The sequence below is a fragment of the Companilactobacillus sp. FL22-3 genome, assembly GCF_054881455.1.
Map to the genome: position 1 here is coordinate 1 of NZ_JBTYYZ010000010.1, position 57,671 is coordinate 57,671.

Below are 57,671 nucleotides of genomic sequence, written 5' to 3' on the forward strand. Positions count from 1 at the left end.
AGTAGTCTTTCCGGGAATACTTTGACCTATACATTAAGTAAATCGCTATCTAGTTCACTAAATAGCGCAACCATAACGATTAACGGTGTGGCTAATGGTGTCAGTGCTTCAACTAAAGTTCCTTCCGTGCGTTCACATTTTACAAGTGATGATTTAATCAAAGATGTTGATACCGTACCATTCGTTATCAATAAAGCTAAGCCAATTAATTTGAGTTTGGATCAAACTCAGATTACTGTCAAAAATGATGAAGCTGCTAATGTAACTGGTCAAGTTACGTATACCGACGGAAGTACAGTCACCAATTCAAAGGTTAACGTGTATGGAATTCTCAATGGAACCAAACTGACCACGGTGTCATTGGGAAGCAGTGGAACTGATGGTAAATTAAATTATTCAGTTCCTTATTCACAACTTACTCAAGAAAAGAATACCCTTCAGATATATGTCAAAGACAGTGATGGTAATGTTTCTAATACGGGAACGGTAATAATTTCTAAACAAGGGACATTATCTTTGAACGTTGGCAATTATAGCTTTAAGACGATCAATACTGGTTTTGTTAACGGTTTAATTCCACGAACTGGTGCCTGGAATGTTTCAGTTAGCGATGCTAGAGCGCAAGGATCGCAATGGAAATTAACAGCCACAAATGATGGCTTGTATCAAAATAGCCTTAAATTTGCTGGAAACTTGATTTTTAGAAAATCTGATAATACAGAACAAGACTTCAGTTCCACAATCCCAGTTCAGATTGCTCAAGGAGCTAAGACTACTAGTGGTATTCAAGTTACACAAATTAGTGATAATTGGAATAGTGCCACAGGTATTTTATTGAAATCAACTGGTAAATCAGTGAAAGGCGCTTATACTGGAAAAGTTAATTGGGTTTTAAATGATTCAGTCTAGAAAAATACGTTAAATTGAATTTTTATTTGTTCAATTTAACGTATTTTTTTGGTTTATAAATTTGTTATGAAAAACCTTTCAGAGCTATATAATCTATCAAGAGTTAGTGATACTATGAGCAATAGATAGGCCGATTCTTGACCAGATTGGGGTGATATGATGAAACAGTATAAAGTTATCGTTTGGGGCCTTGGTAATGTTGGCCGGGCCGCAATTAGAATGATTCAGGAGAAACAGTCATTGCAGTTAGTAGCAGCAGTGGACATTGATCCGAAGAAAGTTGGCAAAGATGCTGGTGAGATTTTTGGCTTTGCTAAAACTGGCGTTACAGTAACTGATGATATCGATGAAGCATTGAAGTTAGATGCTGATGTAGTTTTGGATTATACGCCATTGGTTAGAGATGAAAAAGGCGGCTTTACACCTAGCGCTGTAGATGTTTGCCGATTATTAAAAGCTAAGAAAAATGTGATCACGACTTTGCCAATCTATTATTCACAGGCAACTACACCTGATTTATTCAAAATGATCAATGATACTGCTAAAGAAAATGGAGTTTCTTACTTACCAACTGGTTTGTTACCAGGAGCTTATGCTTCGTATATTCCAACTGTCTTAGCGGGACTTATGGGTCATGTGGATAAATTACAGTTCAATCAGGTGAAGACGATCAACATAATTATTCGAGTTGGGTCAAAGTTTTTGGATATGGTATGGATCCAAAGCAATTTCCACAGGATAAGTTGAAGTTAGGAATTGCTTCGTATTATATTTCTGGAGTCTATGAAATGGGTGATCGGCTTGGATTCAAGTTTGATGATATGAAGATTGAACATGAGTGGTACACCGCCCCAGAAGATTTACATCCAACATTTGGGACGGTAAAGAAAGGTACCCTTTGCGGACACAAGTTCACAATGAGCGGCATGGTTAATGGTGAAGCCAAAGTCAGTTTGATCTACGTTCATAAAATTTGTGATGATGTAGTTAAGACTCCTGCAATTGACAACAAGATTCACATTGAGGGGATGCCTAAAGCACTCGATATTAGTATCGATGGTATGATGCCTCTTGATGAAAGTTATGTAACTAGTGCGGCACCAAGCGTCAATGTCATTCCAATGGTAGTTGACGGCACGAGTGGTTTTATTCAGGCACTAGACTTAAAAGTCGTCACACCACTTAAATAGGAAAATATCTAAATAATGAGTGAGAGCGGCGCAAAACACTTTAAGCTTTCGAGCATTAATGTAAAAAGGCGGTAACTCGATTTTGAGTTGCCGCCTTTTGGATAAAAAAAAGACATGGCTCTGAGATAAGAGCACGTGTCTTAAAAGTGTTTAATTTGATGCAGCTTTTGTAGATTGACGACCTTAATAGCGGTCATTGTGGTTATTTCTTTGTTGATATCTCAATAGGTCACGGATTTGTTGTAAGTATTCGGTTTGTGGATCTGGGATTGCTTCACCGTTTCGATCAAACTTACTACGTGAACCATCACGGCGCATTTTATTCATCATTTTAACGATCATGAAGACGACGAACATAATGATCAAGAAATTGATTAAGGCGTTGATGAAATCACCGATCAAGAAAGTTGCTCCTAAGATTTGAAATTTCATGTCTGACAAGTCAATTTGTCCGATGATGAGTCCAATCAGTGGATTCAAAAGGTAAGTAGTAATCGCTGATACCAAGCTATTAAAAGCAGCACCAACGATAACACCGACAGCTAAGTCAACAACAGTACCACGGGAAATAAATTCTTGGAATTCCTTCAGCATTCTCGCAAATCTCCTTCATTATTATTACCTTTTTCAAAGTACAAGATTCACTTTACTATAATTTGAGAAAAATTAAAGTGCCGTGGAGATATTTATTCAAATTTTAATTTTGGAGTAAAAAAAGTCCAATCACCGGGATGATTGGACTTGCGACAATATTTAATTATTTTGAGCGTATTCGGTGTATTTTGCCTTAACATCATGAAGGTCAGTCAGGGCAAGCTTTTGATCGACTTCGGCGGTCATATCGGCGCTTGTCTCGTCGGACCAGTCATAATACTTAGCCATGTAGTCGATAACTCCAGTTTTGACTGATTTCATGTGTTCAATATCAAATAACATTTGACTACTACGACGAAGTAAGTAATCGATAGGATGTTCAACCATCTCAAACTCTAGGCCATAATTCAACATAGCCCAGTCGATTCTTGGCAAATTGTCCTTAGTTTGAGTGTCTGGTAATAATTGATAAACATCGAAGACATTTGAACCATAACGCTGAACTAACTTTTCAGCCTCATCGCGTTCTAGATCATAGTTGATAATCCCTTCATGAACAGCTTGGTCAAAGTAATCCATCCAGCCTTCATCACCACCAACTTCACCGCCGGATAAGGTTAAGTCTTCAGTGACTGTTTTCTTGAAGTCATAATCAGTTTCAACAGCTAGTTGTTCGGCCACACGGTTGACGATTTTTTCGGCCATCTTTCGATAACCAGTTAGCTTACCGCCAGCAATGGAGAGCAGGTCAGATTTGGATTGGAAAATCTCATCTTTTCGAGATATTTCTGATGGTGATTTGCCTTCTTCTTGAATCAGCGGACGAACGCCAGACCAACCACTTTCAACATCATCAGGAGTAAGATATTGTGGTAAGTCAAACATTTGATTAGCTGCCGCTAGAATATAAGTTACATCTTCCGTGGTAATATTTGGTTCTTTAGGATCTGCTGTCCAAGTCGTGTCGGTCGTTCCAATATAAGTCTTGTTTTCTCTAGGAATGGCAAACATCATTCGGCCATCGTGGAATGGGGTATCAAAGTAAACTGAATTAGTGATCGGGAATTTATCATGATCGATAACTAGGTGAACCCCTTTTGTAAGATGCAAGTGTTTACCAGTATCTGAGCCATCCAGTTGTCTGATTTCGTCTACCCAAGGACCGCAGGCGTTAATTACCTTTTTAGCATGGATTTCACCGGTCGAGCCATCGATCAAGTTTCTAAAGATCACTCCACAGACTTTGTCGTGTTGATCATACAATAGGCCGGTTGCTTGGATGTAATTGGCAATCAAGGCGCCAGATTCATTAGCTTTTTTCAATACCTCTAAAGTTAAACGGGCATCGTCAGTTCGATATTCAACGTAAACACCAGAACCTTTCAAGCCTTCGCCTTTAATGTATGGCTCACGTTCTAAGGTGTCATGTGCTTTTAACATGAACTTTCTTTCGGATTTCTTTACTTGCGCTAAGCGGTCATAAACGTCCAGTGCAATTGAAGTAGTGAATGGTCCGAAAGTCCCGTCGTCGTAGAAAGGCAACATCATTTTTAATGGTGTCGTTACGTGAGGGGCATTATTGTAGACAATTGCCCGTTCGCTACCAACCTCGTGAACTTCCTTGACGGCCGCTTGTTTCAAATAACGCAGCCCCCCGTGAACTAATTTAGTTGAGCGACTGGAAGTTCCAGAAGCAAAGTCACGCATTTCAATCAAACCGGTTTGGATATTTCTAGTTTGAGCATCAAGCGCAATCCCACTACCAGTGATCCCACCACCGATTACTAATAAATCTAATACTTGATCTTGCATTTTTTGCAAGTTGTCCGTTCTGGTTTTATTAGAAAATTCTGTCATGATAACCTCCTGTTTTTCACATTCTAGGCAAAGCAAGCATAACCTCATCATCTGAGAAATGCACAGACTTTAAATCAAAATAGGTTAGCTTCATTTTAATAAATAAATGTGAAAGTTGAAAGCGATTTACTGAACAATTTTATCGTTGTGAATATGTTTTTTGAATTTAGCATAGTCGCCACTGAAAATATCGTCTGTAGGCTCTAGTAACATTGACTTTGGGAAATAAAAGCGTTCGTCGCCTAAAACTTTACCAGTCAATGCGTTAACTAAACGGCTGATGGTCGACAGCTCTAATAAAGAGCCATCGTCTTGCATGATTTCAATCTGAGTGCGATTCTTATTCGAATTCGGGTCATAAATATCGTAAGGTAAGTCGTAGCTTGTATTAGTTGCTGTGTAGTAATCCTTGTCAAAGCCGACATTTTCAACTATTTCAGCTAAATTAGGCAAGATTTTTGCGGTGTTTTGGTCATATTCAGCTGATTTGAAAGGTCTACGAGCTAGAAAACGATAGGATAGATCTTTTAAAATTTCATCTGGGTAACTTTGCCACAAAGTGAAGTAGGTATTGAGGATGCCATCGTCGAGTAGTAAATAATCATCGATTGAGACTTTGTTTTCAAAGAAAGGAATCAAGAGGCTTGGCATCTCGAAACCATTCATATGATTATGTTCATAGAGATCCTTAGCTCGTTGTAGGAGCTTAGTTAAGACAACTTCCATACCTCGAGATACAGGATGAAAATAAACTTGTTGATACATTTGGAAACGGCTGAGAATATAGTCTTCAACTGCATGCATCCCATTTTTATCAAAGGCGATACCACCTTTATAAGGTTTCATCACTCGCAGGATTCTGGTTAAATCAAACATTCCATATTTAGTTCCTGTGAAGTAAGCATCGCGCAAGAGGTAATCCATGCGATCAGCATCAACTTGGCTAGAGATCATTTGAACTACTTGAGGATTAGGATAGGTATGGGCAATCACACTGGCAACTTTGTCTGGGAAGTCAGGAGCAACTTGTCTCAAAACACCATTGATTTCTGTTTCTGGTGAAGTGATGATCTTTTGAGTCCACATCTCATGATCGGTATTGAAAATATGTTCAAAGGTGTGAGAATAAGCACCATGACCCACGTCGTGAAGCAATGCCGCACAGAGAGCAACGAGGCGTTCGTTATCATCCCAAAGACCGTCACCGCTTTGTTTGGTGGGATAATTGCGTTGAAAATTATCACAGATTTGTCGTGTTATTTCATAAACACCCATACAGTGAGTGAATCGGGAATGTTCGGCTCCTTGAAAAGTAAATGAAGAAGTCCCTAGTTGTTTGATACGGCGTAGACGCTGAAATTCCTTGGTATTGATTAAATCGAGGATGACTTTGTGCTGAATATGAATGTAATTGTGAATTGGGTCGCGAAAGACTTTCTCTCTTGGTAACATTTCGATGTTGTCTGACATTTATTTGCCCTCCAGTAGAATCTTATTTCTTTTAATTAAATCGTTTAGCGTGTTATTATAGGCCTCTTGGTAAGGGAGTGAATTTTGAATTATATAAAATGTTTCTTGATCGACGTGGTAGTCTTGACTGATGACTTGTAAGATTTTTTCTTTGGCTGTAGTAATCGATAATTCTTGGTTTAACAGCTGGTCCAAGTTTTCCATAGCTTGAAGGTTGATCTCTGGGTAGGCAAAGCTTTGACTTTTGGGGAAGTTGCTGATTTCATAAAAGTTTTTCATGAGGCGGCTGCGTTGCTTTTGATTACCATTGATACTTATATAAGCCATGACAGCCACAGCATTGCCTGCTCTTCTCTGCGATATTCCAGCAAACTTTTTCCCGTCAATACTGAGGTCATAAGTTCCTGGGCAATATGAATTGACGATCTCACCGGCAGTTATGCGTGGCGAAAAGGCTTGTTTTAATAAGGAATACATTTTTTCGTAAGCATCGTCGATCAAAAGGTTGTCTTTGTCAGGTAAAAAGATCGTACAGTTAAGAATGCCTGAATCAGTGACGACACCTAGTCCTCCAGAATTACGGAGATAAAATAAGTAGTCTTTTTCTGACAACATATCTAGGCCCGCAGAGAGATTATTTAATCTTTTATCTTGCATGCCTAAGATGACAGTTGGCTGCGTAACCCAAAAATGGACTACTGGCTGGTTATTTTCGGAAACGAATTTTAAAATGGCACCAGTGTCTGAAAATGGAACAAGCATATCTTTATTAGAGCTAATTTGTTGGTCGTATAATATAATAGTATTGTTCACTTAATCACTTCTTTGAATTAATAATATAATTTTATCATGTAGAGGCTGTAGGGTATTGGAAAATAATAGTTTTGATATAAATGTTGAGTTAAATATTGATACATTACAATCTGGGGAGTTAACTCATACCAAAATTTCTGAACCGGGAAAATTCACTCAGATTGGTAATTCGATTTATTTGAGATTTCATGAGAGTTTGGAAAATGATGATAAAGCATCTATTCTAGTTAAAATTACGGAAAGTGGCGAGATTCACGTTAAACGAGTGGCCAAAGCTAATAATTTGGCTTCATTACTTTATTTTACCCATCAAGAACACAATAGTGGCCACTTGGAAACTGAATATGGAATTATGCCTTTAGACACGTATACCAAAGATTCTAAGGTCGAAATTGTAACTAATCCACTTTCTGGTAAAATAAACATTGATTATGATCTGATTTACGATAATAATGTAATAGGAAATTATAAGTTTAGATTGATTTTTAGTGCTTAAGTCTATATCATTATAAATAAGACGCTGCGAAAGGACGTGTACACGTTTGAAGTTTGACAAATTCAAGGGTCAAAACAAAGACGAGCTTTCATTGATTGAGGTCGCCTACGAGATCCTAAACAACAATAATAAAGAAGTAATGAATTTCTCAGATATCGTGAATGAAATACAAGATTATTTGGGTAAATCTGATGACGATATTAAGGAATCACTTCCTCAATTCTATACAGATTTGAATAATGATGGTAGTTTTCTTTCACTTGGCGAAAATGTTTGGGGTTTGCGCAAGTGGTATCCATATGATTCTGTCGATGAAGAAGTAAATCATCCTGAAGACAATGGTACTGAGAATACTCACAAGGCTGCCCAAAAGGTTAATGCCTTCTTGAGTGATGACGATGAAGATGATGACGTGGTCGACTACGATGATGATTCAGATCTAAGCGTCACAGATATGGATGACGATGATGACAGTGATGGCTCATCTGAAGGTGGTCCAGACTTGTCTAAGTTCACTAACTCTGATTTAACATCTGTTGATGACGATGACGACGATGAACATGATGAGGGTCTAGACGACGGTATCGAAGGTCAATTGACAGAATTCGATGCCGACGACGATGACGAAGATATCGATCTTTCTGATGATGATGACGAAGATGATGATGATATCGACGATGACGACGACGATGACAATAAATAAGTTTGATTTTTTTGATTAAAAGTTTGACGACTCGAACATATCACGGTATTATATAGTTCGGGCTCTATTTAGATAGACTAATTTAAGTTCCCTGTTCATGTTGAATGGGGGACTTTTTTATTTTTGCAAGTAAGAAATCCCTAGAATTAATATGTGGAGGAAAATATGACTAAATACATTTTTATTACAGGTGGAGTCGTTTCATCATTAGGTAAGGGAATTGTTGCCGCATCCCTTGGTAGACTGTTAAAGAATCGCGGCCTTAAGGTGACAATGCAAAAATTTGATCCTTATATTAATGTGGACCCAGGTACAATGAGCCCATATCAACACGGTGAAGTTTATGTTACAAATGATGGTACAGAAACTGACCTTGATTTAGGACACTACGAAAGATTTATCGATAACGATTTGAACAAGTATTCAAACGTTACAACAGGTAAGATTTATTCTGAAGTTATCCGTCGTGAACGTCACGGTGATTACAACGGAGCAACTGTTCAAGTAATTCCACATATTACAGATATGATCAAGCAAAAGATTATGCGTGCTGCTACAACAACTGATTCAGACGTAATCATTACTGAAGTTGGAGGTACTGTTGGTGATATCGAATCACAACCATACCTTGAAGCTTTGCGTCAAATGAAAGCAGAGGTTGGTTCAGAAAACGTTGTTTATATTCATACTTCACTCGTACCATACTTAAAGGCTGCTGGTGAAATGAAGACGAAGCCAACTCAACACAGTGTTAAAGAATTGCGTGGAATCGGTATTCAACCAAACATCTTAGTTGTCAGAACTGAAATGCCAATGCCACAAAATATGAAAGATAAGATTGCTTCCTTCTGTGATGTTGACTCAGAGGCTGTGATCGAATCTCGTGATGCTAGTTCACTTTATGACATTCCTTTGAATCTACAAGCACAAAATTTCGATGATATCGTTTGCCGTTACTTGCATTTAGATACAAAAGAAGCCGATATGGCAAATTGGCAAAAGCTAGTTGACCGTGTCCACAACTTGAAACACAAGACAAAGATTACTTTAGTTGGTAAATATACTAAGTTACAAGATGCTTACATTTCCGTAACAGAAGCCCTACGTGCTGCAGGTTATGCTTATAATACAGAAATAGAACTAGAAAAGATTTCAGCTGATCTTATTACGGAAGACAATGTGGCTGATTATCTAAAAGATTCTGATGGTATCCTAGTTCCTGGTGGTTTTGGTAGCCGTGGACTTGAAGGTATGATCACAACTATCAAGTATGCTCGTGAACATGATGTACCATATCTTGGAATTTGCTTGGGTATGCAGATGGCAAGTATTGAGTTTGCCCGTGATGTTGCTGGTATCAAGGATGCAACAACTGGTGAAGTTGATCCAAATGCTCAAAATAAGATCATTGACATTATGGCTGATAAAAAAGATGTCGAAGATCGTGGCGGTACTTTACGTTTAGGTGCATATCCATGTAAACTAAAAGAAGGCTCTAAAGCAGCAGCTGCTTATGACAATCAATCAGTTATCCAAGAGAGACATCGTCACAGATATGAATTTAACAATGAATATCGTAAACAATTCGAAGATCTTGGCTTAGTATTCTCAGGTGTTTCACCAGATAACCACTTAGTTGAAGTTATCGAAATCCCTGAAAACAAGTTCTTCGTTGCAGCTCAATACCATCCTGAATTCTTGTCCAGACCAACTAAACCAGAAGGTTTGTTCAAAGGATTTATCGGTGCAGCTTCAGGCCTTGAAGAAGATCAAATGTAATCTTCTTTTGAAGTAGTTAAAAATAGTTAGGAAAAAACTTATGCAAAAACTTGTAATCAACGGTGGAAAGAAATTATCGGGTGAAGTGACTATTGGTGGTGCTAAAAACAGTACCGTAGCGTTGATTCCTGCAGCAATTTTATCTGACACACCTGTAGTGTTAGATTCTGTTCCCCAAATTAGAGATGTAAAAAATTTACGTTCTATTTTGAAAGATATGAACGTTACTTCAGAAATGAATAATGATGTATTGCGAATTGATCCGACAAAGATCCAATTTGCTGAACTACCTAGTGGCAAAGTAAGCAGTTTGCGAGCTTCCTACTATTTTATGGGTGCGATGCTAGGTCGTTTCGGTAAAGCAGTCGTCGGTTTTCCAGGCGGCGATGATATTGGACCACGTCCTATTGACCAACATATCAAGGGATTCGAAGCATTAGGTGCACGCGTTGAGAACAAACATGGGCAAATCATTATTACAACTCCTGAAGAAGGCCTCAAGGGAGCTAAAATCTTTTTAGATATGGTTTCAGTTGGTGCAACGATCAATGTTATCCTGGCAGCTGTTAAAGCTAAAGGAACGACGGTGATCGAAAATGCCGCTAAAGAACCAGAGATTATTGATTTAGCAACATTCTTGAACAATATGGGAGCTGTTATCCGTGGTGTGGGTACAGAAACCATCCGTATCGAAGGCGTCGATGAATTACGTTCAAATAATGCTCATACGATTATTCCTGATCGAATCGAAGCTGGGACTTATTTAAGTTTGGCAGCTGCTAACGGCGGAGATATTTTAGTTAAAAACATCATTAGTGAACATTTGGATGCTTTCTTGGCTAAACTTGATGAGATGGGCGTTAATTTAGAGGTTGGCGAAGATAGTATTTACGTTAAACCATCGCCTAATTTGAAAGCCGTCAATATTAAGACAATGCCATATCCTGGTTTTGCTACTGACTTGCAACAACCGATCACACCGCTTTTGATGAAAGCTAGTGGAGAAGCGATGATCATCGATACCATCTATCCGAAACGAGTAAAACACATTTCTCAGTTAACGAAGATGGGAGCTAATATTACCAGTGAAAATGATTTGATTTTTGTTCATGGCGGAGCCCAATTAAAGGGTGCGAATGTCACAGCTGATGAGATCAGAGCTGGAGCTTGTTTGATGATTGCGGGACTATTAGCTGATGGTCAAACTGTCATCGATCACGCTGAAAATATTTTGCGTGGATATGATCAAGTGGTTTGGAAGCTTCATTGTTTAGGCGCTGACGTTAAGTTAGTTGGCGAAGATGAAATGATTGAATCTTGACATCAGCCTAGTAACCTGATAAATTAATTTATAATTAAGACACAGAGAGGAAGTGCGCCGTTGAGAAATTAAGTTCAAATTCAAGATTATACAAATATGTTAAATATTGTGTGTAGTTTGATTTGGCTTATTTTCTTGACCCGCTTCCTTAAAACCAATTAAGGATGCTGTTTAGCGTCCTTTTTTTGTACGAAAATTTTTAGTCAGATTGCACTACACCTGAATGAAGGTGTTATTAAATGGGTACAATTCAAGTCGAAAATGTTAGTTTTAAATATGACCAAATGTTGAACAACCTATTTGATTCATTAAATTTAAAGATTGATGAATCATGGAAATTAGGTTTGATAGGGCGTAATGGTCGTGGCAAAACTACCCTATTGAAACTTTTACAAGGAAAACTTGATTATCAAGGTCAGATTATTTCTAATCTCAATTTTTATTATTTTCCACAGACGGTTGTTGATAAAAACGTGCCAACAGTCGAAGTGGTACAAAAATTAGCTCGAATAGAGAAATACGATCTTTGGAAAATTGAGATCGAGTTGGATAAATTACAAGTCAGTCTAGATGTCTTGCAGCAAACTTTTTCCACGCTTAGTCCTGGTGAGCAGACGAAAGTCTTATTAGCAATCTTATTTATTGATGAATCAGGTTTTCAATTAATTGATGAACCGACGAATCACCTAGATATCGAGGGACGTCAGATCGTTTCAGAATATCTCAAGGCCAAAAAAGGCTTTATCATAATTAGTCATGATAAAACCTTCTTAAATCCAGTGATCGATCATGTTATCTCCATCAATCGGGCAGATGTGACAGTCTTTAAGGGCAATTTTGATACTTGGCAAGATAATAAAGCACGTCAGGATCAATATGAACAGAATCAAAAGGAACAATTACAAAAAGATATTCGTCGGTTACATGAAACAATGGTTAAGCGAGAAAATTGGTCCAATCAAACGGAGTCACAAAAGAACAAAAAGCATTACACTGAAAAAGTTCACTTGGATAAAGGGTTCATTGGACGTAAGTCAGCTAAGATGATGAAAAAGGCCAAGACGGCCCAAAAGCGAGTCGAAAGCGCTATTGATCAAAAACAAAATTTATTGAAGAATTTTGAAGATGAAGAACCAATCGCTTTGAATTACCAGCCGGTTAATTATCCACAAGTAATGGTGGAAGTTAAGGACTTGTCTTTGCAACATAACGAAATAGTCACGCCAACTGTTAATTTCAAAGTTGAAAATCGCCAAGTTGTGGCCTTAGTCGGTCCCAATGGGATAGGTAAAACGACTATCTTTAAACACATTTTGGGACTGCCACAGCCATTTGAGCATCAGGGGGATGTCAGAGTAGCCAATAACCTCAAAATCTCGTATTTGGCGCAAAATGATGAATTACAAGGCGATATTCAACAACTAGCTGTGGATAAAAAAATCAAATTGGAATTAATTTATTCTAATTTACGAAAATTAGGCTTTGAAAGGTCCTTGTTTGAGCAGCCTGTGGAAAAAATGAGTCAAGGCCAACAAAGAAAAGTTGCCTTAGCCTTGAGTTTGTCCCAGGAAGCTAATTTGTACTTTTGGGATGAACCATTGAATTACTTAGACGTTATTACACGTCAACAGATTATCGATGTCATCAAAAAACAACGTCCAACCATGCTTTTGATTGACCATGATTTGGATCTGATCGATCAAGTGGCTGTGCAAAAAGTCAGCTTACATTATTAGAATTATATTGAAAATTAGCTTTAGTCATGATAATATTAGACACTGTTAGTTATTATAATCTATATTTCCGTTAAGGATTTATGGCAAAGGAGCGACATAGAATGAAACAAGGAATTCATCCAGAGTACCGCCAAGTTGTATTTATGGATTCATCAACAGGTAAGAAATTCTTAGCTGGTTCAACAATGAACTCAAAAGAAACAACTGATTATGAAGGTACAGAATACCCATTGATTCGTGTTGAAATTTCATCAGATTCACATCCTTTCTACACAGGTAAGCAAAAGTTTGCTCAAGCAGATGGACGTATCGATCGTTTCAACAAAAAATATGGTTTGCAAAACAAATAAAAAAAGTCATCCAATCGGATGGCTTATTTTTTTGCTTTCGTATTCTTTGGCTTCAGATGTGAAAAGACCCAAACGAAGTTGATCATTGCTAAAATACTAGTACTTAAGAAGACAGCTGAATAGCTGAAAATACCAGAGATCGATGAACCAAGTAATGGTCCACAGACATTACCAACTGATTGGAAGGACTGGTTATAACCGAAGATCCGACCAGTATATTTGGGATCAGTATATTTGGCGAGAATTGTTTGTACTTGTGGAACTAAGCAAGCATCAGAGATACCAACTAAGAACCGCAGACCTGCTAATTGCCAGACATTAGTAACGAAGGCTTGGGGGATATAGACCAAAACGGCAAAAATTAAACCGCCGACTAAAATTTTCCCTGTACCGATTTTATCGCCCAAGGCACCGAAACGTGGAGCCGCGATGATGTTAGCAATTCCTGGCATTGCAGCAATGACACCCGCCACCAACGTTACTTGACTCGAGTTATGCATCAGCTGTTTAACGTACAAACTGATGATAGGATTGATCGAGTTGTTAGAAGTCTGGATGATCATGGTTGTGACAAACATGGCCAAGATTAAATTGGGATTTTTCAACTTGTGGAAAATTTCTTTGGTTGATTCTTCTTGCCCCTTAGGAACAGGTTTGAAATCTTCCTTAATAAAAATCGTAACGAGAATAAAAGCTATGAAAAGTAATGACCCAGTTATCATAAAAGGAATCCGATAACCGAAGTATTGAGCGATAACACCGCCGACCAAAGGTCCCAGAAGCGTTCCGGAAATAACACCGGTGTTCAAGGTTCCTAAAGCTTTTCCACTTTCCGATCTAGGTGCCGTTGAGGCAATTAAAGTGTTGGAGTTGCTGACGAATCCTGAAAAGACACCTTGCAAGAGTCGTAAAACAACCAACTGCCAAGGAGCAGTGACGAAAGCCTGTAGGAAAATAACAATCGCCATCCCAAGCGATGCCCGAATCAGCATCAACTTACGACCGCGACGGTCAGCAATCTTGCCCCAAATAGGAGAGATAATCGCCATAACTAGGAATGTCGATGAAAATGCGATACCATTCCAAATGACGAGCTGACTTTTTGTGAAATTACCTAACTGGTTAATGTATAATGGCATAAAGGGTGTTATCATACTGAAGCCAATACCGGATACAAAAGTACTGAACCAAAGAACTATTAGGTTACGTTTCCAATAATTGTTCGGCTCGACAGTATCATCTGTATTAGATGTCATATACATCAAATCCTTTCTAAGTATCTTAGTATACTCTTTTTTTGTTTATACCAGACAAATTAAATTATTTATAATTGAGGAAGTTTTTTCATGAAGATGAAGTTAAGGGAAGTTTACTCAGCGTTAAAAATCCAAAGTGATGCGATTGCAGACGTTGAGATTACTGGAGTTTGTTTCGATAGTCGCAAGGCTCAAAAGGGTGATTTATTTTTTCCACTGCAAGGAGATCGCGATGGACATGAATTTATCAATAGTGCGATTGAAAACGGCGTAAGTGCTACGATCTGGCAAAGTGATCATGAAATTGTCAATGCCAAGATACCTTATGTTGTCGTAAAGAATGTTGCCAGTGCCTTTGAAACTTTAGCTAAGTATTATTTGAATAAGGTAAATCCTAAGGTCATTGCTGTGACTGGTAGTAACGGGAAGACTACCACCAAGGATATGATCGCCAAGGTTTTGAGTACCAGCAATAATGTTGCCAAAACACCTAAGAATTTTAATAACGAAATTGGTGTGCCTTACACGATTTTGAACATGCCGACTAATACCGAAGTCTTAGTAGTAGAAATGGGGATGGACCGTCCTGGCCAGATCGATCATTTAAGCAGTATTGCTAATCCTGATATTTCTGTCATCACAATGATCGGTGAAGCGCATATTGAATTTTTTGGAACCCGTGATAAGATTGCTGATGCCAAAATGGAAATAACAAATCACTTGCAAGAAGATGGTCGTTTTGTTTATAACGGTGACGAACCATTATTGTTAGAACGTGCTAAAAAAATTGAACAGAGACAATTAACTTTTGGTCGAAAAGATACCAATGATTTGTATGCGACAAAGATCAAACCTGGCAAGACTACGACGAGTTTTACAACTAATCAATGGCCAGAGCTCGAATTCACGATTCCGATGATGGGCGAATATAACGTCAACAACGCTTTGGCTGCCTTATTGGTCGGACAAGCTTCACATATTAAACCCGAAGCGATGCAAAAAGCTTTAAGCGAGTTATTTGTGACCGAGAATCGGACGGAATGGCTCAAAGCTAGTAACGGAGCCGATATTTTGAGTGATGTGTATAACTCCAATCCGACGGCCGCAATTGAAGTTTTGCACAGTTTAAGTGCAATTAAAACCTCTGGTCGTAAACTGATCGTTTTAGGTGATATGCTGGAATTGGGTGATGCGTCTGCCAAGCTTCATGAGTCATTAGCCGATCATATAAATGCAACTGACTTCAATAAAGTTTATTTAGTGGGCGACGATATGAAATTCTTGAGAGATAAATTGGCTACTAAATATGATGATCAAGATTTACTTTGGTATGGCAAAGATCAGCTAGCTGATTTAACGGCAGAATTGAAAAAAGAATTAAAACCAAATGATACTATTTTGCTCAAGGCCAGCCATGGAATACATTTAGAAAACGTTTTACATGAATTATTGTAGAAGCTGTCATTTGAGTTTGTGTATGAAACGTGGTACAGTAGTCAAATTGTTATTTATCGTGTTTTAAAAAATGGAGGACATTTGTGAAATTTAAAGAATTAGATTTAGATCCCAGATTATTGAGTGCCATAGACGAAGCTGGTTTTGAAGAAACTACACCTATCCAAGCTCAAACTATTCCACTAGTTATGACTGGCGACGACGTCATTGGACAAGCTCAAACTGGTACAGGTAAGACGGCAGCCTTTGGTTTACCATTACTAAATGCCGTTGATACTCAATCAAGTGACATACAAGCATTGATTATCTCACCAACTAGAGAATTAGCTATTCAAACTCAAGAAGAGTTGTATCGCTTAGGAAGTAAGAAGAAAGTTAAGGTTCAGAGTGTTTATGGTGGTTCTGATATCAGACGCCAAATTCGTGCCTTGAAGAGTCATCCACAAATTATTGTCGGAACTCCTGGTAGAATGCTTGACCATATCAATCGTCACACATTGAAACTACACAACGTCAAAACCGTTGTCCTTGATGAAGCTGACGAAATGCTCGATATGGGATTCGTTGAAGATATTGAAAGTATCTTGTCAAACGTACCTAACAAGCATCAAACATTATTGTTCTCAGCTACAATGCCTAAGCCAATCATGAAGATTGCTGATAAGTTTATGACTGATCCTAAGATCGTTAAGATCAAGTCAAAGGAATTGACAGCTGATAAGATTGAACAATACTTTGTTAAAGCTAAAGAGTTTGAAAAATTTGATTTGATGACGCGTATCTTTGATGTTCAAGCTCCTGAGTTGGCCTTGATTTTTGGTCGTACGAAACGTCGTGTTGATGAATTGACACGTGGTTTACAAGCTCGTGGCTACAACGCTGAAGGTATTCACGGTGATTTGTCACAAGACAAACGTACTAGTGTTTTAAGAAAGTTCAAAGCTGGTAAGTTGGACTTCTTAGTCGCAACTGATGTTGCTGCCCGTGGTTTGGATATTTCTGGAGTATCACATGTTTATAACTACGATATTCCTCAAGATCCTGACAGTTATGTTCACCGTATCGGCCGTACTGGTCGTGCCGGACATTCTGGTGTGTCAGTAACTTTTGTTACACCAAACGAAATGGGTTACTTACGTACCATTGAAAACTTGACTAAGAAACGTATGGAACCTTTAGCTCCACCAACTGATAAGGAAGTTCTTAAAGGTCAACTTGAATCTGTTAAAGAAGATATCAAGGATACTTTGGAACATGACAAACATTTGGATCGTTTTGATTCAGCTGTTCAAGAATTGTTATCAGAATATTCAGCTGAAGATATTGCCAGAATCTTCTTGAGCGAATCAATCAAGGATGCTGAAAGTGTTCCGGTTAAGATTGCTCCTGAAAGACCACTTCCATCAAGAAAAGTTAGTCATAGCCGTTCAGGTCATGGACGTCGTGGTAAATTCAACGGACATCGCGGTTCTTCAGATCGTCGTAATGGTGGTCGCCGTCGTAATGATCGTCGTGGTGGCCATGATGACAATGGTGGCAAGCGTCGCGAACATGACAACAAGCATAATAGTCGTGCTAAAAAGTCATTCAAGATCAGAACTAATCTGGAAAAATAATAATTAATTTTATAAGGCAAGGTAAAACATTTTACTTTGCCTTTTTTGATACAGTAAAATAATCAAAGAAGGACAATATGACTATTAGCATCGATTCTGATCAAGACTTGTAAATTAGTCTGAGAATGCTATCATTTAGGCTTGAGCAATGAGTTAATCATTTTGTTTTTTTAATTATTTAGTTACGGAGTTTAACAAAATTCTTATAAAAACGGAGAGAATCATATGATCAAAGGTTTAGGTATCGATATTGCAGAAATCGACCGTGTTCGTAAGATTTATGGTCGTCATCCAAGATTTTTGGAGAAAATTTTGAATCCTGATGAAATTGAAGTTTTCAACGCTTTGAATACCGAAAAAGCTAAAATGACTTATCTAACAGGACGTTTTTCAGTCAAAGAGGCTTTCACAAAAGCTATGGGAACTGGCCTAGTTGGGATTGGTTTTCATGATTTGAGTGTTTTGAATCATGACTCGGGTCAGCCATACATCAAAACCGAAATATTTCAAGGCAATATTCACGTATCCATTTCCGATACAGATGAACTAGTTATAACTGAAGTTATACTAGAGGAGGAAAATTAAATGTTACCATCAATACATCGTCCAGCATACTTAGAGATAGACTTGGGCAAACTCAAGGAAAACCTGCAAAATGAGTTGGCAGCCGTACCCAAGGGAACCAAAGTCTTTGCAGTTGTTAAGGCTAATGCCTATGGACATGGTTTGGTTCAAGTAGCTCAAGCAGAAATTGAGTACGGAGCAGCTGGATTATGTGTAGCTACCTTAGATGAGGCCCTAGAGATACGTAATAGCGGCGTAGAGGCACCAATTTTAGTTTTAGGTATAATTCCTGTCGAGTATGCTAAAGTGGCCGCACGGGCCAATATTTCAGTGACTGTGGGTGATTTAGATTGGTTGAAGGTAGCCGTACAGTTGCGAACGACTAATTTGAAGGTACATTTAGCAGTTGACAGTGGTATGGGTCGCATTGGCTTTCAGAAAAAAGCCGACTTGGTTGAAGCTTGCGAATTTTTGAACGCTCATAAGAACGCCTTTATTCCTGAAGGATTGTTCACTCATTTTGCCACAGCTGACAGTCCGGATGAAAATTATTTTGAAAAACAGGTTCAACGTTTCAAAGAAATGTCGAGCGATTTGCCAACTGAATTTACTTACGTTCACTGTGCCAATTCAGCTACAGCTTTGTGGCACAAAGATTTAGCTATCAACATGGTTAGATATGGAATCGCCTTGTATGGTTTGAATCCCTCACAAACTGATATCACCAAGTTACCATTTAAACTAGAACCAGCTTTGAGTTTCTTCTCGGAATTGGTTTTTGTTAAAAAAGTTAAGGCTGGCGATAGTATCGGTTACGGTGCCACTTATACTTGCGAAAAAGATGAATGGATTGGAACTATTCCGGTCGGCTATGCTGATGGCTGGTTAAGAAGAATGCAAGGCTTCGATGTTTTAATCAATGGACAACGTTGTCAAATCGTCGGACGTGTCTGCATGGATCAATTCATGGTACGTTTACCAAAAGAATTGCCAGTCGGAACAAAAGTTACATTGATCGGTCAAGATGGTGACGAAGAAATAACGGCTACTGATGTCGCACAATATTCTCAAACCATCAATTACGAAGTTCTTTGTGCCTTGAATGAACGTCTTCCACGTGTTTACAAAAACTAAAAAAAAATTCTTACTGACTGTCGCTTTGACAATTAGTAAGAATTTTTTTGGTTTTGTTTTAGCAAAATGGTTGAAAGATTATAATGTATTCTTGTCGAGAATCTTACCCGACTTCAAGTCATCGATTTCTGAAACGATAAAGCTCTTCTTTTCAAGACGTTTGATAATTTCCTTCAAAGTTTCAATATCAGTTCCAGAAGGTAAGGTAAAGAGTGTCCGACGAACGACTTCATTTGATTTAGCATCCAAAGTCATACAGGCAGCCACTGAAACGTATTTAGCAAAGATCTTGGACATTTTCTCAAGATCACCACGGTCACCTGAAGAACTAACTGTTAGGACATAGCTACTGATATCCAAGTTCCAAGCGTCTGACAACATGCTGAGAAGTCTGGAGTGAGTTAAGATACCATAGAACAAATTGTTTTCATCCAAAACAGCGATGTAAGGAAGATCCTTAATGTTGAAGAAAACTTTGAAGAATGGTGAGTCAACATTGATAGTCTTAGTAGCGTTTTTCATCAAAGTTGTTACAGGTAGACTCATATCGCCACCACGTGATTTATGGCGGTAGATGTGCATCTTATAAATGTTACCCCTAAATATTTGACCACTTTCATCAAGAATAGGAACACAACGGTAACCTGAATCCTCAAGGACTTTAAGAGCCTCTTCAAGCGTTACAGTTTCTTTAACTGTAGTAAGTTTGTCTTTCTTTAAAACAAGTGATTTAACTAACATATATATTCACATCCAATCAAGTATGATTGAACTAATAATACAGTACTTCGGCACAAAAAAAAAGCTGAAACAAATTATTAATTTGCTTCGGCTTTTAATATTACAGTGATTAAGGATTATTGACGACCCTTGATACCTGTAGCTTCGAAACCATCTTTAAGAATTTTTTCAAGTTCTGCAGCTGATTTCTTCATTTGTGCTGATTCTTCATCATTCAATGGGACTTCAACGATTTGTTTTAGACCTTTACGGTTGATGATAGCAGGTGAACCGATATAAATATCAGAAACGCCATATTGACCAGTCATCATGTTTGATAATGGAAGAACTGTGTTTTCATCGCTTAGCAATGCTTTACAGATTCTTGCAAGAGCAGTACCGATACCATAGAATGTAGCACCCTTAGTATTGATAATGTCGTAAGCAGCGTTAACTGTCTTCTTGTAGATAGCGTCAAGAGTATCAGCAGTGATGTCTGAGTTTTGTTTCATCCATTCTGCCATTGTAACGCCACCAACAGTTAAGTGTGACCATGCAGCGAATTCTGAATCACCGTGTTCACCCATGATGTAACCGTTAACTGAACGAGGGTCTACGCCTAGTTCTTCACCAACGAATTTTTGTAGTCTAGCTGTATCAAGTGATGTACCTGAACCGATAACACGTTCCTTAGGGAAGCCTGAAAGTTTCCAAGTAGCGTATGTCAAGATATCAACTGGGTTAGCAGCAACTAAGAAGATACCATTGAATCCTGATTCAACAATTGGGTCAACAATTGTCTTCAAGATGTTCAAGTTCTTGTTTACAAGGTCAAGTCTTGTTTCACCTGGTTTTTGTGGAGCGCCGGCTGTGATAACAACGATATCAGCATCCTTAGCATCTGAATATTCACCAGCGTGAATGTTCTTAGGGTATGAGAATGGAATTGCATCAGCAAGGTCCATTGCGTCACCCTTAATCTTGTCTTTAGCGATATCGCAGATAACTAGTTCTTGTGCAATACCTTGAAGTGTCATAGCATATGCAAAAGTTGAACCTACGGCACCGTCACCAACTAGAAGTACTTTTTGGTGGTTCTTTTCGTTTGTTGGAGTTGTCATTATAAAATATCATCCCTTCGAAAATAATATGTTCCGTCGTTCATTAAACAAATAATTAAGGGTAATTAACAAGTTGATTGTGAAAAAAGTAAAAAAATAGTGAATTTAACATGATATAATGTAAATTCGAAATGAGGTATAAATATGAAACTAATTGTTGGCTTAGGAAATCCAGGTAAGAAATACGATCGTACCAAACATAACATGGGTTTTATGACGATTGACAAGTTGATGGATGAATACGGTCAAACACAAATGAAAAAAGACTTCGAGGCCGAGTACTGTAAGTTCAAAATTGATGGCGAAACAGTCTTCTTAGTGAAACCGTTAACATTCATGAACGAGTCAGGCAGAGCGGTTAATTTTTTGATGGGTTACTATCAGATTCGTCCGGAAGAATTGATGGTTATTCAAGATGACTTAGATATGCCGATCGGTAAAATAAGATTACGAACTAAGGGTTCAGCTGGTGGTCATAATGGAATTAAGAGTATAATTTCATCTATAGGTACTAAAGAATTTAGCCGTATCAAAATTGGAATTCAACATCCGGCTAAACAAAGTGTCGTCAACTGGGTATTAACACCTTTTTCTAAAGATGAAGAACCAGTGGCACTAGGCGGAATCGACCAAGCAGCAGCTTTGGTCAAAGATTGGATCAGTGGTGATTCGATCGATCAATTAATGAATAAATATAATTAACGCAAGGGGGCAGAAAGTGAATTTAATAAATTTCATTACGAATAAGCTCGACCTTGGGGAATTTATTAATCAAGTTAAGCCAGATACCAAGAACTTATTAACTGGCCTGACGGGATCAACGATTTCCCTTTTTGCATTGGAAACTTTAAAACGCACCGATAAAAAAATTCTCATCGTTGAAAACACCAATTTTCATGCCAATAAAATATATGATGACCTCAATTTGTTAGATAGCGATAAGGTACATCTCTTTCCAGTTGAAGAATCGATCTCTACGGAATTGGCTACCAGTTCACCCGATGAATTGAGTCAGCGCCTAGATTCATTAAGTTTCTTAACTAGTGATGATGCTGGGATCTTGGTTACTTCCATTGCTGGTATGGAGTATGAATTATCGGCTAAAGAATTGTTTAAATCAGCTCAATTGGATATCAAAGTTGATGAAGAGTATGATCTCGAAGATTTGAACCGTGAGTTCGTGCAGATGGGCTATGTTAAAGATAAATTAGTTGCTAAACCCGGGGATTTCGCAATCCGTGGGGATATTGTCGATATTTATCCTTTGAATGTCGATAACCCTGTGCGAATTGATTTCTTTGGTAATCAAGTTGAAAAAATCAAGTTCTTTGATACTGAAACGCAACGGAGTATGGATGAATTGCCAGATATTACGATTCTTCCAGCTCAAGACCGTCTGATGACTGATGAACAAGTTCAGACTGGTTTGAAGAAATTGCAAAAAAGTTATCAAAGACAATTGGCAGCAACTGAAGATAAAGATATTAAAAATAATTTGGAAGTTAACTTTTCCCAGATGATTGCCGAGTTGTCCGAGGGGATTCGCCCCGATAATATGGGCCGGATTGCAGATTACGTCCTGGATCATCCCAGTAATATGTTTGATTATTTAGATTCCGAAGATATTGTGATTTTTGACGAATATAATCGTCTGATCGAACAATCTAATGACAGTGCGGCCGAAAATCAATCTTGGTTAGCCAGTCAATTGGAATTTGGAAAGGCTTTGCCAGAACAAAAGATCAGACAGAGCTTCATTGAAATAGTTAAGGGCGATAAACATCCGCAAATTTTTCTATCGGCCTTTCAACAAGGGATGGGCCATATTCGTCTGAATCAATTACAAAATGTTCCTGTCCGCTCAATGCAACAGTTCTTCAGTCAGATGCCATTATTGAAATCAGAAGTGGAACGGTGGCAAAAACAAAATTACACGATCTTGTTAGTGATCGGCAATGACAAACGAATTTCAGCTATCAATAATACTTTGGCTGACTTTGGAATTAAAGCGACCTTGACTACTAAAGATAAGGTCATCGATATGCAGACGCAGATTTTAAATGCTAATTTGAGTTCTGGTTTTGAAATGCCAGACCAAAAAGTGGCCGTAATTACTGAAAAAGAACTGTTCAACAAGCAGCCTAAAAAGCGCCGCCATCAAACTTTAGCTAATGCCGAGCGATTGAAGAGTTACAACGAATTAAAGCCTGGGGACTATGTAGTTCACGTCAATCATGGTATTGGTAAGTTCATCGGTATGCAGACGATGGAAGTCGATGGCAAACATCAAGATTACATTACGATTGAATATCGTGATGATGGCCGACTATTTATTCCCGTGACACAGTTGGATATGGTCCAAAAATACGTTTCAGCCGAAGGTAAGTCACCTAAGATCAACAAATTAGGTGGTAATGAGTGGCAAAAGACCAAGCGCAAAGTTCAGTCAAATATTGAAGATATCGCTGATGATCTGATTGACCTTTATGCCAAACGTGAAGCCGAGAAAGGCTTTGCTTTTCCTAAAGATGATCAAATGCAGCATGATTTCGATAATGCCTTTCCTTATCCAGAAACGCCGGATCAATTACGTTCAACGGATGAAATCAAACGTGATATGGAAAAGGCTCACCCAATGGATCGTCTACTCGTTGGGGATGTGGGCTTTGGTAAGACTGAAGTCGCTTTACGGGCTGCGTTTAAAGCTGTTGAAGCTGGTAAACAGGTGATTTTCTTAGCACCTACGACTTTACTAGTACAACAGCACTATGAGACGATGAAGGACCGTTTCGAAGGCTTTCCAGTCAATATCGGTATCCTGTCACGTTTTCAAACCCGTAAGCAAAGTAAGGAAACGATTGAAAAATTGGCTGATGGTTCTTTGGATATTATCGTTGGAACTCATCGTTTACTGTCAAAGGATGTTAAGTTTCATGATATCGGTCTTTTGATCATCGATGAGGAACAACGTTTTGGCGTAAAGCATAAGGAAAAAATCAAGCAATTAAAGGCTAATGTCGATGTCTTGACGCTTACTGCAACACCGATTCCTCGGACTTTGAACATGTCTATGCTTGGAGTCAGAGACCTTTCTTTGATTGAAACGGCTCCTAATAATCGTTATCCAGTTCAAACTTATGTCATGGAACAAAATTATGAAGTAATTGCTGGTGCCATCAAGCGTGAAATGGCTCGTGGAGGACAAGTCTTTTATTTGCATAATCGAGTGGAAGATATGGATCAAGTTGCTAATCAACTCCAAGCTTTAGTTCCAGAAGCTCGAATTGCCACTGCCCACGGTCGAATGACGGAAACACAGATGGAAGGGGTAATTTCTGACTACCTCAATGGCGAATATGATGTTTTGGTGACGACTACTATCATTGAAACAGGAGTCGATATGCCTAATACCAATACTTTGATCGTTGAAAATGCTGATCGTTATGGATTGTCACAGTTGTATCAAATCAGAGGTCGGGTAGGACGTTCCAATCGAGTGGCCTATGCTTACTTGATGTACAAACCTAATAAAGTTTTGACAGAAGTCGGTGAACAACGATTGGAAGCAATCAAAAACTTTACCGAATTAGGTTCTGGTTTCAAAATTGCTATGCGTGACCTTTCAATTCGAGGTGCTGGTAATTTGTTAGGTAAACAGCAACACGGCTTCATCGATTCAGTTGGTTTCGACCTTTATACACAGATGTTAAATGATGCCGTAGCTAAAAAACGTGGTCATACTAAGGCTGAAAAGACTAACTCCGAAGTTAACTTGGCTTTAGAAGCTTATTTGCCAGAAGATTATATTACTGACCAAAGACAAAAAGTTGAGCTCTATAAACGGATCAGGCAGATCGATTCTTTGGAAAGTTATCAAGAAGTTAAGTCAGAACTCTTGGATCGATTTGGCGATTATCCTAAAGAAGTTGGCAACTTGTTAGACATCAGTCTGTTGAAGAACTCATTCGATGAATCATTAGTTAAGAACGTGATCATGCGTAATGGGATGATTGCTATTAAGTTTTCACCCAAAGCAAACGATTATTTAACGGGCGATTTAGTTTTCAAGTTTTTAGCTAATACGACCATGAAAGCTAAAGTCAGCGATAAGAATAATGAATTTACCATCACCTTAGATACTGGTAGCGTCAAGAAAGATGAATGGTTCAGTCAATTACAGACTTTTGCAGAGAAGATGGCAGAGATTTTTGACAATTTAAAGAAAGAAAAAGTAAAAAAATAATATGCAAAAAGAAGTTTCAAGGGCGATTAAGGGGACCTGGATCTTAACGATAGCCTCATTTTTCTCGGAACTTTTGAGTGCAATTTATCGCATCCCTTTGCAAAATATCGTTGGGGATCGAGGCTATTTTATTTATCAGCAAGTTTATCCAATCTATGGGATTTTTTCTGTCTTAGCATTGTCAGGCTTGCCAGTGGTGATTTCTAAAACTTTTGCCCAACAAGCGACTCTGGATACCAAGCATAATTTGTTGAAAAAGACATTTTTGATACTGTTGGCTTCTAGTTTAGTGATTACGAGTTTACTTTGGATGTCGTCGAGGTACCTAGCTTTTTTGATGGGAGACCCACGGTTATACGTCGAAGTAAGAGTTGTTGCCTTAGCTTTTCTGTTAGTGCCATTTGAGGCCAGTTTGCGAGGCTTTTTCCAGAGTGATCTGTATATGCAACCGAGCGCAATTTCGCAAGTATCCGAACAGTTCTTTCGAATCGTGATCATTATTATTAGTGCTTTGTTATTCAGTCATGGCATCCTTGATGTTTATCAAATGGGTAATTTAGCCAATGCTGGAGCTTTCTTAGGTGGCTTGTCGGCTGTAGCCATTTTGTTGTATACGTTTTGGAAAAATAAACCGCAAGTTGAACCTAAGGCTGACGCAAGGATTCGTTTGGAACATGGATTAGCTTTAGAAATATTGCTAATAATCATCTTTACCGGGATCACGATTTTTTATCAATTCATTGATTCATTTTCTACGGTCAGACTCTTGTTGCATGCTGGACTCTCGTTAGATCAAGCGGAAATTCAAAAAGGAATCTTTGATCGTGGACAACCTTTATTGCAACTAGGAATTGTGATCTCCTTGTCATTTGTCTCAACTATCATGCCCCAATTAAAAGAGACAAATCGACTGCGTCAAAATAAAGATACGATTCAAAAGATGGTTCGGGTCTGTCTCTGGTTGTCGGTGGCGGAAACTGCTGGTTTGATAGCCTTGATGCCTGAAATCAATACGATGTTGTTCACCAATACGAGTGGTTCAACAACTCTGAGTATTTATATGCTCTCGATCATGATCGTGTCCTTTATCAATCTATTAGTGGCCGTGACTAGTGGCGACGATGAAAAGAATTATCACAAATTGATTTTGTTCGGGACGTCTTTAGTAGCTAAAGCAGCTTTGAACATCATCTTAGTACCAAGATTTGGAATCGCTGGCAGTGCAATGGCGACGATTCTAAGTGAATGTGTGATTTTATTTGGAATTTTGACAATTTATAACTTTGACCGTAACTTTTTATCTTTAGACAAGGGGTTTACTAAGAAACTCTTGGCCTTAGGATTGTTGATGGCCGTGGTAGTTAGAATTATTGTCAGGATTTTAGAAACAAGTTTGACTTTGACCCGCTTTAATAGCATCGTGATCAACTTGATTGCGATTCCTTTAGGGGCGTTATTTTATTTAAGAATTTCTAAACGGTGGAAAATGTTGACAAAAGCCGAGTGGGAAATTTTACCGCTGGGAAGATACATCACTAAGTTTATGAAAATAGAGGAGTAATTATGAGATTAGATAAGTATTTAAAAGTAAGTCGAATCATTAAGAGAAGAACTGTTGCCAAAGAATTTGCGGACAATGGACGTGCCTTGATCAATGACCGAGTAGCCAAATCGTCTAGTGAAGTTGCCGTCGGTGATGTCTTGGAATTGCATTTTGGTGAAAAGACAATGAAGATTCGCGTGCTTAATATTAAAGAAACCACAAAAAAAGATGAATCTGCTGACATGTACGAAGAAGTCTAGTTAGAATTAGAAATAGATTAAAATTAGCAAATTAATCATTCAAATACGTAGATAAACTTGTTATACTCAAGTTAATCATTTCTAGGGGAGTAGTAGCATGGAAATACGTAAACTAAATTCTAATGTCTCTGTCTTACAACCTAAAAAACAGCCCGCTCCTGATCATGATCGGCAAAATTACGTCAAGAAAGTTCACAAACGACGTATTATCATGATTGGCGTTGTTTTCGCTGTGATTTTAGTAGTATTTGGCGTTCAAATTTTTAATGCCCATCGCACCTATGCCAATACTGTTTCTCAAATCGAGGTAAGTAAGGAGAAGCTGGTCAAGCAAAAGACGACTCAAAGTGACTTAAAGCTTGAGGTCAGTCAGCTTCATGACACGAATTATATTGAGAAATATATTCGAGAAAAGTATATGTATAGTAAACCAGGCGAACAAGTTTATAACTTACCAGCCAACGTGCCAACTACTACGAATCAAAAATAGGGAAAGGAATTATTTTTAATTAGATGACAGTTGAAGTAGGAACTAAAACAGAAGGTAAAGTAACAGGAATTACAAATTTTGGGGCTTTTGTAGACCTTGGAGAAGGACAAAGCGGAATGGTGCACATCAGTGAAATTGCTGACGGCTATGTCAAAGATATTCACGATGTGCTAAGCGTTGGCGACACTGTTAAAGTTTTAGTTCTTAGCGAGAAGGATCATAAAATTGCACTTTCAATTAAACAAGCTTCTGATAAGCCAAAACCAAAGTATCATGAACATCGTTCCCATGAACGTAGTGAAAGAAAACCACAACCAAAACGTGAGAGCTTTGACGATATGATGTCCGGTTTCATGAAGGAAAGTGAAGAAAGACTAAGTATCCTGAAGAAAAATACCGAAGGTAAACGTGGTGGCCGTGGCGGTCGACGCAGTTAATAACTTTTTCCTAAAATATCCCTAGTAGTCGGAATTGATTACTAGGGATATTTAGATGAGACGTTTTGAGGAGGATCAATGGAACTAGATAATCGAATTATTGGAACAGTTAGAAGATTACTGCAACGTTATCAAGCCAAACGGGTCTTGATTGCCGTTTCTGGTGGAGTGGATTCGATGACTTTGTTGAATGTCGTTGCTCAAATCTTGTCGAAAGAGAATTTTGCCGTCGTCAACGTTGATCACAATTTAAGACCAGAGAGTAGTTCTGAAGTAGCTTTTGTCAAAGAGTATTGTCAAAAGAATGGTTATCGTTTTTTCACTACCAAGTGGCTTGACCAACCTGATGGAGAAATTGGGATGGAAGCCGCGGCTCGTAAGTTTCGTTATCATTTTTTTCAACAGGTGATGTTAAAAGAACATTTTGATACCTTGCTGACTGCACACCATGGTAACGATTTAGCCGAAAATATTTTGATGAAGATGATTCGTTCTGGCAATGCTTATGAGGTTGTTAGTTTGAAAGAACAACGCCCGTTTGGTCAAAAGCAGATAGTTCGTCCATTATTGAATTTTTCGAAACAAGAACTCTCAGAATATGCTGATATCCATGATTTAAAACATGTTCAAGACGAAACTAACTTTGCTAATATAACTATGCGCAATCGTTTGAGAAATAATATTTTTCCTGAGCTGCAAAAAGAAAACGGCCAATTATTAAATCATTTCCGCTTTTTCGATCGGCAGTTGACTGCTTTGATCGACTTGGCTAAAGAGACTTTTCAAGAAGTTGAGCAGAAGATGGAATTGACCGAAGCAACTTTTCAAATCAGTGGAAAATTAAAGCCGGTCTTAAAGTTAGACCATGATCAACAAACTTTATTCTGGGGCAATTTCTTTACCAAGCGAGCCTTGGAAATATCTATCAGCAATCGTCAAATTGAACAAATCATCGAAATTATTTGCTCGGATGACGCGAATGCTTCAATCGACTTGGAAGATTCATGGCGGTTCATTCATAGTTACGATCAATTTTTGTTGAAAAAAGGTCACTCTGCTGATGTAGGTGAACATCAAATTGTTCTCGGTCAAAAGACTGTGATTGGCCAAAAAGAAATTTTAATCAAATCAACTGACAAAGATTTCGATTTAACTTATGATAAAGTTCCTGAGACAATTACGATCCGAACCCGTCGTCCTGGAGACAAAGTCTTGTTATCCAACGGCCTTCATCAAAAATTGAATAAACGTTTCATCAATAAAAAAATACCCGAATATGAACGTGATAATTATTTGGTTTTATTATTTGATAATCGGATAGTTTGGGTTGAAAAAATTTATAATATGAGTGATTATTTAAAAAAGGGTAATGAGCATTACCAAATTAACTTTACTGAGGTAAGAAAATGAATTCTGATATTGAAAAGGTTTTGGTTTCAGAGGAAGAGATCAAACAAACTAATCAACGCCTAGGAAAGCAACTCTCACAAGAGTATCGTGGCAAAAACCCTTTGTTCGTCTGTATCTTAAGAGGTGCAGCGATGTTTATGATGGATTTAGTCAAGAATATCGATATAGAAATGGAATATGATTTTATGGACGTTTCTAGTTATGGTGGCGAGAACACCATTACAACTGGGGATGTTCGGATCATCAAAGATTTAGATACATCTTTGCAAGGTCGTGATGTCGTTATCGTCGAAGACATTATCGATACAGGTTATACTTTAGATCGTCTCAAAGAGCTATTCGATGTCCGTCAAGCTAATTCTATCAAGATCGTATCTTTCTTAGACAAACCTGCTCGTAGAATTAAACACGTTAAGGTCGATTATGTCGGAGTTCAAATTCCAGATGAATTCGTTGTGGGTTACGGAATGGATTATAATGAGCATTATCGTAATTTACCTTACGTCGGAGTTCTAAAACCAGAGGTTTATTCCACAAAATAATTTAGATAGAGTTACAATTATTATTGTGTTACGGTTCACCAATGTTACAATATGTAACGTCTAAGTAATTTAGGAGGAAATGTATGAAAAATAATCGAAATAGGTTAATTAATAATAGCCTGTTTTACATCTTGCTCTTTGTTGTTTTGGTTCTTGCGGCAAGTTGGTTTGCTGGTGGTCAATCCTCAGACCAATCAAAAACGTTGAGCCAAGACCAATTCATTACACAATTGAAGCAAGGCAAAGTGAAGAGTTTCAAACTAGAACCCATTGGGGGAGCTTATCAAGTAACTGGTGAATACAAGAAAGCTCAAAAGGCTGAAACGACACGCTCCGTGTCACTCTTCAGTCGTAACCAAGCTACGACTTCTAGTGAAGTAACTTCATTCAGTTCAACGGTTTTACCAAATAACGATACGCTAAAAATGATTAACAGTGCCGCTATGTCTAAAGGAGTTAAGACTACAGCTGCTCCTAAGTCACAGTCCGGTCAGTGGATTTCATTAATCTTAACGGTCGTTGTGCCGTTTGCATTATTCTTCTTTATAATCTTTGCGATGATGGGCCGAGGAGGCCAAGGTGGTGGCGCCAACCGTGTCATGAACTTTGGCAAGTCCAAGGTTAAGCCAGAAGATCCTAAGAAAAATAAAGTTAGATTTTCTGATGTTGCCGGTGCAGAAGAAGAAAAACAAGAACTTGTTGAAGTTGTTGAATTTCTAAAAGATCCAAGAAAATTCGTCTCCTTAGGTGCCCGAATACCATCTGGTGTTCTTCTAGAGGGCCCTCCCGGGACTGGTAAAACTTTACTAGCTAAGGCTGTTGCCGGTGAAGCTAAAGTCCCATTCTATTCAATCTCTGGTTCAGACTTCGTTGAAATGTTCGTTGGTGTTGGTGCATCACGTGTTCGTGACTTGTTTGAAAACGCCAAAAAAGACGCTCCATCAATCATCTTCATTGATGAAATTGATGCTGTCGGTCGTCAACGTGGTTCTGGTACCGGTGGTGGTAATGATGAACGTGAACAAACACTTAACCAATTATTGATCGAAATGGATGGATTTACAGGTAACGAAGGTGTCATCGTTATGGCTGCTACTAACCGTTCTGATGTCCTTGATCCTGCCTTGTTACGTTCAGGCCGTTTTGATCGTAAGATCTTGGTTGGACGTCCTGATGTTAAGGGACGTGAAGCTATTCTTAAAGTTCATGCTAAGAATAAGCCATTTACAGATGATGTTGATTTAAAGGCAATTGCTCAACAAACTCCAGGTTTTGCTGGTGCTGACCTTGAAAACTTACTTAACGAAGCTGCTTTAGTTGCTGCAAGACGTGGTAAGCAAAAGATTGACCCAACAGACCTTGATGAAGCCGAAGACCGTGTTATTGCTGGTCCTGCTAAGAGAAACCGTGTGGTTCCAGAACAAGAACGTCACACTGTGGCTTATCACGAAGCTGGACACGCTTTGATCGGTTTAGTATTGAGTGATTCTCGAGTTGTTAGAAAGGTTACGATCGTTCCTCGTGGACGTGCTGGCGGTTACGCTATCATGCTTCCTAAAGATGATCAGAACTTAGCAACTAAGAAGGAATTAAATGAACAAATCACTGGATTACTTGGTGGTCGTACAGCCGAAGAAATCATCGTCGGCCAGCCTTCATCAGGTGCTTCTAATGACTTTGAACAAGCAACTCAAATTGCTCGGACCATGGTTACTGAATATGGTATGACTGATCGTTTAGGTACAGTTCAACTTGAAAAGAATGGTCAACCATTTAGTGGTGGTAACTATCGTCAATTGCCTTCATACTCTGAAGACACTGCCAAAGCTATTGATCAAGAAGTTAAACGTATTATCGATGAAGATCACGAACGTGCTCGAGAAATTCTTGAAACACATCGTGAACAACATAAGATTATTGCCGAAGCACTCTTGAAGTACGAAACACTTGATGAAAAGGAAATCTTGAGCTTGTATAACACAGGTAAGATGCCTGCTAATGATGCTAACCAAGAATTCCCAAGTGAAAGTGCTGCAACCTTTGAAGAAGCTAAGAAAGCTGCTGAAGCTAAGGATGCTGCTAAGCAAAAGTCAGAAGAATCAAGTAAGAGTGAATCAACTAAGTCAGATGATGATTTGGATGAAACAACTTACCCTTCAGAAAATGAGTCTAAACCAACTGATGAAACTAAGTCTGAGACTGAAAAGCCAACTGATGAAAAGCCTGACGATGGAACTCATGATTCATCTGATAACAATAACAATAATGATAATCAATAATGATAATCAATTAGAAAAAGCGACTCGTGAGAGTCGCTTTTTTGAACGGAGGAAGTAAAAATGACTGACACACTAACAAAAGCCGTTTCCACAAACGGTAAGTTTAGAGCCTATGTCGTCAACGCAACTGAGACGATTCAAGAAGCTCAAAAAAGACATGATACTTGGAGAAATTCAAGTGCTGCACTAGGTCGGACGATGATTGGATCAATCTTAGTAGCAACTTCAACTTTAAAAGAGGATGAAGTTTTAACCACTCGAGTTCAAGGCGATGGACCAGTCGGTGCTATCGTGGTTGACGCTAATGCCCAAGGTGATGTTAAAGGCTATATCGCTAACCCTCATGTTGCCTTAAAAGCTCGTGAAGATGGACATATCGATGTCAAAGCAGCAGTCGGAACTAATGGAACCTTGAGTATTACTAAAGACTTGCATTTGAAGGAGCCTTTCACAGGGTCAGTATCACTGGTATCTGGTGAAATTGGAATGGATTTTGCCTATTATATGGCTAAGTCAGAACAGATCCCTTCAGCAATTGGTGTATCAGTTTTCGTTAATCCCAATGAGACTGTGGGTGCTGCTGGTGGTTTTTTGGTACAAACATTACCTGGTGCCACAGATGAAGATATCAACAAGATTGAAGCTAATTTAAAAGTTATTCCTAACCTTTCGACTTTGTTGAAGGAAGGTTTGAGCAATCAAGAAGTGATGGAAAAAGTCATGAATGGCATTGACATGAAATATCTCGAAGATATGTCCGTTCAATTCAAGTGTGATTGTTCAAAGGAAAGATTTTCCAAGGCGCTAGCAACCTTATCTAAAAAAGAACTCGAAGCTATGATCGAAGAAAATCATGGAGCTGAGGCTGTCTGCAAGTTCTGTGGCAATAAATATGAATTTGATGAAGCAGAATTAAAAACAATTATCTCTGAAAAGGATTAATCAAATTTGCTATCTGAATAGAAAATTTGTTATTATTACGAGTTGTAATTGAAATAATTCAGAGGTAAAAAGTATGGAGTGGAAAATAGGCAACGTCACAATTCCTAATCAAATTGTCGTTGCGCCTATGGCAGGTATCACCAATTCATCTTTCCGAGTTACTGCTAAAGAATTCGGTGCAGGTTTAGTAGTTTGTGAAATGATTAGTGACCAAGGTATTAAATATCGAAATTTAAAGACGTTGGGCATGATGTTCGTCGATCCCAAAGAGCATCCGGTCAGTATTCAAATTTTCGGTGGTACTAAGGATTCATTAGTTAATGCAGCAACTTATGTGGCTAATAATACTGGTGCTGATATTATTGATATCAACATGGGCTGTCCAGTCAAGAAAGTTACTAAGATTGGGGCTGGTTCTAGCTGGCTACGTGATCCTGATAAGCTTTATGAGATGGTTAAAGCTGTCAGCAAAGCCGTTGAGAAACCAGTCACAGTGAAAATGCGAACTGGATGGGACAACGACAGTATTTTGGCAATCGAAAATGCCCTGGCGGCTCAAGAAGCTGGTGCCAAGGCAGTTGCAATGCACGGACGAACTAAAGCTCAGATGTATAGTGGCCATTCCGACTGGGAACTTTTACATGAAGTGGCTGATCAATTAACGATTCCATTCATCGGTAACGGTGATGTTAAAACACCACAGGACGCAAAAACAATGCTGGAGGACGTAGGAGCCGATGCAGTTATGGTCGGTCGAGCGGTTCTTGGCAACCTCTGGCGTTTGAATGAAATGAATCATTATTTGAACACAGGCGAGATCTTACCGGAACCAAGTGTTAGAGAAAAAATTAATATAGCTAAACTTCAACTCCAACGTCTGGTAGACTTAAAAGGTGAGCATGTTGGTGTTCCAGAATTTCGTCAACAAGCAGCATATTATCTAAAGGGGATTCCCCATGCAGTCAGAACTCGTGCTAAAGTTATGAATGAAGATTCGATGCAAGAAGTTTTTGATACATTAGATGATTTTGTTGAAAGTTATGAAAAAAGAGAAGCGAGATCTTCAGAAATTTCGTAGACAGGGGGAAAAATTTTGAGTAACGAAAATAACAACCAAAAGAAGCAACCAACTAAAGAAGAAATTAAGAAAACAAGAGTCATGAACGACCAACTACGGGTCAGACGTGAAAAACTTCAAGAACTTTATGATGAAGGCATTGATCCATTCGGCTCAAGATTTGAAAGAACTGCTTTAGCCCAAGAAATCCACGATAAGTATGGCGATGAAGACAAGGAAACCCTTGAAGAACAAGACCTACCTGTAGTCATTGCTGGACGTATGATGACAAAACGTGGTAAAGGTAAAGTTGGTTTTGCCGATATCCGTGATCGCAGCGGCAAGATTCAAATTTATGTCCGTAAAGATGTCGTTGGTGAAGAGAATTATCACATTTTCAAGCGTTCAGATATCGGTGATCACTTGGGAATCCACGGTGAAATTATGAAGACTGATATGGGTGAATTGACTGTTAAAGCTACACATATCACAATGCTTTCTAAGTCACTTCGTCCTTTACCAGATAAATTCCATGGTTTGACTAATGTGGAACAAATTTATCGTCAAAGATACTTGGATCTAATTGCTAACCAAGATAGTTTTGAACGCTTTAAGAAGCGTACTAAGATCATCTCAGCCGTTCGTGAATATTTGGATGGCGAAGGCTTTATGTCAGTTGAAACTCCTGTATTGAACACTCAAGCTGGTGGTGCTAGTGCTAGACCATTCATCACCCATCACAATGCTTTGGATATGTCCATGTATCTACGAATTGCTTTGGAATTGCCATTGAAACGTTTGATCGTTGGTGGATTTGAACGAGTATATGAAATTGGTCGTGCTTTCCGTAATGAAGGTTTGGACACACAACATAATCCTGAATTTACTTCTTTGGAAACATATGCCGCATATTGGGATATGACTGATGTTATGAAAGAAGTCGAAGGAATCTTCAGACATGCAGCGCAAAAGGCCAATGGTACTCAAAAGGTCACTTATCAAGGTGAAGAAATTGATTTGAGCAAGCCATTCAGACGTTTGAAGATGGTTGATGCAATCAAGGAACAAACTGGTATTGATTTCAGTCAAGATATGGATCTTGAACAAGCTCGTAAGTTGGCTGATGAAAAAGGTGTACACTACGAAGATTTCTGGGGCGTTGGTCATATTATCGCTGAGTTCTTTGAAACTTTCGTTGAAGATACTTTGAAAGAACCTACATTTATTTATGAGTATCCACTAGAAGTTTCACCTTTGGCTAAGAAGAGTAAAGATAATCCTAACTTCACTGATCGTTTCGAAGTTTATATTCTAGGACATGAATTCGGTAATGCCTTTACTGAATTAAATGATCCAATCGACCAAAAAGAACGTTTTGAAGCACAAGCTGCTGAACGTGAAAAGGGTAACGATGAAGCTGAACCAATCGATAACGATTACGTGGAAGCTATGGAATATGGTATGCCACCAACTGGTGGACTTGGAATCGGAATCGATCGTTTAGTAATGTTGCTAACTGATGCACCATCTATTCGTGACGTGATCTTATTCCCAACAATGAGACCAGAAGACAACACAAATAATCCTGAATAAGCTAAATTAAGATACCTCTCTGATTCTAAATAAGGAATCAGAGGGGTATTTTTGCGTTAGGGCGAAATATGATATTGCTCAGTCAAAAATAAGCGCTAAAAACTTTAAAAATTGTTGTTGACATGATTTATAGTCAAAAGGTATACTAATATAGTTGTTTGAAACGAGTAACACATGGAGGATTAGCTCAGCTGGGAGAGCATCTGCCTTACAAGCAGGAGGTCACAGGTTCGATCCCTGTATCCTCCATTAAGCAAAACGCTTAATGGATTCATTAGTTTTTTGCGGGTGTGGCGGAATTGGCAGACGCGCTAGATTTAGGTTCTAGTGTCCTTTGGACATGAAGGTTCAAGTCCTTTCACCCGTATTAATAATTAGTCTTGCAAATTGATTAATTATTTTGTATTATGTTAATTGTTGTTGACATAATGCCGACTTAGCTCAGTTGGCAGAGCACCTGTCTTGTAAACAGGGGGTCGGAGGTTCGAATCCTCTAGTCGGCATATAGCCAAAATGCGGAAGTAGTTCAGTGGTAGAACATCACCTTGCCATGGTGGGGGTCGCGGGTTCGAATCCCGTCTTCCGCTTTAGATAAAGCGATAATTTAAAAAGGGTAATTAATTCTAATTAGAATTGATTGCCTTTTTTCGTTATCTAATTGTCTATCTTAATAAAGTATATAAATATGCGGAATGTGTTAGGATTCATATGAGGGGAATTGAGAGATTGATTTCCTAGTGAGGTAAATTAATTGCTTTTTTTTCAAACACAATTATACTTTCTAAACAGACACTTAAAAAGTAGAGGTAACATTTATGGACAAAGTATTTACCGAAAGCGCCAAAAATGCACTTGTTCTAGCGCAAGAACAAGCTAAGACATTTCATCACAATGCTGTAGGAACGGAACATATCCTATTAGGACTAGTGATGGAGAATGATGGTATTGCCGGTATTACTTTGAGAGATCTAGCTGTAAGTGAACAAGATGTTGAAGAGGAGATCGAACATCTAACAGGTTATGGCGATGTCTCATCTAATACCGCCAAGGGGATTTATTTACCATATTCTCCTAAAGGACAATTGATTTTAAGCGATGCGGAAGAAACATCTGATACATACAAGGCTAACCGCATCGGAACAGAACACATTTTATTGGCAATTCTAGATGATGCTGACAATTTGGCTAACCGTATCTTGGTCAACCTAGGACTTAGCTTAGCGAAAACTAAGTCATTGCTCTTGAGCAAGATGGGGATTTCGAATAAAGCAGCTCGTCGAGGTTTTGCTTCTAATTTATCTAATAAACAAAAGAAACAACAATCACAAAATGGTACACCAACACTTGATTCTCTAGCTCGTGATTTGACTAAGATGGCTGCTGACAATCAGATTGATCCAGTCATTGGTCGTCAATCCGAAGTTGAAAGAACCATTCAGATCCTCAGCCGTCGGACCAAGAATAATCCAGTCCTCGTTGGGGAACCTGGTGTTGGTAAAACTGCAATTGCTGAAGGTTTAGCAATTGCTATCGTCAAAAAAGAAGTTCCAATCGATATGCAAAATAAACGAATCATGATGCTTGATATGGGCTCATTAGTAGCTGGAACTAAGTATCGTGGTGAGTTTGAAGATCGTTTGAAGAAAGTTATCGAAGAAATTTATCAAGATAAACATGTCATTCTCTTTATTGATGAATTGCACACCTTGATTGGTGCCGGTGGTGCCGAAGGTGCAATTGATGCTTCAAATATCTTGAAACCAGCTTTAGCTCGTGGTGAATTGCAATTGATCGGTGCCACAACTTCAAATGAATATCAAAAGTACATTGAAAAAGACACTGCTTTGGAACGTCGCTTTGCGAAAGTTCATGTTGAAGAACCTAGTGCCGAAGATTCAATCAAGATTTTGGAAGGCCTACGTCCAAGATATGAACAACATCATGGTTTGACCATTTCTGATGAAGCTGTTGAAGCAGCAGTTCGTTTTTCAACCCGTTATCTAACTAACCGTTTCTTGCCTGACAAGGCTATCGATTTGATGGATGAAGCTTCTGCTAAAGTCAGAATTCACAATGTTTCCAAGAGCAACAAGTTGGAAGAATTGACTAATAAGTCAATGAAATTGTTGAGTGACAAGAATAATGCCATTCTTGATCAAGACTTTGAAAAAGCTGCGAAGATCCGTGAAGAAGAGCAAGATGTTCAAGAACAATTGAGCAAGATTCAAGATAAAAAAACTGTTGAGACTAAAAAGCCAGTTGTTACCGCTGATGATATTGCTGAAGTGATTGCACAGTGGACAGGCGTACCTGTGAAGCAAATTACTCGTAAAGAGAGTGAAAAGCTACTCAACCTTGAAAAAGAGCTTCACAAGCGAGTTATTGGACAAGAGGACGCAATCAATGCCGTTTCTCGTGCCATCAGACGTGCTAGAAGTGGAATGAAAGATCCTAACCGCCCAATCGGTTCATTTATGTTCTTAGGACCAACTGGTGTTGGTAAGACTGAACTAGCTAAGTCGATTGCTGAAGTAATGTTTGGTTCAGAAGATAACTTGATCCGAGTTGACATGTCTGAATACATGGAACAATACAGTACTTCGAAGCTGATCGGTTCTGCCCCAGGTTATGTTGGCTTTGATGATGGTGGTCAGCTGACTGAAAAAGTTAGAAATGAACCTTATTCAGTTGTCTTGCTAGATGAGGTTGAAAAGGCTCATCCTGATGTCTTTAATATCTTGTTACAAGTCTTAGACGATGGTATTTTAACTGATGCCAAGGGACGTAAGGTTGACTTTAGAAACACCATTATCATCATGACTTCCAACTTGGGAGCTCGTGCTTTGGAAGATGACAAGTCAGTCGGCTTCGGTGCGCGTGATGTTCATGACGACTACAAAGAGATGCAAGAACGAATCAATACTGAATTGAAGAAATTCTTCCGTCCTGAGTTCTTGAACCGAATCGATGAAACAATTGTCTTCAAGTCACTCAATAAAGAGCAACTCAAGGCTATTGCTAAGATCATGAGTAATAACTTGAGAAAACGTCTGGACGAAAGAGAAATCAAGCTAGTAATTTCTCCATCAGCTTACAATGATCTGGTCAAAGATGGCTACAATCCAGAGTATGGTGCTCGACCAATGAGAAGAACTATTCAAAGAGAAATCGAAGATCCAGCCAGTGAACAACTTTTAATGGGACACGTTAAAGCTGGTGACTCTATTAAAGTTGGTTCCAAAAAAGGGAAGTTGACAATTACAGTTGATCACCCTGAAGAAAATAAAACATTGACTCACTAAAAAAAGTAAAATCACTACTATTGACAAAGAAAATAGTTGAGAGTATTATCTTTTTTGAGATTCAAAGTTCAAATTGCGTATCACGATCTATTGTCCGTGGTTATGCTAAATAAAAAACACAAAAATAGAAAAGAGATTCTATTTTTGGTTTTTTTTTGCCTAAAATTAGGATAAAAAAACGTTTTCATGCAATTGTAATCAAAATGTAATATTTCGATACGGCAATTTGAACAAATTAAATGTTGAGGTGAAAAATTTGACTTATCATAACGTTAATTATGGTGCACACCGTGTTCGTCGTAGTTATGCAAAGATCAAGGAAGTACTTCCACTGCCAAATTTGATTGACATTCAAACAAATTCTTACAACTGGTTCTTGGATGAAGGACTAAAAGATATGTTTGATGACATTATGCCAATTGATGATTTCGCAGGAAATCTTTCTTTGGAATACGTCGATTACAAGTTACTAGAACCAAAATATACTGTTGAAGAAGCTAGAGCTCATGACGCTAACTATTCAGCACCACTCCATGTAACTTTGAAGTTGACTAACCATGAAACTGGTGAAATCAAGACTCAAGATGTTTTCTTCGGTGATTTCCCTATCATGACTGATGAAGGAACTTTCATCATCAACGGTGCTGAACGTGTAATTGTTTCTCAATTAGTTCGTTCACCTGGTATCTACTACAATGAAGATACTGATAAAAATGGCCGTGTAAACTATGGTACAACCGTTATCCCTAACCGTGGTGCTTGGTTGGAATATGAAACAGATGCTAAAGGTTTAGGTTACGTAAGAATCGATAGAACTAGAAAGTTAGCTATTTCTGAACTTGTCAGAGCCCTAGGTTTTGGTGAAGACTCAGAAATTCTTGATATTTTTGGTGAAAACGATACTTTGAACCTTACTCTTGAAAAAGATGTTCATAAGGATACAAGTGATTCACGTGTTGAAGAAGCTTTGAAAGATATCTATGAAAGACTTCGTCCTGGTGAACCAAAGACAGCAGATAGTTCTCGTTCATTGCTATATGCTCGTTTCTTTGACCCACGTCGTTATGATCTAGCCCCTGTTGGTCGTTACAAGATCAATAAGAAGTTAAATCTTAAGACAAGACTTCTCAACAAGACTTTAGCTGAAACATTAGCTGACCCAGATACTGGTGAAGTTGTACTCGCTAAGGATACTTTGATTGACCGCGATGCCATGAATAAATTGGCTCCATATCTTGAAAGAGACGATTTCAAGACTGTCACATTGACTCCTTCAGATGAGGGTGTTCTAACTGACCCAATCACTATTCAAACTATCAAGGTTTATTCAGAAGTCGATAACGAAAAAGTTGTTAACATGATTGGTAACGGTCATATTCCTGAAGAAAACCGGACAATTACACCAGCTGATATCTTAGCTGGAATCAACTACTTCTTGAACTTAAAAGAAGGTATCGGTACAACTGATGATATCGATCACTTGGGTAACCGTCGTATTCGTTCAGTCGGTGAATTGCTACAAAACCAATTTAGAATTGGTCTATCACGTATGGAACGTGTTGTTCGTGAAAGAATGTCAATTCAAGACTCATCAACTGTTACACCTCAACAATTGATCAATATCAGACCTGTTGTTGCTTCAATCAAGGAATTCTTTGGTTCATCACAATTGTCACAATTCATGGATCAAACTAATCCACTTGGAGAACTAGAACACAAACGTCGTTTATCAGCCCTTGGACCTGGTGGTTTGACTCGTGACCGTGCCGGATATGAAGTTCGTGACGTTCACTATACTCACTATGGCCGTATGTGTCCTATCGAAACTCCTGAAGGTCCTAATATCGGACTTATCAATAACTTGGCTTCATATGCCATCATCAACAAGTATGGCTTCATTGAAACACCATATCGTCGTGTTTCATGGGATACTCACAAAGTAACCGATAAAATCGATTACTTGACTGCTGACGAAGAAGATAACTACGTTGTTGCCCAAGCTAATACACCATTGAACGATGATGGTTCATTCGTTGACAACACGATCTTGGCTCGTAGCAAGGATGATAACATCGAAACAACTCCTGAAAAAGTCGATTACATGGACGTTTCTCCTAAACAAGTAGTTTCTGTAGCTACTGCATGTATTCCTTTCTTGGAAAACGATGACTCCAACCGTGCTTTGATGGGTGCCAACATGCAACGTCAAGCTGTTCCTTTGATCAATCCACATGCACCATTAGTTGGTACTGGTATGGAATATATTGCTGCTCATGATTCTGGTGCTGCATTGTTAGCTGAACACGCTGGTACAGTTGAATATGTTGATGCTAAGAAAGTTACGGTCAAACGTGACGAAGATGGCACAATTGATGATTACAAGATCACTAAGTTCCGTCGTTCAAATAATGGTAAGAGTTACAACCAAAAACCTATCGTTCGTAAGGATGAAAAGGTTAAGAAGGGTGATATTATCGCCGATGGTCCTGCTATGGAAAACGGTGAATTAGCTCTTGGTCAAAACCCATTGATTGCCTTTATGACATGGAACATGTACAACTACGAAGATGCGATCGTACTTTCAGAAAAATTAGTGCGTGAAGATGCTTATACTTCAGTTCATATTGAAGAATACGAATCAGAAGCACGTGATACAAAACTTGGACCTGAAGAAATCACACGTGAAATTCCTAACGTTGGTGAAGATTCATTGAAGGATCTTGACGAATTCGGAATTATCAGAATTGGTGCTGAAGTCCGTGATGGCGATATCTTAGTTGGTAAAGTTACTCCTAAAGGTGTGACTGAATTATCAGCCGAAGAAAGATTGCTTCATGCTATCTTTGGTGAAAAAGCTCGTGAAGTTCGTGATACTTCACTTCGTGTACCACATGGTGGTGGCGGTATTATCCAAGATGTTAAGGTCTTCACTCGTGAAGCCGGTGACGAACTTGATCCTGGTGTTAACATGTTAGTTCGTGTTTACATTGCTCAAAAGCGTAAGATTCAAGTTGGTGACAAGATGTCTGGTCGTCACGGTAACAAGGGTACTGTTTCAATCGTTGTTCCTGAGGAAGATATGCCTTACATGCCAGATGGTACTCCAGTAGATATCCTCTTGAACCCAATGGGTGTTCCATCACGTATGAATATCGGACAAGTTCTTGATCTTCACTTAGGTATGGCTGCTAGAAAACTTGGCATCCATGTTGCTACACCTGTTTTCGACGGTGTAAGTGATGACGAACTTTGGGACATCGTTAAAGAAGCTGATATGGATTCTGATGGTAAGTCGATCCTTTATGATGGACGTACTGGTGAACCATTCAAGAACCGTGTTGCCGTTGGTGTCATGTACTACTTGAAACTAGCCCACATGGTTGATGATAAGATTCATGCTCGTTCAATCGGACCTTACTCACTAGTTACTCAACAACCACTTGGTGGTAAAGCACAATTTGGTGGTCAGAGATTTGGTGAAATGGAAGTTTGGGCCCTTGAAGCTTACGGTGCTGCTTATACACTTCAAGAAATCTTGACTTACAAGTCTGATGATGTTGTTGGACGTGTTAAGACATACGAAGCTATCGTTAAGGGTGAAAGTATTCCTAAGCCTGGTGTTCCTGAATCATTCCGTGTTCTTGTCAAAGAACTACAAGCTCTAGGACTAGACATGAAAGTCTTAGATTCACATAAGAAAGAAATCGAACTTAGAGATATGGATGACGATGAAGACACTGTTTCAATCGACGCCTTATCTAAGTTTGCTAAACAACAAGAACAAAAACGTGCTGAAGAGGAAGCTAAGAAGCTTGAAGACTCAAAAGATTCAGCTGAATCAACTAGTACAAAATCAGAAAACTAGTCAAAACTTTAGGGAGGTTACCTTTTGATAGACGTTAATAAATTCGAAAGTATGCAAATTGGTTTAGCATCTCCGGACAAGATTCGTAGTTGGTCTTATGGAGAAGTTAAAAAACCAGAAACTATCAACTACCGTACTTTGAAACCAGAAAAAGATGGTCTATTCGATGAAAGAATTTTCGGACCAACTAAAGACTGGGAATGTGCCTGTGGTAAATACAAACGTATCCGTTATAAGGGTATTGTCTGTGACCGCTGTGGTGTTGAAGTTACTCGTTCAAAGGTTCGTCGTGAACGTATGGCTCACATCGAATTAGCTGCCCCAGTATCACACATCTGGTACTTCAAGGGTATCCCATCACGTATGGGACTTGTTTTGGACATGAGTCCAAGAAACTTGGAAGAAGTAATCTACTTTGCATCATATGTAGTTATCGACCCAGGTGAAACAGATCTAGAAAAGAAACAACTTTTAACTGAAACAGAATATCGTAAGAAACGTGAAGAATTTGGCAACAAGTTCGTTGCTAAGATGGGTGCTGAAGGTATCCGTGATTTACTTAGCCAAGTTGATATGGATTCTGAAGTTAAAGAACTTCGTGATGAATTAAAGAGTGCTCAAGGTCAAAAACGTACTCGTGCTATCAGACGTTTGGACATTTTAAGTGCTTTCCAAAAATCAGGCAATAAACCAGAATGGATGGTAATGGAAGCAATTCCTGTTATCCCACCTGATTTACGTCCTATGGTTCAACTAGAAGGTGGCCGTTTCGCTACTTCTGACTTGAACGATTTGTACCGTCGTGTTATTAACAGAAATAACCGTTTGAAGAGATTGTTGGATCTTCATGCTCCTAACATCATCGTTCAAAACGAAAAACGTATGTTGCAAGAAGCCGTTGATGCTTTGATCGATAATGGTCGTCGTGGCCGTCCCGTTACTGGACCTGGTAACCGTCCATTGAAGTCACTTTCACATATGTTGAAAGGTAAGCAAGGACGTTTCCGTCAAAACTTACTTGGTAAACGTGTTGATTATTCAGGACGTTCAGTTATTGATGTTGGTCCTACATTGAAGTTCTATCAATGTGGTCTTCCACGTGAAATGGCTTTGGAATTATTCAAACCATTCGTTATGCATGAACTTGTTAAGCGTGAAATTGCTTCTAACGTTAAAAATGCTAGAAGAAAGATCGATCGTCAAGATGATGACATTTGGGATGTACTAGAAGACGTTATCAAAGAACGTCCAGTATTACTTAACCGTGCCCCTACACTTCACAGACTTGGTATTCAAGCTTTTGAACCTGTCTTGGTTGAAGGTAAGTCAATGCGTTTGCACCCACTTGCTTGTGAAGCTTACAATGCCGATTTCGATGGGGATCAGATGGCTATCCACGTTCCTCTATCAGATGAAGCTCAAGCCGAAGCTCGTATGTTGATGCTTGCTGCTCACCATATTCTTGCTCCTAAAGATGGTAAGCCTATCGTTACACCTTCACAGGATGTCGTTTTAGGTAACTACTATCTAACAATTGAAACAAGACATATGACTGGTGAAGGTAAGATCTTCAAGGATTCAAACGAAGTTCAAACTGCTTTATTGAATGGTGATGTTCACTATCACACAAGAATTGGTATCGCAGTTAACTCAATGCCAAACAAGCCATTCAAGGATGATCAAAGAGATAAGGTTATGATTACTTCAGTTGGTAAAGTAATCTTTAACGAAATTCTTCCTGAAGATTTCCCATATTTGAATGAACCAACTGATGAAAACTTGATGCATGGCGTTCCAGACAAATACTTCCTTGGCAAAGGTGAAGATATTAAGGCTCGTCTCGATGAAATGGATCTAATCGACCCATTGAAGAGTGGCTACTTATCAGATATCATTGCTCAAGTATTCAAGATCTACCGTGTTCAAAGAACTTCATCACTACTTGATGATATGAAGGAATTAGGTTATACAATTTGTACATTGTCTGGTTTGACAGTCGGTGTGACAGATGTTCCTAACTTGACTCAAAAACCTGAAATCATCGAAAAAGCCCACAAACAAGTTGCTTCAATTTCTAAGCAATTCCGTCGTGGACTTATCACCGATTCAGAACGTCATGACCGTGTTATCAGTGTTTGGAATGATACAAAGGATGAGATCCAACAATTGTTGATCGACTCATTTGATCCTACTAACCCTATTTCAATGATGTCTGACTCCGGTGCCCGTGGTAACATCTCAAACTTTACTCAGCTAGCAGGTATGCGTGGACTTATGGCTGCCCCTAACGGTGGTATGATGGAAATCCCTGTTATTTCTAACTTCCGTGAAGGACTATCAGTTATGGAAATGTTCATGTCAACCCACGGTGCCCGTAAAGGTATGACTGATACGGCTTTGAAGACAGCTAACTCTGGTTACTTGACTCGTCGTTTGGTTGATGTTGCGCAAGATGTTATTGTTCGTGAAGAAGATTGTGGTACTGATCGTGGACTTGTTGTAAGTTCAATCATGGAAGGTACCGATATGATCGAACCATTGTATGATCGACTAGTTGGTCGTTATACACAAAAGACAGTTAAAGATCCAAAGACTGGCGAAGTTATCGTACCTCGTGGTGTCTTGATGGATGAAACAATTGCTCAAAAGGTTGTTGACGCTGGTGTTACTCACGTGACAATTCGTTCAGCATTCACATGTGATACTAAGCATGGTGTATGTAAGAAGTGTTACGGTCGTAACCTTGCTACTGGTGAAGAAGTTGAAATTGGTGAAGCAGTTGGTACTGTTGCTGCTCAATCAATCGGTGAACCAGGTACACAATTGACAATGAGAAACTTCCATACCGGTGGTGTTGCTGGTGGTGACGATATTACTCAAGGACTTCCTCGTGTTCAAGAAATCGTTGAAGCTAGAAATCCTAAAGGTCTTGCCGTTATTTCAGAAGTTGATGGTACAGTTACATCAATCGATGAAAACCCAGCAGAACACACTAAGGAAATTACAGTTGAAGGTGACATTGATACTAGATCTTACAATGTTCCTTACACATCAAGTGTTGCGGTTGCCGAAGGTGATCACGTTAAACGTGGTGGTAAGTTAACACAAGGTTCAATCGATCCTAAGGAATTGATCAAAGTTACAAACGTTCTACATACAGAAAACTACTTGCTTGCTGAAGTTCAAAAAGTTTACCGTATGCAGGGTGTTGATATCTCTGATAAGCACTTTGAGGTTATGATCAGACAAATGCTTAGAAAGATCCGTATTCTTGATCCTGGTGATACAGATGTCTTGCCTGGTCAATTGATGGATATTTCTCAATTTACTGACCATAACCGTGAAACATTGTTCAATGGTGATGTACCAGCAACTGGTCGTCCAGTTCTACTTGGTATCACTAAGGCTTCTCTTGAAACTAACAGTTTCTTGTCAGCCGCTTCCTTCCAGGAAACAACTCGAGTTCTTACTGACGCTTCAATTCGTGGTAAGAATGATCCACTTCTTGGACTTAAGGAAAATGTTATTATTGGTAAACTTATCCCTGCTGGTACTGGTATGGCTAAGTACAACCACATGGAACCAAAGAAAGTTGGTCCTATGGCAGATAACTCCTTGAACGGTGCCTACACAATTTCTGACATTGAAGCTCAAATGAAAGCTGAAGATGCAGCTAAAGAAGAAAAACACTAATTGTTATTAAAAAGACAGCCTTTGGGCTGTCTTTTTTTGTATACTAGTAGTGATAGAATCTAGAAAAACTTTTTGGAGGTTAAAATTTTGCAGAAACAAGAATTAGCTTATCAAAATACGAAGTTTAATTTAGATACGTATTGGGTCGATCCTGTAGCTGACTTTGGGACACCAGCTAAGCGTCCTTTAGCAATTATTTGTCCTGGAGGGGCTTTTAAATTCATTACTGATCGTGAAGCACAGCCAATTGCCTTTAAATTCAATTCGATAGGTATGCACGCCTTAGTTTTGAACTATCAACTTGCCGACGATGAACACAGCGTTTATCCCTTGGCCTTGCAAGAATTAGCAACGACTTTAAACTGGTTGAAGACACAAGATGAAGCCCATCACATTGATTTTGAGAAAGTCATTTTGATAGGATTTTCAGCTGGTAGTCATATCGTGGCTAACTTCAATTCACTAATGATGGATCCAGATCAGAGTCCAAAGATTTACCCTGAGGGTTTAAAGGTAACGCCAGCAGCAAATGTGCTCTGTTATCCTGTGATCGATATGACCCTGGGTTGGCCAACCGATGAGGAATGGTCCATGAAAGTTGCACCAGATATTTATTACTGGCAAGCTCAAGAGCATCTAAGCAAGAACAGCAAACCAACTTTCATTTGGCAAACAGTCACTGATACTACAGTTCCCGTGATGAATTCGATCGTATATGCGCAAAAACTAGATTTGTTGAACGTTCCATTTGAATTACACTTATTTGGTTCTGGTGCGCATGGTTTATCATTGGCAAATTATGTTACTCAAAATCCTGGTAATGAGGCAAATCTCAACCAATTCGATACAAAGTGGTGGGAATTGTGCGTAAATTGGCTTAAATTACAAAATATTATTCCTAAGCAATAAATAAAGAGATCAGATAGACGATACCTGTTGAATAACTGAGATAGGGGATGAATCTAAATGATCTTTTTTTATGCACTAAATAGGCGGTTAAACAGATCAAGCAAGCTAAAGTGATGATCCAAAGTGTTGAAAACCAGCCTAAGATCAAGCCTAATAGAGCGATAACTTCAATGTCACCTAAACCAAATTCGTACTTGCGACTGAATAGTAGTAGAGATAAGTAAAATATCAGTCCAATCAGTGGATGGAATTGGTGCCAGAATAAGGTAGGAATGACGATTACATAAGTCATCGGATAGACATAGCCAAAAAAGGCATCGCAAAATCCTAAGAGAATCAACAATAAAAACAACGGTATTAGGGCAAAGTCGTTGCAGTTAATCAAAGTTAAGAATATTGATCCACCAATAAATTCATTAACCGGATTTAAAAAACTAATTTGATTTTTGCAGTGGGAGCATTTACCATAAACAATGAAATAACCTATTATAGGTATAATTTCAAACCATCGTAAAATCCTATCACAATAGTCGCAATGTGAGCGTCTAGTCAGGCTCAAATGCGGGTAATCATGAGCAACAACTTTTAGAAAGGAGATAATGCAAGCTCCTAACATGAAAATAATTAAGTATAAAAAGTATTTCATTTTTTTCACCTCGTTTAAAATTACGAAGTCTTGTGGATAACTTTTTAGAAATGTTGCATTGACATGGCTTTTTTTAGATGGTATTCTATTAGACGTGCTTTTATTGGCAGCAATATTAGTTTGTTTATTAAATATAAAGCTCATAACGTACGCCACTCATGTGGTTTATTATTTTACAAAATTATGAACCACCTGGATGTGTGTACTTAAATTTTTAGGAGGAACTTTGAATGCCTACAATTAATCAATTAGTTCGCAAAGGCCGTAAGTCACAAACTTCTAAGTCCGATGCTCCTGCATTGAACTACGGCTACAATAGTATGAAGAAAGTTGCCACAAAGAACCCAGCTCCACAAAAACGTGGTGTTGCAACTCGTGTCGGTACAATGACACCTAAGAAACCTAACTCTGCCCTACGTAAGTATGCCCGTGTTAGATTATCAAACCTTATTGAAGTAACAGCATATATCCCTGGTATTGGCCACAACTTGCAAGAGCATAGTGTTGTTCTCGTCCGTGGTGGACGTGTAAAGGATCTACCTGGTGTTCGTTATCACGTTGTTCGTGGTGCCTTAGATACAGCCGGTGTTGATGGACGTATGCAAAGTCGTTCAAAATATGGTGCTAAGAGACCTAAGAAATAACAACCAATTATTAATATCTTAAAGAAATAATGTAATAACGGAGGAATTTAATATGCGTAAAGGTAGAGCTCCAAAACGTGATGTTTTGCCAGACCCAATGTACAACTCAAAGCTAGTAACTCGCTTGATCAACCACTTAATGTATGATGGTAAAAGAGGTACTGCTTCAACAATTCTATATCGTGCATTCGATATTATTAAGGATAAGACAGGTAACGAACCATTGGACGTGTTTGAAGAAGCAATGAACAATGTTATGCCTGTACTTGAAGTTAAGGCTCGCCGTATCGGTGGTTCTAACTATCAAATTCCTATCGAAGTACGTCCAGATCGTCGTACTACTTTAGGTCTTCGTTGGATCACAAGCTATGCTCGTCTACGTGGTGAACATACAATGGACCAACGTCTTGCAAATGAAATTATGGATGCAGCTAACAATACTGGTGCTGCTGTTAAGAAACGTGAAGATACACATAAGATGGCCGATGCTAACCGTGCATTCGCTCACTATCGTTGGTAGGATCTAGTTGTTAAACTAGTTAATTTGAGAGGAGAAACAATTTTTCATGGCTAATAAACGTGAATTTCCACTAGAAGAAACCAGAAATATTGGTATCATGGCCCATATCGATGCCGGTAAAACTACAACTACTGAACGTATTTTGTACTATACTGGTAAGATCCACAAAATTGGTGAAACACATGATGGTGCTTCACAAATGGACTGGATGGCCCAAGAACAAGAACGTGGTATTACTATTACATCAGCTGCTACAACTGCTGAATGGAAAGGTAACCGTATCAACATCATCGATACTCCAGGACACGTTGACTTCACAATCGAAGTTGAACGTTCACTACGTGTGCTAGATGGTGCTATTACAGTTCTTGATGCTCAATCAGGTGTTGAACCACAAACTGAAAATGTTTGGCGTCAAGCTTCAACATATGGTGTTCCACGTATTGTTTTTGTTAACAAAATGGATAAAATCGGTGCTAACTTCGACTACTCAGTTGACACACTTCACGAAAGACTTCAAGCTAATGCGCATGCTGTTCAAATGCCTATTGGTGCTGAAGACCAATTCGAAGGTGTTATCGACTTGATCGAAATGAAAGCCGACCTTTATGATGAAGATGAATTAGGTACAAAGTGGGATACAGTTGATGTTCCTGAAGAATACCGTGCTGAAGCAGAAAAGAAACGTTCTGAATTGATCGAAGCTGTTGCTGATGTTGATGACGACATCATGGAAAAATATCTTGGCGGAGAAGAAATCAGCAATGATGAAATCCGTGCAGCTATTCGTAAAGCAACAATCAATTTGAAATTCTTCCCAGTTCTTGCTGGTTCTGCTTTCAAGAACAAAGGTGTTCAAATGTTGATGGATGCGGTTGTTGATTACCTACCATCACCACTTGACGTACGTCCTTATAAAGCTACAGATCCTAAGGATGACTCAGAAGTTGAACTTATGGCTGATGATAGCAAACCATTTGCTGGTCTAGCATTTAAGATCGCTACTGACCCATTCGTTGGACGTCTAACATACATTCGTGTATATAGAGGTTCACTAGAATCAGGTTCTTATGTCTTGAACTCAACAAAAGACAAACGTGAACGTGTTGGTCGTTTGCTACAAATGCATTCTAACCACCGTAAGGAAATCCCAGAAGTATTCTCAGGTGATATCGCTGCTGTTATCGGTTTGAAGAACACTACAACTGGTGATTCTCTAACAGATCCTTCAGATCCATTGATTCTTGAATCATTGGATATTCCAGATCCAGTTATCCAAGTTTCTATCGAACCTAACTCAAAGGAAGATAGAGATAAGATGGATATTGCTATCCAAAAACTATCTGAAGAAGATCCTACTTTCCAAGCTGAAACAAATCCTGAAACTGGTGAAACTCTTATCGCCGGAATGGGTGAATTGCACTTGGATATCATGGTTGACCGTATGAAACGTGAATTCAACGTTGCATGTAAGGTTGGTGAACCTCAAGTTGCTTACCGTGAAACATTTACACAACAAACAAGTGCTCAAGGTAAGTTCGTTCGTCAATCAGGTGGTAAAGGTCAATATGGTGATGTTTGGGTTGAATTTACACCTAATGAAGAAGGTAAAGGCTTCGAATTCGAAGACGCTATCGTCGGTGGTGTTGTTCCTCGTGAATACATTCCATCAGTTGAACAAGGTTTGAAGGAAGCTATGGAAAACGGTGTTCTTGCCGGTTATCCATTGATCGATGTTAAGGCTAAGTTGTATGATGGTTCATACCACGAAGTCGATTCATCTGAAGCAGCCTTCAAGATTGCCGCTTCAATGGCTCTACGTAATGCTGCTAAGACTGCTGGTGCTGTAATTCTTGAACCTATTATGAAGGTTGAAATTGTTACACCAGAAGATTACTTAGGTGATGTTATGGGACAAGTTACTGCTCGTCGTGGACGTGTTGAAGGTATGGAAGCACGTGGTAATGCACAACTTATCAATGCTTTCGTTCCACTTGCAGAAATGTTTGGTTACGCTACAACACTTCGTTCAGCAACACAAGGTCGTGGTACATTTACAATGACAATGGATCACTACGAAAAGGTTCCTAAGTCAATTCAAGCTGACATTATTAAGAAAAACGGTGGTAACCCTGAAGAATAGATCTTTAGAGTGAAACTAAAAAAGAGTTAGGGACATAACTCCTAATTCAAAGTAAAAAGCAATTGATAAATTCCTATATTTGGAATTTTCAATTGCTTTTTTTAGTTTCATTCAAACAACCAAACAATTTGGCAATCTTTGCCATGGTATTTTAATACCAATCCTATTATATTTTCACTTAATGTTACCGATGTAAATGCTGCACCGTACTATCTATATGGTAGTAATTTGAAAAATTCTAATGGTATTACGTATCAAAAATTTTGGTTAACAGATAATATCACCGCACGACAAAGACAAAATATTAACAATGCGATGTATAGATTGAATACTTCAGAAGGATGTAATACTGTAACACCGATGAACGTAAATTATACGACAAATAAGAATTAAAGTATTATGGATTTTTCATATTCTAAATTCTGGTATGATAGGAGTATGTCAAGAACCAGAGAAGCAACTTTTGTACATGAAATTGGACACGCCGTTAGATTAGCACATAATAATTTAACATCTGAAATGATCATGAAATCAAATATTCTGGAAGTTAAAAAAGCGGGACCATATCTTGGAGATTTGCAAGGAGTAAATGCTCTTTATTAGGATTTTGAGAATGGGAGAATTTTAAAATGAAAAGGCGAATGCTATTGTATCCATTGCAGTTATCTTTGGTTTTATTAGTATCTTGTGGAAAATTAGATCAGTCATATGGTGTAAGTCTAAAAGATAACAAGGCTGTACATTTACAAAAGATTTCTTTTATTGAAAATGAGAAGGCAAATAAAAATATTTGGGAGAATAAGATTAAAATTATAATCCGTGGAGTAACTGTTACCGTAAAAGATTTGTATGCGGGAATAGAAGAAAGAACCATAGCTGGTGAAAAGGTATTAGTTGATAAATTGAATTTAATGACAAGTGAGATTAATTATGAAATATAAAAAAATTAATAGCGTAGTAACATACTTAATAATGACTCTTTGCCTGATGTCTATTAGTGCGTGTTCAACTCAATCTCAGAAATTGTCAAATACGAAAGAACAATCTTCTTTTGAAACTGAAATTAAGACTAATAAAAAGAAATGGAATAATAAGATTAAAAATATACCAGTAGTAAAATATCCTAAAATAAGTTCAACCACTGAAACAATAGAAGACGATCATGAGAACTTTAGCTTACAATTAGTTGAAGGCTTGAAAGATAGTAAACTGAATGAGGCTTCATTTTTTAAAGAGAATACAGTGATTAATGCTACGATTGTTAACTATAAAGAAATGAAAGATAAGGTTATAGGTCCGACTACTGAAGTAACTATATTTGTGAACAAAGTTCTCAGTGGAAGTAAATCATTGAAAGGGCGTACAATAAAAACCGAATTTGGTGGTGGACTGACAAAAGTGCAGTATTTATATACTGATGTTGAAGGAAATTATTATGGCAAGGATTATGGCTATAATAATCCAGACACAAAAGTTTTCGTTAACGATCCCGGTTTCCCTATGCCAAAAATTGGAAGTAAAATAGTAACACAAGTTGAAAATTTTTCGAATGTTAGTAGGGGAAAACGGCAGGATTATGAGACTAAATATAAATTAACTTCTAAAAATTTTTATCCTATTAAAGATCCCTATATTCTGTTTTGGATTAAGAAAGGAAATAAATATCAATTAAATAATCCAGGCTTTGTGAATATTCAAAATGATGAAATAGAGAAAATTACAAGTAAAATCAATAAACTGCTTCACAGTTAATAGGGGAAGATACACAGATTTTTTATTATTTAATCTTTAAATATTAAGAAGTACCAATTCAAAACCAGCGCAAACCCCAAATAGCAACTGAAGACGACAAACTAAACCAACCATCCTTAAAAAACGCGAACCAAGAAATCGATAAAAATAAATAAGAGTTAGGGACATAACTCCCAATTCGAAGTAAAAAAAGCAATTGAAAATTCCAAATAGTGGAATTTATCAATTGCTTTTTGTTAAATTTTGTCCCAAAACCTTTTTTACCCAAAATTGAATCGATTTCTTCTATTATAAACAGATATTAATAATCCAATAGCAATTAAGATGAATAATATTGTTTCAACAATTGTAAAGATACTGTCTATTACCGTTACTTTACCAGTCATCGTTACTCCGGAAACACTGAATACCAAGGTATCTAATAAGGTGTGAAAAATTACTATTATATAGAAGAGTTTAGTGTATAAGTAGATGCCACACATTAACAATCCCATTCCAAAAGCAAAGATTACTTGATTGAGAGTGTTAGCCAGGTTTTGACCTGCAGCCAGATTGGTCAAATGCAATAGGCCGAAGCAGAGACTGCTAATACCTGCCGCATAGAAAATTTGGTAACGGTGATTACGAAAGGCTCTCAATAAGATCGTTAGGAAGACATATCGGAAAAGTAATTCCTCAGCTATACCTGCTTCAAGCCCTGTTAAAATATTTTGAGGCTTAAAGGTGACATGTGAGAAATTAAAGGTGAAAAATGACTTTAAGAAAGAGCCGCTACCACCAAAAGCGTTCCATATTACGAACCAAATGCAAAAGATCAACAATAGCAAGAGGATTTTCCAATTGGCTTCTTTAGTGAGTCTCATCGAAGGTCCGGGATAACTCCAATGCTTCATGATGACTAAAGTTAACAGTAGGAAAATTATTGCACCCATGAAAGCTGAGTCGTTCAATAAGATGACAAAATGGTTCAATGAAAGAATCGTTCCATCGATCACCCCGTCAGTCGTACCCATGGCAACAACTTCAAAGATGAATAACATGCTCAATAGTTGTAGCCAAGTGTTTTGTATCCGACCGAAGAAAACAATCGTGTAAGGAATGTACATCACTAGCAAAGAGACTAGGAATAGTGCAATCGAACTGGGTAAGTTCCAATTATATAAACGCATCGTCACGCCAATGAGATAATAGTATGATTGAGCGATGATATACACTTGGAAGAATAATTGAAAAAGAAAATTCGTGCGGTCAATGATTCGTTGAGGATTCGGTTTAAGATAAAGTGCTAATAAATTCAAACCGATCGGTAAGAATAATAACAGGTTCTTAGTAACCGCACTGTAGCTGAAAATAATCAGAGCATTTAAAATCACTTGAACTTTAAATAGACGAAAATAAATTTTGTCTTTATTATTTTGAGCAAACCTGTTATTATAACTAAATTCGAGATTATTCAAATTACACCTCCATAGACTCTTTTTAGAGTATAGATGAAAATTCTTTTTTAAGAAAGCGACTTACATTTAAAAAAATGCTTGATTTCACCTTGAAAATGTGGAGTTCATCGTGTAATATTATAAGAGTGCTTATTTCGGTTAGAAGTATGTACCAAAGAGGTATTGAAAAAATATCGACGGCTTAGAAGTGAGAGGTTGCGACACACCCGGCCGCTTTGCCACGGCAGGGCTGGCGGATATTTTCACGGAGCCGGTCATCTTGAAAGAGACAAAAAGGAGGTAACCCCATGGCAAGTCAAAAAATTCGCATTCGTTTGAAGGCTTATGAACATCGTATTCTAGATCAATCAGCTGACAAAATTGTGGAAACAGCAAAGAGAACTGGAGCTCAAATTTCAGGTCCAATTCCATTGCCTACAGAACGTTCACTATATACAGTGTTAGCTTCACCACATAAGCATAAGGATTCTAGAGAGCAATTCGAAATGCGTACACATAAAAGACTTATCGACGTTGTTAACCCAACAAAGAAGACGGTTGATTCACTTATGAAGTTGGATCTACCATCAGGTGTTGACATTGAAATTAAATTATAATTATTAAAAAAATAAATTATTGGAGGTGCAAACATGGCCAGAAAAGGAATTCTTGGTAAAAAAGTCGGAATGACTCAAATTTTCACTGACAACGGTGAACTTGTTCCCGTAACAGTTGTTGAAGCAACACCAAACGTTGTTATGCAACTTAAGACAGTTGAAAATGATGGTTATGAGGCCGTTCAACTAGGTTTTGAAGACAGACGTGAAGTTCTATCAAACAAACCTGCCAAAGGTCATGCAGAAAAGGCAAATACAACTCCTAAGCACTACATTCGCGAATTCCGCGATGTTGAAATGGGAGACTACGAATTAGGTGGCAACGTTACAGTTGATACATTTAATTCTGGTGATATTGTCGACGTTACAGGTACAACAAAGGGACACGGAATGCAAGGTAACATCAAGCGTTTTGGTCAAGCTAGAGGTCCAGAAACTCACGGTTCTAGATATCACCGTGTTGCTGGTTCAATGGGTGCCATCATCAACCGTGTATTCAAAGGTAAGATGCTTCCAGGTGTTATGGGTAACAACCGTGTTACTACACAAAACCTTGAAATCATCAAAGTTGATGCTGAACGTAATGCAATCATGATTAAGGGAAATGTTCCCGGTGCTAACAAATCATTAGTTAAAATTCAAACAGCTATTAAAGCTAATCAAAAATAGGAAGGAGGAAATGAGTTATGACAAAAATCACAGCTTACAAAGATAACGGTGCTGAGAACGGTGCTGTTGAAGTAAAAGATGCAATCTTTGGTATCGAACCAAACGATAGTGTTGTTACAGATGCAGTCATCATGCAACGTGCATCAATGAGACAAGGTACTCATGATGTTAAGAACCGTTCCGAAGTACGTGGTGGTGGTAGAAAACCATGGCGTCAAAAGGGTACAGGACGTGCTCGTCAAGGTTCAATTAGATCACCTCAATGGGTAGGTGGTGGTGTCGTATTCGGCCCTACACCAAGATCTTATGCATATCACCTTCCTAAGAAGGTTAGCCGTTTGGCATTGAAGTCTGTACTTTCACAAAAGGCTGCTGACAGTAACCTAATCGTTATTGACTCAATTTCATACGACAAGCCAAGTACAAAAGCTTTTGCACAATTACTAAATACAGTAGGTGCTGACAACAAAGCTCTTGTAGTTGTTGAAGATGGCAACGACAACGTTGCTTTATCAGCAAGAAACATTGATAAGGTTAAGGTTGTTGCACCAGAAGGTGTTAACGTTCTTGACGTTATTAACGCTAACAAGTTAGTTGTTACAAAAGCAGCACTTTCTAAAATTGAGGAGGTGCTTGGATAATGAATGCAAGAGACGTAATTATTCGCCCCGTTGTTACTGAAAGCTCAATGGATGCTATGAGCGACAAGAAATATACTTTTGATGTTGCCTTAGATGCTAACAAAGTTCTTGTTAGACAAGCTATTGAAGAAATTTTCGGTGTTAAAGTTAAACAAGTAAATATTATGAATGTTTCAGGTAAGAAGAAACGCCAAGGCCGTTATGTTGGTTTCACAGCAAAACGTCGTAAGGCTATCATCACTCTTACAGCAGATTCAGACGAAATTAAGATTTTCGACGAAGAATAAATAAGGAGGTCCAATAATGGCGATTATCAAGTATAAACCAACCACAAACGGTCGTCGTAATATGACAGGTTCTGACTTTTCTGAGATCACTAAGACAACTCCTGAAAAGACACTTCTAGAATCACAAAGCCATACTGCTGGTCGTAACTCATACGGTCATATTACAGTTCGTCACCGTGGTGGTGGACACAAACAAAAATACCGTGTTATTGATTTCAAACGTATCAAAGACGGTGTCAAAGCTACAGTTAAGGCAATCGAATACGATCCTAACCGTACAGCAAATATTGCACTTATTCACTATTCAGATGGTGTTAAATCATACATCTTAGCTCCTAAAGGTCTTGAAGTAGGGCAAGTTATTCAATCTGGTAAAGAAGCTGATATCAAACCAGGTAACGCACTTGTACTTGCTGACATTCCTGTTGGTACTACAATCCATAACGTTGAATTGAAACCTGGTAAGGGTGGTCAAATCGGCCGTTCAGCTGGTACATCAATCCAATTGCTAGGTAGAGATGGAAAGTACTCAATCTTACGTTTACCTTCTGGTGAAGTTCGCTTGGTTCTTTCAACTTGCCGTGCAACTGTTGGTTCAATCGGTAATGAACAACATGAACTTATTAAGATTGGTAAAGCTGGTCGTAAGCGCTGGTTAGGTATGAGA

Annotated in this window: 49 protein-coding genes, 4 tRNA genes and 1 pseudogene (1 of these 54 running past the window's edge); 44 read left to right on the forward strand and 10 right to left on the reverse strand. The window is 38.4% G+C overall.

What is annotated here, in order from left to right; genetic code table 11:
• From ACYT32_RS09620 to ACYT32_RS09630, 3 genes are all read left to right on the forward strand, one after another.
• Window positions 1-909: hypothetical protein (locus ACYT32_RS09620; RefSeq protein WP_395265910.1), on the forward strand; the 909-nt coding region annotated here is incomplete at its 5' end.
• 159 nt (window positions 910-1,068) lie between these two features.
• Entirely contained in the window at window positions 1,069-1,656 is a 588-nt protein-coding gene (locus ACYT32_RS09625; protein WP_461793433.1) for a hypothetical protein, read from the forward strand.
• The gene (locus ACYT32_RS09630) at window positions 1,623-2,099 is read left to right on the forward strand and encodes a hypothetical protein (RefSeq protein ID WP_461793434.1); all 477 of its coding nucleotides are present in this window, start codon (window positions 1,623-1,625) and stop codon (window positions 2,097-2,099) included. Before ACYT32_RS09625 ends, ACYT32_RS09630 begins: the two co-directional genes overlap by 34 nt.
• Window positions 2,100-2,282: 183 nt before the next feature.
• On the opposite strand, the gene mscL is transcribed toward ACYT32_RS09630, so the two are convergent.
• The 4 genes from mscL to ACYT32_RS09650 form a co-directional block, all read right to left on the reverse strand.
• Entirely contained in the window at window positions 2,283-2,693 is a 411-nt protein-coding gene (mscL, locus tag ACYT32_RS09635; RefSeq protein WP_395265913.1) for a large conductance mechanosensitive channel protein MscL, read from the reverse strand.
• A 159-nt stretch (window positions 2,694-2,852) separates the two neighbouring features.
• On the reverse strand, window positions 2,853-4,550 hold the full coding sequence (locus tag ACYT32_RS09640; protein WP_395265914.1) for a glycerol-3-phosphate dehydrogenase/oxidase: 1,698 nt from the start codon (window positions 4,548-4,550) through the stop codon (window positions 2,853-2,855).
• A 126-nt stretch (window positions 4,551-4,676) separates the two neighbouring features.
• Entirely contained in the window at window positions 4,677-6,020 is a 1,344-nt protein-coding gene (locus tag ACYT32_RS09645; RefSeq protein ID WP_395265916.1) for an HD domain-containing protein, read from the reverse strand.
• The gene (locus ACYT32_RS09650) at window positions 6,021-6,833 is read right to left on the reverse strand and encodes a lipoate--protein ligase family protein (RefSeq protein WP_395265917.1); all 813 of its coding nucleotides are present in this window, start codon (window positions 6,831-6,833) and stop codon (window positions 6,021-6,023) included.
• A 55-nt stretch (window positions 6,834-6,888) separates the two neighbouring features.
• Between ACYT32_RS09650 and ACYT32_RS09655 the strand changes: the two genes are divergently transcribed.
• The 6 genes from ACYT32_RS09655 (at window position 6,889) to ACYT32_RS09680 (ending at window position 13,218) form a co-directional block, all read left to right on the forward strand.
• On the forward strand, window positions 6,889-7,329 hold the full coding sequence (locus tag ACYT32_RS09655; protein ID WP_395265918.1) for a YwiB family protein: 441 nt from the start codon (window positions 6,889-6,891) through the stop codon (window positions 7,327-7,329).
• A gap of 46 nt (window positions 7,330-7,375) precedes the next feature.
• Window positions 7,376-8,032 carry a DNA-directed RNA polymerase subunit delta gene (rpoE, locus tag ACYT32_RS09660; protein ID WP_395265919.1) on the forward strand — a complete coding sequence of 219 codons (657 nt, stop codon included), beginning with the start codon at window positions 7,376-7,378 and terminating at the stop codon, window positions 8,030-8,032.
• Window positions 8,033-8,197: 165 nt separating this feature from the next.
• Window positions 8,198-9,811 carry a CTP synthase gene (locus ACYT32_RS09665; protein WP_395265920.1) on the forward strand — a complete coding sequence of 538 codons (1,614 nt, stop codon included), beginning with the start codon at window positions 8,198-8,200 and terminating at the stop codon, window positions 9,809-9,811.
• 40 nt (window positions 9,812-9,851) lie between these two features.
• Window positions 9,852-11,132, forward strand: coding sequence for a UDP-N-acetylglucosamine 1-carboxyvinyltransferase (locus ACYT32_RS09670; protein ID WP_395265921.1), 1,281 nt, complete (start codon window positions 9,852-9,854; stop codon window positions 11,130-11,132).
• 239 nt (window positions 11,133-11,371) lie between these two features.
• Window positions 11,372-12,868, forward strand: a complete 1,497-nt coding sequence (abc-f, locus tag ACYT32_RS09675; RefSeq protein WP_395265922.1) for a ribosomal protection-like ABC-F family protein — start codon at window positions 11,372-11,374, stop codon at window positions 12,866-12,868.
• A 101-nt stretch (window positions 12,869-12,969) separates the two neighbouring features.
• Window positions 12,970-13,218, forward strand: coding sequence for a type B 50S ribosomal protein L31 (locus tag ACYT32_RS09680; RefSeq protein WP_010018477.1), 249 nt, complete (start codon window positions 12,970-12,972; stop codon window positions 13,216-13,218).
• A 23-nt stretch (window positions 13,219-13,241) separates the two neighbouring features.
• On the opposite strand, the gene ACYT32_RS09685 is transcribed toward ACYT32_RS09680, so the two are convergent.
• The gene (locus tag ACYT32_RS09685; RefSeq protein WP_395265923.1) at window positions 13,242-14,474 is read right to left on the reverse strand and encodes a multidrug efflux MFS transporter; all 1,233 of its coding nucleotides are present in this window, start codon (window positions 14,472-14,474) and stop codon (window positions 13,242-13,244) included.
• Between the two features lie 90 nt (window positions 14,475-14,564).
• Between ACYT32_RS09685 and ACYT32_RS09690 the strand changes: the two genes are divergently transcribed.
• From ACYT32_RS09690 to alr, 4 genes are all read left to right on the forward strand, one after another.
• Window positions 14,565-15,929 (forward strand): UDP-N-acetylmuramoyl-tripeptide--D-alanyl-D-alanine ligase, encoded by a 1,365-nt coding sequence (locus ACYT32_RS09690; protein WP_395265924.1) that lies wholly within the window; start codon window positions 14,565-14,567, stop codon window positions 15,927-15,929.
• Between the two features lie 83 nt (window positions 15,930-16,012).
• A complete protein-coding gene (locus ACYT32_RS09695) occupies window positions 16,013-17,545 on the forward strand; it encodes a DEAD/DEAH box helicase (protein ID WP_395265925.1) in 1,533 nt (510 codons plus the stop codon).
• 225 nt (window positions 17,546-17,770) lie between these two features.
• Entirely contained in the window at window positions 17,771-18,130 is a 360-nt protein-coding gene (gene acpS, locus ACYT32_RS09700) for a holo-ACP synthase (RefSeq protein WP_395265926.1), read from the forward strand.
• The gene (gene alr, locus ACYT32_RS09705) at window positions 18,131-19,243 is read left to right on the forward strand and encodes an alanine racemase (protein ID WP_395265927.1); all 1,113 of its coding nucleotides are present in this window, start codon (window positions 18,131-18,133) and stop codon (window positions 19,241-19,243) included.
• A 78-nt stretch (window positions 19,244-19,321) separates the two neighbouring features.
• Here alr and cbpA read toward each other — a convergent pair whose 3' ends face one another.
• On the reverse strand, window positions 19,322-19,984 hold the full coding sequence (gene cbpA, locus ACYT32_RS09710; protein WP_395265928.1) for a cyclic di-AMP binding protein CbpA: 663 nt from the start codon (window positions 19,982-19,984) through the stop codon (window positions 19,322-19,324).
• 116 nt (window positions 19,985-20,100) lie between these two features.
• Complete coding sequence (locus ACYT32_RS09715) at window positions 20,101-21,084, reverse strand: L-lactate dehydrogenase (RefSeq protein ID WP_395265929.1); 984 nt, start codon at window positions 21,082-21,084, stop codon at window positions 20,101-20,103.
• A 144-nt stretch (window positions 21,085-21,228) separates the two neighbouring features.
• Between ACYT32_RS09715 and pth the strand changes: the two genes are divergently transcribed.
• From pth to ACYT32_RS09815, 20 genes are all read left to right on the forward strand, one after another.
• A complete protein-coding gene (gene pth, locus ACYT32_RS09720) occupies window positions 21,229-21,786 on the forward strand; it encodes an aminoacyl-tRNA hydrolase (RefSeq protein WP_395265930.1) in 558 nt (185 codons plus the stop codon).
• 16 nt (window positions 21,787-21,802) lie between these two features.
• Window positions 21,803-25,327 carry a transcription-repair coupling factor gene (gene mfd, locus ACYT32_RS09725; protein WP_395265931.1) on the forward strand — a complete coding sequence of 1,175 codons (3,525 nt, stop codon included), beginning with the start codon at window positions 21,803-21,805 and terminating at the stop codon, window positions 25,325-25,327.
• Window position 25,328: 1 nt separating this feature from the next.
• Window positions 25,329-26,888 (forward strand): putative polysaccharide biosynthesis protein, encoded by a 1,560-nt coding sequence (locus ACYT32_RS09730; protein WP_395265932.1) that lies wholly within the window; start codon window positions 25,329-25,331, stop codon window positions 26,886-26,888.
• A gap of 2 nt (window positions 26,889-26,890) precedes the next feature.
• Complete coding sequence (locus ACYT32_RS09735) at window positions 26,891-27,130, forward strand: RNA-binding S4 domain-containing protein (RefSeq protein WP_395265934.1); 240 nt, start codon at window positions 26,891-26,893, stop codon at window positions 27,128-27,130.
• A 97-nt stretch (window positions 27,131-27,227) separates the two neighbouring features.
• Window positions 27,228-27,620, forward strand: coding sequence for an FtsB family cell division protein (locus ACYT32_RS09740; RefSeq protein ID WP_395265935.1), 393 nt, complete (start codon window positions 27,228-27,230; stop codon window positions 27,618-27,620).
• Between the two features lie 23 nt (window positions 27,621-27,643).
• Entirely contained in the window at window positions 27,644-28,057 is a 414-nt protein-coding gene (locus tag ACYT32_RS09745; protein ID WP_395265936.1) for a S1 domain-containing RNA-binding protein, read from the forward strand.
• Between the two features lie 78 nt (window positions 28,058-28,135).
• On the forward strand, window positions 28,136-29,467 hold the full coding sequence (tilS, locus tag ACYT32_RS09750; RefSeq protein WP_395265937.1) for a tRNA lysidine(34) synthetase TilS: 1,332 nt from the start codon (window positions 28,136-28,138) through the stop codon (window positions 29,465-29,467).
• Window positions 29,464-30,009 carry a hypoxanthine phosphoribosyltransferase gene (gene hpt, locus ACYT32_RS09755; RefSeq protein WP_395265938.1) on the forward strand — a complete coding sequence of 182 codons (546 nt, stop codon included), beginning with the start codon at window positions 29,464-29,466 and terminating at the stop codon, window positions 30,007-30,009. Before tilS ends, hpt begins: the two co-directional genes overlap by 4 nt.
• Before the next feature lie 83 nt (window positions 30,010-30,092).
• Entirely contained in the window at window positions 30,093-32,288 is a 2,196-nt protein-coding gene (gene ftsH / locus ACYT32_RS09760) for an ATP-dependent zinc metalloprotease FtsH (protein WP_461793437.1), read from the forward strand.
• A 60-nt stretch (window positions 32,289-32,348) separates the two neighbouring features.
• Window positions 32,349-33,230, forward strand: coding sequence for an Hsp33 family molecular chaperone HslO (gene hslO / locus ACYT32_RS09765; protein WP_395265940.1), 882 nt, complete (start codon window positions 32,349-32,351; stop codon window positions 33,228-33,230).
• Window positions 33,231-33,303: 73 nt separating this feature from the next.
• Window positions 33,304-34,308, forward strand: a complete 1,005-nt coding sequence (gene dusB, locus ACYT32_RS09770) for a tRNA dihydrouridine synthase DusB (protein ID WP_395265941.1) — start codon at window positions 33,304-33,306, stop codon at window positions 34,306-34,308.
• Window positions 34,309-34,389: 81 nt separating this feature from the next.
• A complete protein-coding gene (lysS, locus tag ACYT32_RS09775; protein ID WP_395266020.1) occupies window positions 34,390-35,880 on the forward strand; it encodes a lysine--tRNA ligase in 1,491 nt (496 codons plus the stop codon).
• A 176-nt stretch (window positions 35,881-36,056) separates the two neighbouring features.
• Window positions 36,057-36,129, forward strand: a tRNA-Val gene (locus ACYT32_RS09780).
• Window positions 36,130-36,164: 35 nt separating this feature from the next.
• Window positions 36,165-36,247, forward strand: a tRNA-Leu gene (locus tag ACYT32_RS09785).
• Between the two features lie 63 nt (window positions 36,248-36,310).
• Window positions 36,311-36,383, forward strand: a tRNA-Thr gene (locus tag ACYT32_RS09790).
• 12 nt (window positions 36,384-36,395) lie between these two features.
• Window positions 36,396-36,467 (forward strand) — tRNA-Gly (locus ACYT32_RS09795).
• A gap of 228 nt (window positions 36,468-36,695) precedes the next feature.
• Window positions 36,696-39,182, forward strand: a complete 2,487-nt coding sequence (locus tag ACYT32_RS09800; protein ID WP_395265942.1) for an ATP-dependent Clp protease ATP-binding subunit — start codon at window positions 36,696-36,698, stop codon at window positions 39,180-39,182.
• A 256-nt stretch (window positions 39,183-39,438) separates the two neighbouring features.
• Entirely contained in the window at window positions 39,439-43,047 is a 3,609-nt protein-coding gene (rpoB, locus tag ACYT32_RS09805; protein ID WP_395266021.1) for a DNA-directed RNA polymerase subunit beta, read from the forward strand.
• Window positions 43,048-43,071: 24 nt separating this feature from the next.
• A complete protein-coding gene (gene rpoC / locus ACYT32_RS09810; RefSeq protein WP_395265943.1) occupies window positions 43,072-46,740 on the forward strand; it encodes a DNA-directed RNA polymerase subunit beta' in 3,669 nt (1,222 codons plus the stop codon).
• An 87-nt stretch (window positions 46,741-46,827) separates the two neighbouring features.
• Window positions 46,828-47,649: an alpha/beta hydrolase gene (locus ACYT32_RS09815; RefSeq protein ID WP_395265944.1), complete on the forward strand. Its 822-nt coding sequence runs from the start codon at window positions 46,828-46,830 to the stop codon at window positions 47,647-47,649.
• Here the strand turns inward: ACYT32_RS09815 and ACYT32_RS09820 are convergent.
• Both ACYT32_RS09820 and ACYT32_RS09825 read right to left on the reverse strand, forming a co-directional pair.
• Window positions 47,639-48,034, reverse strand: a complete 396-nt coding sequence (locus ACYT32_RS09820) for an A24 family peptidase (RefSeq protein ID WP_395266023.1) — start codon at window positions 48,032-48,034, stop codon at window positions 47,639-47,641. The two genes, ACYT32_RS09815 and ACYT32_RS09820, sit on opposite strands and share 11 nt — an antisense overlap.
• Before the next feature lie 9 nt (window positions 48,035-48,043).
• A pseudogene (locus ACYT32_RS09825) lies at window positions 48,044-48,439 on the reverse strand (prepilin peptidase); the annotation flags it as partial.
• 86 nt (window positions 48,440-48,525) lie between these two features.
• Between ACYT32_RS09825 and rpsL the strand changes: the two are divergent.
• The 6 genes from rpsL (at window position 48,526) to ACYT32_RS09855 (ending at window position 53,354) form a co-directional block, all read left to right on the forward strand.
• Window positions 48,526-48,939 (forward strand): 30S ribosomal protein S12, encoded by a 414-nt coding sequence (rpsL, locus tag ACYT32_RS09830; protein ID WP_041501325.1) that lies wholly within the window; start codon window positions 48,526-48,528, stop codon window positions 48,937-48,939.
• A 52-nt stretch (window positions 48,940-48,991) separates the two neighbouring features.
• A complete protein-coding gene (rpsG, locus tag ACYT32_RS09835; protein WP_102196878.1) occupies window positions 48,992-49,459 on the forward strand; it encodes a 30S ribosomal protein S7 in 468 nt (155 codons plus the stop codon).
• Window positions 49,460-49,505: 46 nt separating this feature from the next.
• The gene (gene fusA, locus ACYT32_RS09840; RefSeq protein ID WP_395265945.1) at window positions 49,506-51,602 is read left to right on the forward strand and encodes an elongation factor G; all 2,097 of its coding nucleotides are present in this window, start codon (window positions 49,506-49,508) and stop codon (window positions 51,600-51,602) included.
• 438 nt (window positions 51,603-52,040) lie between these two features.
• Window positions 52,041-52,205 (forward strand): zinc metalloprotease, encoded by a 165-nt coding sequence (locus tag ACYT32_RS09845; RefSeq protein ID WP_395265946.1) that lies wholly within the window; start codon window positions 52,041-52,043, stop codon window positions 52,203-52,205.
• Between the two features lie 26 nt (window positions 52,206-52,231).
• A complete protein-coding gene (locus ACYT32_RS09850) occupies window positions 52,232-52,543 on the forward strand; it encodes a hypothetical protein (RefSeq protein WP_395265947.1) in 312 nt (103 codons plus the stop codon).
• The gene (locus tag ACYT32_RS09855; protein ID WP_395265948.1) at window positions 52,533-53,354 is read left to right on the forward strand and encodes a hypothetical protein; all 822 of its coding nucleotides are present in this window, start codon (window positions 52,533-52,535) and stop codon (window positions 53,352-53,354) included. Before ACYT32_RS09850 ends, ACYT32_RS09855 begins: the two co-directional genes overlap by 11 nt.
• A 260-nt stretch (window positions 53,355-53,614) precedes the next feature.
• Here ACYT32_RS09855 and ACYT32_RS09860 read toward each other — a convergent pair whose 3' ends face one another.
• Window positions 53,615-54,811: a CPBP family intramembrane glutamic endopeptidase gene (locus ACYT32_RS09860; protein ID WP_395265949.1), complete on the reverse strand. Its 1,197-nt coding sequence runs from the start codon at window positions 54,809-54,811 to the stop codon at window positions 53,615-53,617.
• 287 nt (window positions 54,812-55,098) lie between these two features.
• On the opposite strand from ACYT32_RS09860, the gene rpsJ reads away from it, so the two are divergent.
• The 5 genes in view from rpsJ to rplB are tightly spaced (at most 33 nt apart) and all read left to right on the forward strand, a layout consistent with a single transcriptional unit that may run on beyond the window.
• Window positions 55,099-55,407 (forward strand): 30S ribosomal protein S10, encoded by a 309-nt coding sequence (gene rpsJ / locus ACYT32_RS09865; protein ID WP_010018513.1) that lies wholly within the window; start codon window positions 55,099-55,101, stop codon window positions 55,405-55,407.
• A 33-nt stretch (window positions 55,408-55,440) separates the two neighbouring features.
• Window positions 55,441-56,076, forward strand: a complete 636-nt coding sequence (rplC, locus tag ACYT32_RS09870) for a 50S ribosomal protein L3 (RefSeq protein ID WP_010018514.1) — start codon at window positions 55,441-55,443, stop codon at window positions 56,074-56,076.
• Between the two features lie 17 nt (window positions 56,077-56,093).
• Window positions 56,094-56,717 carry a 50S ribosomal protein L4 gene (gene rplD / locus ACYT32_RS09875; RefSeq protein WP_395265950.1) on the forward strand — a complete coding sequence of 208 codons (624 nt, stop codon included), beginning with the start codon at window positions 56,094-56,096 and terminating at the stop codon, window positions 56,715-56,717.
• Complete coding sequence (gene rplW, locus ACYT32_RS09880; RefSeq protein WP_395265951.1) at window positions 56,717-57,004, forward strand: 50S ribosomal protein L23; 288 nt, start codon at window positions 56,717-56,719, stop codon at window positions 57,002-57,004. The genes rplD and rplW overlap by 1 nt, the downstream gene beginning before the upstream one ends.
• A gap of 16 nt (window positions 57,005-57,020) precedes the next feature.
• Window positions 57,021-57,671, forward strand: partial view of a 50S ribosomal protein L2 gene (rplB, locus tag ACYT32_RS09885; RefSeq protein WP_395265952.1) — the 5' portion only. 183 nt of this gene lie beyond the right edge of the window; 651 of the gene's 834 nt are visible here — the first part of the coding sequence; it begins with the start codon at window positions 57,021-57,023; its stop codon lies beyond the right edge, outside the window.

Coding starts and splice junctions, on each gene's coding strand:
- cbpA (WP_395265928.1), bottom strand. CDS start 19,984: ATGTTAGTTAAATCACTTGTTTTAAAGAAAGACAAACTTACTACAGTT.
- hpt (WP_395265938.1), top strand. CDS start 29,464: ATGAATTCTGATATTGAAAAGGTTTTGGTTTCAGAGGAAGAGATCAAA.
- ACYT32_RS09850 (WP_395265947.1), top strand. CDS start 52,232: ATGAAAAGGCGAATGCTATTGTATCCATTGCAGTTATCTTTGGTTTTA.
- rplC (WP_010018514.1), top strand. CDS start 55,441: ATGGCCAGAAAAGGAATTCTTGGTAAAAAAGTCGGAATGACTCAAATT.
- ACYT32_RS09730 (WP_395265932.1), top strand. CDS start 25,329: ATGCAAAAAGAAGTTTCAAGGGCGATTAAGGGGACCTGGATCTTAACG.
- ACYT32_RS09640 (WP_395265914.1), bottom strand. CDS start 4,550: ATGACAGAATTTTCTAATAAAACCAGAACGGACAACTTGCAAAAAATG.
- fusA (WP_395265945.1), top strand. CDS start 49,506: ATGGCTAATAAACGTGAATTTCCACTAGAAGAAACCAGAAATATTGGT.
- ACYT32_RS09625 (WP_461793433.1), top strand. CDS start 1,069: ATGAAACAGTATAAAGTTATCGTTTGGGGCCTTGGTAATGTTGGCCGG.
- ftsH (WP_461793437.1), top strand. CDS start 30,093: ATGAAAAATAATCGAAATAGGTTAATTAATAATAGCCTGTTTTACATC.
- ACYT32_RS09855 (WP_395265948.1), top strand. CDS start 52,533: ATGAAATATAAAAAAATTAATAGCGTAGTAACATACTTAATAATGACT.
- ACYT32_RS09845 (WP_395265946.1), top strand. CDS start 52,041: ATGTCAAGAACCAGAGAAGCAACTTTTGTACATGAAATTGGACACGCC.
- pth (WP_395265930.1), top strand. CDS start 21,229: ATGAAACTAATTGTTGGCTTAGGAAATCCAGGTAAGAAATACGATCGT.
- rpsJ (WP_010018513.1), top strand. CDS start 55,099: ATGGCAAGTCAAAAAATTCGCATTCGTTTGAAGGCTTATGAACATCGT.
- ACYT32_RS09680 (WP_010018477.1), top strand. CDS start 12,970: ATGAAACAAGGAATTCATCCAGAGTACCGCCAAGTTGTATTTATGGAT.
- ACYT32_RS09670 (WP_395265921.1), top strand. CDS start 9,852: ATGCAAAAACTTGTAATCAACGGTGGAAAGAAATTATCGGGTGAAGTG.
- ACYT32_RS09665 (WP_395265920.1), top strand. CDS start 8,198: ATGACTAAATACATTTTTATTACAGGTGGAGTCGTTTCATCATTAGGT.
- rplD (WP_395265950.1), top strand. CDS start 56,094: ATGACAAAAATCACAGCTTACAAAGATAACGGTGCTGAGAACGGTGCT.
- ACYT32_RS09800 (WP_395265942.1), top strand. CDS start 36,696: ATGGACAAAGTATTTACCGAAAGCGCCAAAAATGCACTTGTTCTAGCG.
- acpS (WP_395265926.1), top strand. CDS start 17,771: ATGATCAAAGGTTTAGGTATCGATATTGCAGAAATCGACCGTGTTCGT.
- rpsL (WP_041501325.1), top strand. CDS start 48,526: ATGCCTACAATTAATCAATTAGTTCGCAAAGGCCGTAAGTCACAAACT.
- ACYT32_RS09740 (WP_395265935.1), top strand. CDS start 27,228: ATGGAAATACGTAAACTAAATTCTAATGTCTCTGTCTTACAACCTAAA.
- dusB (WP_395265941.1), top strand. CDS start 33,304: ATGGAGTGGAAAATAGGCAACGTCACAATTCCTAATCAAATTGTCGTT.
- lysS (WP_395266020.1), top strand. CDS start 34,390: ATGAACGACCAACTACGGGTCAGACGTGAAAAACTTCAAGAACTTTAT.
- rplW (WP_395265951.1), top strand. CDS start 56,717: ATGAATGCAAGAGACGTAATTATTCGCCCCGTTGTTACTGAAAGCTCA.
- ACYT32_RS09630 (WP_461793434.1), top strand. CDS start 1,623: ATGGATCCAAAGCAATTTCCACAGGATAAGTTGAAGTTAGGAATTGCT.
- abc-f (WP_395265922.1), top strand. CDS start 11,372: ATGGGTACAATTCAAGTCGAAAATGTTAGTTTTAAATATGACCAAATG.
- ACYT32_RS09690 (WP_395265924.1), top strand. CDS start 14,565: ATGAAGATGAAGTTAAGGGAAGTTTACTCAGCGTTAAAAATCCAAAGT.
- rpsG (WP_102196878.1), top strand. CDS start 48,992: ATGCGTAAAGGTAGAGCTCCAAAACGTGATGTTTTGCCAGACCCAATG.
- hslO (WP_395265940.1), top strand. CDS start 32,349: ATGACTGACACACTAACAAAAGCCGTTTCCACAAACGGTAAGTTTAGA.
- alr (WP_395265927.1), top strand. CDS start 18,131: ATGTTACCATCAATACATCGTCCAGCATACTTAGAGATAGACTTGGGC.
- ACYT32_RS09715 (WP_395265929.1), bottom strand. CDS start 21,084: ATGACAACTCCAACAAACGAAAAGAACCACCAAAAAGTACTTCTAGTT.
- ACYT32_RS09685 (WP_395265923.1), bottom strand. CDS start 14,474: ATGACATCTAATACAGATGATACTGTCGAGCCGAACAATTATTGGAAA.
- ACYT32_RS09645 (WP_395265916.1), bottom strand. CDS start 6,020: ATGTCAGACAACATCGAAATGTTACCAAGAGAGAAAGTCTTTCGCGAC.
- ACYT32_RS09745 (WP_395265936.1), top strand. CDS start 27,644: ATGACAGTTGAAGTAGGAACTAAAACAGAAGGTAAAGTAACAGGAATT.
- mscL (WP_395265913.1), bottom strand. CDS start 2,693: ATGCTGAAGGAATTCCAAGAATTTATTTCCCGTGGTACTGTTGTTGAC.
- ACYT32_RS09735 (WP_395265934.1), top strand. CDS start 26,891: ATGAGATTAGATAAGTATTTAAAAGTAAGTCGAATCATTAAGAGAAGA.
- tilS (WP_395265937.1), top strand. CDS start 28,136: ATGGAACTAGATAATCGAATTATTGGAACAGTTAGAAGATTACTGCAA.